A 43,936-nucleotide genomic window follows, 5' to 3' on the forward strand; every position below is an offset into this window, starting at 1 on the left:
CACTTCAGTTGTGGAAGTGACGATTTCAGAAATGAATGTATCTGTATCGCTAACTGCGATAACCTGCACTACGATGCTCCTTCATTATTTGGACTAAGAGGCCATGCTTCTGTTTCGGCGGGAACGGGTTGACTTTTAATATTGTTGCGCATATTTAATTTTTGACGCGGTAAGGAATTGATGGCAACGGTACGCTCGAGTTTGGTGTCATCGACCTAGTAGACGACGCCCATGCCGCCTTCGCCGAGTTTTCGAGGATTTTGTAATGGAGTATGGTTTTGCCGATCATCAATCTATTGCCAATTTTCCGGGTTACTTTACCCCGTGAGATAGGATTCCGGTTTAGAATATGTTGCTGCAATAAATGTAAGAATATCTCACGGGGTGAATCGTCAGCCCGTTTTATCGGCTTGTAAATAATTAATGAATTCGGCCTGGAAAAACAATTTTACCAAGTAAGGGCAGACCTAAGTGCCTGCCTTTCATTTTTCGCGAAACCGTGGGCGCCCACAAAGGGGCGCCCCTACGTGTTTGTTATTTTCATCAATTCAGATCACGGCGATCCAGCAGCCCACGACGTTCCAGCAGCGGCTGGATGTTCGGCTCCGCACCGCGAAAGGTCTTGAAAATCGTCATGGCGTCTTCGCTGCCGCCACGGGAGAGAAGGGTTTTGCGGAAATGGTCGCCGTTTTCTCGGTTCAGGCCGCCGTTTTCCTTAAACCACTCAACAGTATCCGCGTCCAGTACCTCGCTCCAGATGTAGGAGTAGTAGCCGGCGGAATAGCCACCAATGATGTGCGAGAAATAAGTACTGCGGTAGCGCGGCGGTATGGCATCCAGCGCCACACCCGCCGTTTCGAGCGCGCGGGCTTCGAATGCGAGCAGGCCATCGCCGTCCGGCACCTGGTCCGGTGTTATCTGATGCCAGGCCTGATCAAGCAGCGAAGCGGCCAGGTATTCGGTAGTGGCGAAGCCCTGATTGAATTTTTGTGTCGCCAGAACTTTGTCCAACAATTCTGTCGGCATCGGCTCTCCGGTTTCATGATGCACGGCATAATTTTTCAAAACCTCCGGCCATATAGCCCACATTTCATTTACCTGTGACGGGTATTCCACGAAGTCGCGCGGCACCGAGGTCCCGGCGAAATATGGATAGCGGACGTTCGAAAACATTCCGTGCAGCGCATGGCCGAACTCGTGGAACATGGTGGTCACTTCATCAAAGGTCATGAGAGCGGGTTCGCCCTCCGGCGGCTTTGAAACATTCTGGTGATTGGCGATAACCGGTTTGGTATTCAACAAATCTGACTGCTTGACATAAGAATTCATCCAGGCGCCGCCGCGCTTGGACGAACGCGCATAATAGTCGCCAAGGAACAGGGCCAGCGTTGTGCCGTCGGCATCAGAAACTTCAAACACGCGAACATCCGGATGGTAAACCGGCAGATCGGTACGCTCTTTGAAGGTCAGACCATAGAGCCGGTTTGCCGCATAGAACACCCCTTTCTGAAGGACATTGTCCAGTTCAAAATAGGGGCGCAATTGCGAGTCGTCAAAATCGTAGCGGGCTTTGCGCACCTTTTCTGCATAGTAGGCCCAATCCCATGAGGCTAATTCGAAATCGTGGCCATCGGCGGCGATCATCTTCTGCAGGTCCGCCGCTTCCCGTTTTGCGTTAGCTACGGCTGCGGGGGCTAAGGTGGCCAAACGCTGATTCACAGCCTCAGCTGTGCGGGCAGTCTGGTTTTCCAGGCGATAGGCCGCATGGTTTGCATATCCTAACAACTGGGCGCGTTCGGCGCGCAGTTTTACTACTTTGGTTACCACAGCGCTGTTATCGAACTCCCCGCCGCGGCTGCCACGGGACAGAGATATTTTATGAATTCGCTCGCGCAATGCCCGGTTTTCCAGGGAAGATAGGGGTGGCTGCCCGCTGGTATTTCTGAGCGCAATGACGTATTTACCTTCAAGATCGCGGGCTTTTGCTTCTTCAGCTGCTGCGGCAATAGCGTCGTCTGACAAGCCGACAAGCTCCTCCACCGTATCCACGACAATCGCCAGGTCATTGACCTCCTTCAACACGTTCTGGCTAAACGTTGTCTGCAACTTGGCCAGTTCGGCGTTTAAGGTTTTTAAGCGTTCTTTGTGAGCGTCGGACAATTGAGCGCCGGCGCGTATAAAATCAGAATAATACCGTTCGATTAAACGCAGCGACTCAGCATCAATATCCAGACCCTTACGCTGCTCGTAAAGTGTCTTCACGTGTTCAAACAACTTGCCGTTGAGCAAGATCTGATCCCGGTGGGCCGACAGCCTGGGCGCCATTTCGCTGCGAATAGCCTCCAGGGAGTCATTAGTGTGGGCAGATGTTAGACTAGAAAAAACCGCAGAAACTCGTTGAAGCATCTGCCCGGAGCGCTCCATGGCAATGAGCGTGTTCTCCAGGGTCGGTGCATCTGCTTGATTGGCGATGGCTTCGATTTCTGCCTGTTGTTCCGCCATGCCGCGCTCAAAAGCAGGTACATAATCCGAGTTCTTGATTTGGTCAAAAGGCGGCAGCTTGAAATAAAGCGTGCTTTCGACAAAGAATGGATTACTTTCAGCGGACTCAACTCCAGACCCTGGATCAGGCATCATGGCGTTGCTCGCGGACTTTGTGTAAAAAATTCCTGACAACATCAATACCAGTACCAGGCTTAATAGTAGACGTAAACTCAGCATGACTAGCTCCTCTTCTAAATGAAACAATTGGGTTCATTAAATCCGGGGTGTATTTTTTTTGATAAGCTTCTTTTGAAATATGGGCAGCTCTCAGTGGTTCCACCTACTCAAGGGGTCAAGTAAAATACTTAACATACCTCCCGAAACCAAATAAATCCTTTGCCTGATTTTATATCGCAAGCGAGCTGTTTTTATTTTATGCCGCCCTCAAAGCATCCACAACTTGCATCTTCGCTGCACTTACAGCCGGTGCAAGGCCACCAATCAGGCCCATTACGACTGAAAAGATTAAAGAACCAATAATAATCCCTGCAGAAAGATTAAATCCAAAAACAACTTCAGAGAAGGATTGCCAGTTAGTTGTAGAAATATCTATAAATTGCAAGAACGATGCAAAAAAGATCCCCAGCGCCCCGCCAATCAGTGAAATCAAAATGCACTCGATCATAAAAGAGGCAAGAATGTTTCTGCGTTTAAAACCGAGCGCGCGCAGGGTACCGATTTCCGAGGCGCGATTGGCAACCGCGGAGTACATGGTAATTACCGCGCCAGCCATGGCGCCAAAGCTAAAAACAACCGTGACAAAAATTCCGAGAATCTGAATAAACAGACCGAGGTTCTGGGATTGTTCTTCATAAAAGTCTATTTCACGTTTTACATCGACGGTCAACTGTGGATCCTTTTCAATCCTTTCTTTCATGGAGGCAAATTGAGTCGGATCTTTCAATTTCATTGTCATAGTTGAAAATACGGGCCTGCGAAAGGCCTGCATAAGTTGCTCAACGTCGCCCCAGATTTCGGATTCAAAACTGGAGCCGCCGGCTTCGAAAACCCCGACCACTGTCCACTCACGGTTTCCCATTTCAACGGATTCACCGAGACCGCAGCCTTTGAATTTTTCAGCCGCTCCTTTGCCGGTAATGATTTCGGAAGTGCCGGCGCGCAACATTCTGCCCTCAACAATCTTTACTTTCGAACGCAGGGTCAGTGATTCCTGGGAAACCCCGCGAACAGTCACGTTCGTTGTTTGACCATCAGAACGCTTAGCCAAATTATTGACAACAACAACCTCTCCGGAAACCAGCGGTTTGCCGTTGTCAAGCACCACCACTTCAGGCTGTGTCTTCAAAATATTAGCTTGATTGCGCGAGATAGAGCTTGACATTTCCGAGGTAGCGGCTTTTCTGAGAACAATGACATTGCTGGGGTCGCCCGAACTCATCAAAGTCTCACGAAAGCCTCTTGCTAACATGAGAACAGCAGCAAACACAAAAACCACCAGACCGATACCAAGAACAGTTAGCAGAGTCGTCACCTTTCTGGCAACCAGGTTTCTCAAATTGTACATAATTGGAATTTTCATATCAACTCTTTCTCTCTTTACGGTGAATTCTAACCAATTTGCCTTAACCCATCGGATATTTTCATTTGCACGGCTTTGAGAGTTGGAAATAGAGCAGCGATGATCCCAACCGCTAATGCGGCGATAGCGCAAAACACAAATGTCGTTTTTGATATTTCAAAAACCGGGAAAAATCCTTCCATATTAAATTGCTTCAAGACGCCATAAAATGCCGGCACCATCCACAGCGTAATAAGAATACCAAGGATGCCGCCGAAGATAGCAATCAGGGAAGATTCCCCGAAGATTAACCCAACCAAATGTTTGGGCCTAAATCCCAATGTTTTAAGAACAGCATATTCAGAAATACGTTCACGGGCGGTCATGGCCATGGTATTGGCAAGGACCAGTAAAATAATCGCAATCACCACCACAGAAATGACTCTGATGGCGGTTATTATGGTACTCACCATGGAGACAAAGCTCAATTGAAACTGTTTTTCGGTCTCAGTCTTTGTTTCAGCAACGGAATTGTCAAACATAGAATCTATCGCTTCTGAGATTTCCCCTGCGAGTTCAGGGCTCGAGATGCCAATGTAATACCACCCCGCTTGACCGGAACGGCCCGGTGAGGTTTGATTTAATCGTTCATCGATATACTTCCAATGGAAAAACATCTGGGTTTCATCTGCCGCGCGAATGGCTCCGTCATAAATTCCTCGAACTACAAAATCCCAATCCCCGGGGAAAATATCGCCGATCAACCGAAAGGTGTCCCCCACTTCCCAGCCGTATTTGTTGGCAAGCTTTCTTCCGACAATACAGGAATTTCTTTCTTTAATGAAAGACTCTCTCTCCGATTCGGGGAGGACATATTCCGGATATAATTCTAAAAAGGGTTCCGGATCAATGGCGAACCTTGCAAAAAAATTCTTTTGATCAATATAGGTTCCTCCAAACCAGAATCCGCTGCAGATATTTTCGACGCCGGGAATCTTGGCAATTTTTTCCTTGTATGATAGCGGTAATGAAAAGGTTAAAGATACAGCGTTTTGCGTAACCAATCTCGTATCCGACGACGCTTCGACTCCAACAAAATAGGCATCGATAACGGTTCTCAACAGAGCAAATGCAAAAATAGCGACCGCGATCCCAATAGCAGTGAGAAGCGACCGCAGTTTGTGGCGCAGGGTGTTTTTTAAAACTAATTTTATGATTTTCATGTGGCCTCCGGATATATACCCAATGCCATCGCTTAAAAACGATGACATCGTTCTAAATTTACTTATGATTTGTCTCTTCCAAAACCCCTTTCTCCAACTGCCTGATCGTGTGCGCTTTATCAGCCGCACGCGGATCGTGAGTAACCATGATGATTGTTTTCTTAAATTCAGAATTTAAGCGCTCCAAAAGCGTCAGGATTTCTTCTGCTGATTCTTTGTCCAAATCGCCGGTTGGCTCGTCCGCGACGATAATCGTTGGATCGGTGACAACCGCTCGTGCAATGGCCACTCGCTGCTCCTGACCGCCGGAAAGTTCGCTTGGCTTGTGTTTCATACGATCTGCCAAGCCAACGATATCCAAGGCAGTTTTCACGTGTTCGTGGCGCTTTTTTTTAGAGAGATTTGTTAAAAGCAGCGGCAACTCAACATTTTCAAATGCCGTGAGCACCGGCATAAGATTGTAAAACTGAAATATAAAGCCGACATGCCTCGACCGCCAATTGGCCAGGGCCGATTCTGAAAGACCCGCTATATCTGTATCCGCGACATTAATTTTGCCGGAGTCAGGTTTGTCGATTCCTGCAATTAAATTTAACAATGTGGTTTTCCCTGAACCAGATGGTCCCATTAGAGCCAAAAATTCGCCTTCCGGGACACTCAAATTAATATCTTCTAAAACGGGAATGGGCTGGCTGCCGCGTTTGTATGATTTGCTTACGTTTTCAACGTTTACGATTGTGTTTGGCATAAATTTTCCTCCGATATGACGAGCATTTCTAATTTTGTTCTTCAATTTTAATTTTTACCCCCGACTTCAAATCCTCACTCGGGTTCAGGACAACCTTATCGCCGTTCGATACGCCGCTGAGAATTTCAATCTGTCCACCAAATACTCTACCCGTTGAAACGGGAGTCTCAGTGACCGAACCGCCTCGAACCCAAAAAACAACATCCATGCCGTTTCTTTTCAAGATTGCTTTTTTAGGAAGCGCAGTAAATGGTTGCAGAGATTCGTTATTTCCTTCTAAAGATTTAGAAAGAAAATTGACTTTAGCGCTCATTTCCGGCAGAACTTTTTCGTCGAGTTTTTCGAATCGAATTTTTGTCAAAACCGTGGCTTTAGCGCGGTCGGCGGTCGGAACGATTTTATGAACGTAACCGGGATATCGAATTTCCGGGAAGGCATCCAAAATAATTTCACACGATTGTCCCGCTCGAACACGCTGAATGTTCGACTCGGAAACGTCTGCTTCCACTTCAAGGGAGGACATGTCCGCGAGGGTGACGACAGCACTCCTGGAATTTGAGGAAGCGGCAAAAGGCGCAACCATCTCGCCGATATCGGCATTTTTGGTGAGCACCGTACCAGAGAAAGGAGCTCGGATTTTGGTGTTGTCAACATTGATATCAGCAGAGACAACTGCGGCCTTCGACAATTCAACCTGGGCTTTCCCGGCTGCAACCCCGGCATCGGCACTTTTAAAACGCGCCTCGGCGATGTCGTACTCCGATTTAGAAATTAAGCCTCTCGAAAGTAAGTCCTTTTGCCGTTCATGATTCAGGTTTGCTTCATGTTGATCCGCTTCTCTTTGTTTGAGGATTGCTTTTGAGACTTCTAAGTCCGCACGAGCCCATTGCAGCTCCGCATCGACATCATCATGCTCTAACCGCGCGATAATCTCTCCCTCTTTAACTTCATCTCCTTCCTCAACATTCAAATACTCAAGCCGGCCGGTTCCTTTTGAAGCGACAGCGGCCTGCGTTTGTGCGACGACGTATCCGCTGGCCGTTAAAATCGCATCAGCTTGTGAGGGGTAAATTGTTGACACAGTGACAACTTGCAACGAAGGCGTTGAGGTAGAATTCGAAGTGAACAGATAGATAACAATAATGAATCCCGCCACAAGCAACCCGGCAAAAATCAAAGTTTTGTTTTTTGAATTAGCTTGGTTTGGATTCGAATCATCATCGCGATTAATTCGCAGTTTTGAGAGATCAGCTGAATCTGTTCTTTTTTCCGACATGATTTATTTTAAACCTTTTTCAATAAAGCAATCCTAAGGTCAAAAGCCCTACGGACATTTTTGACCTACAAAGTTAATGTAATTTAACAAAATATAAAGACGCCCTGACATAAAATCAAGCGAAAAGGACGAACCTAATCTGCTGCACAACTAATATACGAAGAATTCGTTTTGAAATTATTTATATTAGACGAGTGTTAAAATGAGTCGGTGAACGGCTGAAAAATTCCCATAAATGGCTCAAACAAAGATCTTTTTTAAACAGGCCCCTATTTTGCTATCAAAATGAAGGCTGAAGGAAACCTCTCAGGTAAAATTAAAGTATCAGCAGAAGACCGAAACAACATCTTCTTGCACTAATAAAAAGAATATGAATATTTTGTTAAATATTAAGCGGTACTTTTTTATTTGCATTATCTTCTTGGTCGTCCTCGGAAACTGCTCAGAGAACAAAGATTCTCAAAATGCAGACTATCAACACGACTCGACTTACGTTTATATTTCTGATGAACAAAGTCCGGTTTTTTCTATTCAGATTGCTGCTTTGAGAGATAAAAATAATGCTGATCATTTAAGGGACGTACTCAGAAAATCCGAGTTGCCCGCTTACCTTTTATCCGATAGCACTTCATCCGGTGATTCATTTTTCAAAATAAGAATCGGTCCATATCGCACTGAATACCAAGCCGCACGTGCTTTGAAAAACATAAATGAACTTGGATATGAAAAGGCTTTTATAACAACTGAGGGCTTGGCATCTGAGGATTCGTCCGAGGCAGACTTGGATGAGAAGACAGGAAAAATGCAGCTAACTTTCTCAAGAGAATGCAGTCATCCACAATGGTCTCCTAAAGGCAGGGAGATTGCTTTTTTTAAAAAAGAGAATGGCATCGAGGGTCTTTATACCATTGGCACCGGCGGAGGTAACATTTCAAAAATTATCGAAAGTGAAGAAAAACGCACCATAACTACAAAGTTCTCCTGGGCACCAACTAGTGAGAATATCGCCTTTACTGCAATCGAAGTCAACAAAAATTGGGATCAAATTGAGAATCTGTTTCTGATCAACAAAAACGGTTCCGGGCTCAAGAGAATTGTAGACCAAACAGGCATGGCTTATAAAGTATCGGATCTTAAGTGGTCACCGGACAGCCGCAGAATTGCCATAAATGCAAATTATGGCAAGAGGGATTCGTGGTCTGATTATTTTCAAACGGTCAAAATAGTGAACCTGGATGAACCTGACTCTTACCTAACCGAGTTAGTTGTTGTGGAGAGAATTAATTCTGTTTTAGGTTGGAAATCAAACGATGAACTTCTTTTTCTGGCAGCTTATGATGACATTGATGAACTCGGCTATGAAATATGGAGTTATCAGTTGAGTACACAACACAGGAAAAGAATCTTTAGCCATCCGGTTGTGTCAGAATTTCGTGAAATCGCCTACTTAAGGAGTGAAAATTTGCTCATCTACACTTCAGCGTCCGCAGACAAAATTACCACGATCAATCTGGATTCAGGTCAAGAAAACCTACTATTAGAGTCTCGAGTAATTGGAGCGAGTGGAATCTCAACAATTAATTTATCAGCGACAAACGACCTGTACTTTTTAAGCAATCATTCTCTGTTAAAATTTGATCAGAATCATCATCTCTTAATGAGTACGATAGAAATCAATGCAGAAAACTTTACTCTTTCCCCGATCGGTAGTAAGATCTGTTTTGCAGAGAATGGCATGCTGTTTACTCAAAAAATAAGTTTCTAACCTCACACACTTCTTATAGCCTACCTCAATTAAACACTGCAATTTAAGACTAACTTGGATTTTGAAATTAACCTGACCCAATGGTTTTGAATAGAAAAAGCCCGGCAGCTCAACCGGGCTTTTTCTAAAATCAAATGATACAAAAATAAACCTACGTTAGGCAGGATAAAAAATTCGGTAAACTCCTAAAAATCCAAGCCAATTGAAAAATGCGTGCCCGGCGCATCTGTGCCTCTATTAATGCCATCAGCCGATTCTTTCTTTAATGGGAAGTCCCATCTCAGCACCAAGAGGCCGCCTAAATTAAACCTGAATCCGACTCCGTAGGATGTTAAAATGTTGTCTCTGCTGAATTTCCTAGTCACCGGGCTTCCATTGATAAAACCCTGAATTCCCCAGGCAGTGGCGGCGTCAAAAAACACGAGTCCGCTTAGAAAATCATATTGTATGGGTAAAAATGGCAACAATGGAAATCTAAGCTCAACATTCTGGTAGGCCATCCTCGTGCCTCGTAATGCCAGGTCAGCAAAATCGGTTCCTCTAAATGTAAACGGTCCACCGAGGAAAAACAGACGCTCATTTTCCCCTAGTGTAACGCCTGAAGATAACCGGTAGGCCAGCGAAAACCTCGGTAAACTGATGGCGAAATATTTTCTGTAGTCAGCAAAAAGCAGGGAATATCGTAAATCGCCAAGATTTTGCTGTACCGAAAAGCGCGCTCTAGTTCCTGAGACCGGCGCGGCAATTCCCCAAAATGCGGTATCGCGAACCAGGGCAGCCTCGACGCTGGTAAAAATTGATGTGCCTGAAGCGGCTTGACTGGTTTCGCCTGTATTAAAATTAAAGTTTACTATATCCTCCGCAACAAAGTATAGATTTGAATTAAACTCAACTCGAGTAAAGGGTGAAAAAGGCCGTGAAACACCAAGCCCGATTCCCCGAAATATTCTACTCCTGAACTCAGCCGTATTGGATGCAGTAAATACACCAAAATCATCTCTGAATTGAAACGCAGAAACAGCCCACTGCAGCCGGCGAGCCTGGTTAAAATAGGTCGCAATAATAGTAGATTCCAGCGGGTCGCCATAAAGAGCTGCCTGAATGAGCAGGTTTTTGTCACCAAGCATGTCACTGAATAAGAAAGCGGTTTGGCCGGCAAACCCAACATTGGTTGCAAATGCTCCGCCGCCGACAATTAGATCAGCAGTTAATTTAGATTTGTAACCGGACAGTAAAAACTCGGAACTGTCTGGCAGGGGATATTCTCTATACTTGTCATTTACATCTTCCAAAGCATCCAGGACTGCAACTGCAATACCGCCATCTATTTTCTCTTTTTCGTATTCATCTTCATCAAGTGTATAAATATTCCAGCCTGCATCTGAAAAAGCACTAAAAGCAAGCCGTCCTGTTTCGGTAGCTATGGTGACGGCCGGGCTCTCAGTTACGATACCGGCTACGCCTGTAATAAAATTCGTTATGCGATATAAATCCCGCGTCTCCAAGTCCATTGAATAAACATTTGGAATGCCGTCCATATCGGAAATAAAGATTATTTCGTCGCCATTTTGATTCCAATTGGGGTTGATGTGATTGCCACCCGTTTGCGTCAAAAGGGTAATCTCACCGGTTGCAATATCATAGAGAGCAATATTATACCCACCAAAAATCAAGCTGTCTATTTTTGTATCGGGGCCGATATCCGTCGTGAAGGCAATTTGTTTCCCGTCAGGAGACCATTGCGGGTGCAGGGCCGCATATCTATCATCGGTTATCTGCTTCAGGTCCTCTCCATCACTTGTTGCTATATAAAGATCTGAAATACCGCCGCGAAGTCCCGAAAAAACCAGCCGATCGCCATTCGGAGACCAACTGGGCGCGGCCATGCCCGTTAAGTTATCAAAAGTTAATTTTTTGACTACTTTTCTACTTTCTGCATCGACGATATAAATTGCATCGGTCTTGCCCGATTTTGAGACAAAGGAAAATTGTTTGCCATCAGGAGACCAATTCATCGAGGTATTAAAATACCTCAATGATTCATAACTTGCGCTGGTTCCGCTGCGTACGATTTTATGGACTGTATCCTCTTCTTCCAAATCTTTGAGCAGCATATTTAATGCGAAGTCCTTGGAGCCAATGTAAGCCAGATCGGTTCCGTCGGGAGAAAGGGCCGGAACAATGCTGATGCTTTGACAATCCTGACAGGGGTCTGAAATTGGTGTGGCGACATCCCCCGGCTTTTTCAGAAGTACATTCTTCGGCAAGTAGCGGGTCCGGGCATCGTCTTGCCAGCGTTTTGATAATTCGACCAGGTCGAGTCCGGTATGAGCTTTATAAGCTCGATTTATGTCACCGGTTGCACGCGCCGTTTTAAAAATTCGTCCGACAACTTCCTTACCGTACCGCTCACCCACATAATACCAAATGGACTGTCCCATCCGGTAGACCCGAATATCGAAAACATAGGTCATTTCAGGAATAGATAAAAGTGTATTGTTCAAGACGCCATCCCGCATCCACATTCGGGTTATGTTATCCATGCCCACGGACAGGTATTCCGCCATCCCCTCGATAAACCACAAAGGCGGATTAAACCGGCGGACAAGATCAGCCGGTCCATCAGAAAGCATGATATCAAACTGAAAAGCGTGAACCATCTCGTGAGTCAACACATGAATAAATTGGCCATAGGATCCGGTAATTGGCAGGATCATGCGGCCTTTTAGTGACTCGGTTATACCTTGTGTTCCTTCACTAATATAACTTCCAATAGCGTTCGTTTGTTGAAAATCGTTATGAGATGCATAGAGCAGAAGAGGAATTTTCTTCTTAAATTTATAGTCGAGAATTTCGCTCAGGTATGCATAAGATCGCTCAGAAATTTCAGCGGCATCCAGAGCTGCCTGCCGTTCTTCTTCGTAAAAATAAATATCAAAATGCTCGGTCTTAATAATTGACCAATCAAACTTTTTGTAGTGAACCTTATTTTTTCCGAAACCAAAATAATCACCAAATTGTCCATAGGCCTTGGACGAGATTAGTAAGAACGCAAGTACAGGCAATAACCGGAGAAAGTAAATCCACCCATCGATCCTTGAAATGGCATTCACTTTTAAATTCCGGGATATATTTGTTTGCATCTTAAATCCTCCTTAAAATATTTGAAAAATTAATGTACTTCAAAAAAACTGATTAGTCCACTACTTTATTCCAAACTTACAATCGAAATCCTGTCAAATATACCTGCCTATAATCAATTTTATTCCCATGGATGAGTTTTTCGCTAATGTTGCCGTCAAAAAAAGAAGTCGTTCGAAAAAAATTCAAACGACTTCTTTTACATTAAATGGAGGTACACACGAGACGCTCGCCTAAGCCGCTTTTTGGGTCAGATTTCCATATGGCTCCACGGATAATTGGCAACCAAGAAATCCATCTGCTAAGTAAGTTGACAATCCTTCAATAAATTCAATGTGCCGTTTTTTGCGATCCGCATGCTTATTCATCATCTTCTCGATTTCCCTGCAAGGACTAGCATTCATTTCCCGGTGGCGGCTCTCATTTGCTTGCATGGCTGTCTCCTCTACGCTAAGGCAGGTTCAACTCGGTCCCGTCTTACTGGATATTCAGATTTGAATTCATCAGCAAGACCCCCGGAAACCCAAAGCATGACCGCTTCTTGAAAAGTAATAGGCTCGACACTCTCATGTGACAGGCTTCTTCTGAAACTTTCGATTTCCATCAACTGCAGCGCCATATAATCTGATTGTTTAAATTTTTCCTCGTTCATGATAGCCACCTCAAATCTGATGGGTTTTATTTTCATTATAATTAACCTTTCAATTTTCATAAATCATTTCTGCAAAAAATATACCAACTAAATTAAAAAAAATCTATACACAAATTTTCTTCTAAGTCGCAATTTTTCTTGAAGATGGCATAAGTTACCTGATTTACGGGATGGGTAATTTAAGTTCAGTTAGCAGACACTTCGTCCGAAAGTGGGCGATTTCTTTTCACTTTGAGACAAAAAGATATACTTTTTTACATGGTTGGTATAATGCAAAATAGAGATACTCTAATATTTTAATTATTTTTACTTTTTTGAGACAAAAAACTGGTAGAAATTGTCATTTAATATTAGATTATCATAACAACTATGAAAAAACGAAACTGATATGAATTCAATCAACCTCAATGTTTTGGCAGATTTTGATGACAAGCCTGGTGATTCCGCATGTCCATATAGTCCTTTTGATCCAGATTAATTTTTTTGAAAACTGGTTGAATTTCGGACATGATAAAGCCGAAGCATTGCGTCAGGCCCAACTCAATATGATCAACCTGTTGAAAAATAATCCAATTTACGATTTCCCACATCCTTATTTTTGGGCAGCCGCAACGCTTACGGGCTCTACTATTGAAGCAAGCCTAACTTTTTTTCCCACGAACCATCCCAACTGCATACCGATTCAAATCGAAGTATTTTCGAGCCACTTCTAAAATATTGTCTGCCGTCACTTTTTCGATCTTCGCTTTAAAACGCTCTACTTCTTCAAAGCCTTTGCCCAGCATTTCATTATGGGCGAATTGCACCATTTGTGCGCGGCAGGTTTCCAAACCGATTTGATGAGTACCCGTGGTGTACTGAATCGACTGCTTCAATTCTTGCTCGGAAATGGGCTCAGTGATGAGTTTCTCAAATTCTTTAAGCAAACCGTTTTTTGCCTGCTCCTCATTTTGCGGCGAAGTCGCGATGTACGCCAGGAAAGCACCGCCATATAGTCTCGATACTAAAAAAGTAGACACCTGATAAGCTAAGCTCTGGCGGCTGCGCAGTTCTTCAAAAAATCGGCCGCCCAATCCGGATAACACATTTTGCAGTACGGTCAACGGGTAATAATCGTCGTTGGTATATCGAGGCCCTGAAAATCCTAAAACCAAAGCAGTCTGATTTTTGTCAAGGTTTTCGATGCACGATTCAATTTTAGATAGATTTTGTACTTTGGGAATCTCGAACGGATTTTCTCTCGAATTGTCATTGCAAAGACGTTGTTCAAGCAATTTCTTAATTTTATCCGTATCCACATCCCCGACAACGCTCACCACGAGATTCTCCGGTAAAAAGTGACTCGCGTGCCAATCGAGGAGTTTTTCGCGATTAATGGCTGTCACGGTTTCTTCATGGCCTTGTGCAGGACATCCGTAAGGATGTCCTTGAAAAAGAACAGCATAAAACAACTGCATGGGATATCGAAACATGTCATCTTTGATTCGTAAAATTTGTGCGATTGTGTTCTCTTTTTCTTTACTTAATTCTTCCTCGGGAAAAGTAGGTTCAGTAAGGATGTCTGTAAAAACATCTAACCCCGAGTCAAAGTTTTTGGAAAGAATGCTCAGGGTCCCGCTGAGATAATCCGGATCATTAGATAAAGAAATCCCGCCGCCGAGGCTCGCGATTTCGGTTGCAATTTGTGCTGCTGTGCGACTCCGGGTGCCCTTCAAGAGTGTGCGGGCGTTCAACCCGGAGATGCCGGAAATTGCTTCAATTTCTCGTGACCGGCCGCCTTTCGCAAAAACCCCCATCGAGACAATCGGAACTTGATGGCTTTCTTTTATAAGCAACGTGAGTCCGTTTGAAAGTGTGTGGCGGGCAATTCCCTTCTCTCCGCTATTTGCAGAAATAATTTCAAAAAGCGCCGGCTTAAAAACAGGCTTTCTTTTTTCAGGAGGTTCGCTTCTCTTGCTGATGAAAAGATGCTGCCGAAGTTCACTTTCAATTTCGGCAGCACTTACTGGGTCCTGCTGAAACTGTTCCGGAACATATTCCAGAAGACTGCAATTTTTAAGAGTTAAATATCTTTCAGCAACACGCCGAACATCCTCCCCAGTTACTTCGTAGAGTCGATTCAAATAGGTTTCAGCTAAACAAAAATCGCCCAATGCCTCATAACTTGCAAGAATACTCGCCTGCCCCGAGGCCGACTCCATGCTGAATACGAAGGTAGATTCCAGCAAATTCCGCGATTTGGTCAACTCCTCTTCCGTAACGAGGTGGGTGCATAATTTGGCGATTTCTGAAAATATTGCGGTCTCTGCTTCACGTAGTTTTTCCGGTTTGGCTGTTGCATCGATTACAAAAATTCCCAAATCTTTGAGAGAAAAGTTATAGGCAGAAATCGAATGAACCAGCTCTTTTTCCTCTTTAATCACCTGAAATAACCGGGAACTACGACCGAGGCCAAGAATAAAGGCAAGAATTTCAAGAGCATAACTATCCTCGTGAAAAATTTCAGGTGTGTGAAAGCCTACCCTCAGATAACCTTGCTGGACGTCTCCTTTGACAACACTGTACTTAAAATGACTTTGCTGTGGTTCAGGTGGAGATTCTTCCTTAACCAAACGTCCTCTTTCAAAATCAGTATATTTTTTTTCAATTTCAACCAGGACTTCATTTGTGTCGATGTCCCCGACAACCACCAAAATAATATTTTCCGGGCGGTACAAGTTTTTGTAAAAAGAGAGGAAATCATCTCGAGTGAATGCTCTTAACCCGTCTTCCATTCCGATTCGCCAACGCCGCATTCGATGCTTTTCAAAAGCGAGCTCGAACATCCTTTCCGTGGCAACTGCGGAAGGTGTATCCAGTTTTCGTTTCGCTTCCTGAATAACCACCTCAGTTTCTTTCTGCAATTCATCCGGATCGAAGATGGAATTCATAAGAGCATCCGCTTGAATATCCAGACCCTGAGCAAAGTTCCTGCCTGGTAAAACCGTGTAATAAAGCGTGTGATCGTAAATTGTGCTGGCGTTTAAATATCCACCTAAGGATTTGGTTTCGCGGGCAATTTGCCCGACACCTCTCTTCTTCGTACCTTTAAAAAACATGTGTTCAATGAGATGGGAGATCCCGGCCAGGCGATCCGATTCATTAAAATAGCCTGCTTTCACGTAAGAAAAAATAGCGGCAACCGGAGCATTGTGATTTTCCTTGATGAGCACGGTTAGACCATTATTGAGGACGATTTTTTTGACGCCTGTACTTAGCTTCAAGATAGCTTCACAATCAAATAAAAAAAGCGCACCCAAGAAGATGCGCTAATGTGAAATGAAAATACAATTTCAGATTCAAAAGTAAGAATGCCTCAATTGTTCAGGATAGCACCTGAATCTCTGGCCTCGACGAGGGGAACGACGATTTCGTCACCGGCTGCAAGATTCAGCAAAGCTTTATTCGGATTATGTTTTTTCAGCAGCCAGTAGGGTACTTCAAAAGTGTTGTTGCAAAGCACCCAAATCGACTCTCCACGTCTGACTTTATGAATTGTTTGACCCTCTACAATAAAATTACCGTAGAAATCTTCTTCGATGCCCTGGTGATATTCAAGCCGGCGGCGGTGAAACTCTTCCGGCGTCACATTTTGAAATGTCAGCCAGAGCAGCTGGCCCAATTGGATGGCTTGCCCGTATGAAAATCTGTTGACTCTTCGCAATGTTTGAGTCGGTACATCCAGCCAATCTGCAAAATGTCCGAGAGTTTCATCCGGTTCTATGGTTACCTGACCATTCTCGGGAAGCGCTATGTCTCGGAAAGATTCATGAAGTACTTCAACCACAGGAGCTTTGACAACTCTCGTCCCCATCGACCTGGTCAGCTCAACATAGTGGTTGGGCAGGGCCATCGCCATAACTTCTTCAACCGTCTCAACTTGATTTTCTAACTTCTTAATCTCAATCAGAGTCAGCGTTTTGTCTTTTTTAATGACTCTTTCCTCGCGCTTCGGTTTTGGGGAAACACTCGTTACCGGGTCCATTGCAAAAGAAGGTTTGTCTGCCGCTTCATAGGCATTTGATTTCACCACTCGAAACGTTTGCGGCACATCAAGGACCGAGACTTTATCGGTTTTACTTAAATCAGGCATTTCGGCCAATTGAGACGTTTCAGCCATGACAATAGAAATGGGGACCTGCTTTGCACCGCGGCCGGCCGGAATTTGCAAATTTTGTCCGACATAAATACGATGTGAATTGCGAATATTATTTGCACCCATTAGCTCGCCCAAAGAAACCCTGTATTTACGGGCAATCCTGCTCAGGTTTTCACCCGACCGTACTTTGTGCCATTTCGCCCGAATTTGATCGGTATACTTAACATTCGCGGGGATCTGAGCATAAACTGCCTGGATATCCAGGCCTGACCGATAGGGGACTCGAATTGGAAAATCCTTCGGAATCCGTCTTTTTGAATTGATAACTGAAGGGCGAAAAGCAGGATTAAACTCGGCAAATTCTTTAAGAGAGATGTCTAATTTACTAGTTAAATCGCTCACTTTAATATAATGCGGCGTGTTAAAAGAAATGAAATCTCTTGCTTTATGAAACTCAATTTCACCAAAATAATCCCGGTGATTTTGGGTGATGTGCAGCGCTGCTAAAAATTCAGAGTAGAAATTCCGGGAAGCAAACCCGAAACTCCCGCTTCGGTAGTATTTAACGATTCTACCGATGTTATCGCCAAATTTTTTCTTCGCTCTAATCATGCCATTCCGCCCATGATTGTAAGCCGTGACCGCCAGGGGCCACGAACGGAGTTTTTCGTGATTCCGTTTAAGATGCAAGGCTGCGGATTCCGTGGCACGAATGGGATCGAGACGCTCGTCGACTTCGTAATTAATTTTCATGTAACTGCGCCCGGTAGAACGAGTAAACTGCCAAATACCCGCCGCGCCGAATTTTGAGTAAGCTTTATAATTAAATGAGGATTCTACGTGCGGAATCGCCAAAAGCTCGAGAGGTAAGTTGGCTTCCTGAAAGATTTTTTTCATATAGGGTAAATATAAGCCTGAGCGTTGTAACCCAAGCCTGAATCGCTCTCTTAACCCGTTTTGACCGCGGATGTTTCTGGACGCTTTAAGGAGCCGTTTCGAGGTCAACTCTCCATTAAACAGAGAGGCGACATATCTTTCTTTGCCTCTCAGGGATTCAATTCTCAGTTTTTTCTTTCTCGATAATTTGCGCAGAATAGACTTATATCCCTTTTTAATTCTTTCAATCTTTTTCCACTGCAGGCGCTCGGAAACATTAATGCCTCGAAACAAGGAATCCATGTTTACGACTTCATAAACAATGCTCAAATCGTACGAGTCGTGAATCACAACATCGCGTTCCGAATATTTGGCGTAGATATTTTTCCAAAACTCGACATTCGGTTTAAGGGATTCCGGGGTTGGAAAAAGTCTCGAGGAAGAATTGTTCGTCCGTGCAACAAGTGCATCACTACCAAACAGAAATAAAGTAAATATAAGTATAGCTGAAAATCCTAATCGATCCCTCAAATTCATGCTAAGGCTCCAAAATTAGTCGTTATTTCCATTCAAATTTTCTTCCACTAACAATTAGTTTTGCAAAGACTGTTCCAATTCTCGAAAGTCGATTTGCTAAGATTAACGCTACCTACGGTATAAATAATTCCTGTCAAATTCTTTATTGAGCCGGAGAAATATTTTTTAATAATACTCTTATCCCCTAAGCACCCAAACAGTATCGACAAAATTAGCAGAAAATCTTAAAATAAATACAGATAAAATGCAAAAAGGTCAAGTAAAAACTGGAATTTACCCTATTTAAACCCATGTATCCGAAGTCGCCAATTCAACTGAGTTCATGAAAGGGTCGCGAAAATAAATAGACTTTCCCCCGGAAGGCCAATTGTATTCCTGTTCAATTTCGATTTTCTGATCGTTCAATCGATTTCTCCAAAAGTTAAGGCTCCGATGTTCAATTGTGAAAGCAATATGACCCTGACCGATTGCACCGTGAGCAGGTACCGAGCCACCCTTTTCCGTTTCAGTCGGATTAAACAAAAGGAGCATGCATTCTCCAATTCTAAAAAAAACGTAACGGTTATCTTCTACTGCATAAGGTTCTAAATCGAAAAGCACCTGGTAGAATGCTGCGGCTTTTTTAATATCAGAGGCATAAAGACAGGTTTCAAGGATTTGATTGACTAAAGACATAATGAGGACTCCTTATTTTCAAATTCAGACAAGGTGTAATATAGCCAGTTTTTTCCAAGGCAGGCAAGAAAAATAATTTCAAAACCATCATCAAGAACAAGTTTTCGTAATATGACAGGATTTCTTGACAATTACGGTCGAATCGTTTATATTATGCCCTTTAAAAAATCGTGAGTCCTCTGTTGAGGAAAAAGGACCTCCCAGCTCAAACATAATTCAATAAAAAAACTCTCATCGTCGATCGCAGCAAAAGAGGAAAATATGGAAAACATTTTCATTAAAGTAGAAGAAAAAGAGTACGGCCCGGTAACTTTAGATGAATTTAAAACTCTGGCCAGAGAGGGAAGTGTATCCAGGGATGATTTGGTTTGGAGTGAAAATTTAGATGACTGGATGTCGGCCGCTCAAGTTGATGAGCTAAAAAGGTTCTTTCCCACAAATAGCAAAAACGGCGCGCATAAATGCAAACTTTATGCAGTTGCAAGTGGTAAAGGAGGGGTTGGCAAAACCGTACTAACCTGCTCAATCGGGGTGGCTCTTTCTTCAATGGGAAGCGATGTCATTATAGTGGACGGCGATTTCGGCGGCGCAAATCTTCATACCTGTATGGGAATTCTGGAACCGGAATATACGTTCTTTGATTTTTATTCGCTGCAAAAAGACAACTTGAGTCAGATTGTCTTAGACACGCCGATTGAAAACCTGCGAATAATCAGCGGGGCGTGCGGGACTCTGGGACTTGCAAACCCGAAATATTTTCAGAAACAGCGTTTTATTCGTGAACTAAAGCACCTGCCGGCAGATGCTGTTTTCCTCGATCTGGGCGCCGGTTCCTCTTACAACACTATCGATTTTTTTCTGCTCGCCGATGAGAAAATTCTGGTTGTAACACCTGAGCCGACTTCTATTTATGAAGCTTTCGGTTTTTTAAAAATCTGTTTGATGCGGGAGCTGAATCGGGTGCTTAAAAATTTTCCTGAGGCCATGGAGCTCATTGCCAGTGATGAGATTAACAAACCCGGTAAGACCCACCTTACCATCGGCGATCTGCTGCAGCAAGTCAAAAAAATCAATGAACAAGCATTTAATGTATTCAAGAACGTGTTGGATAATTTCAGCCCAAGACTTATTCTCAACATGGTTAAGGATGATGAAGATCTTAAAGAAGGCAAAGCGATTCAGGCGGCGGCAATGGAGCTTCTATCAATTCACATAGAATATTTAGGATATATTTCTTACGATCATGAGGTGAGAGCAGCGGTTAAAAATGTAAAACCGTTTCTTTTAAATAACCCAAAATCACAAGCATCTAAAGACCTTTCAGCATTAATCAGGGTCAACCTATTAGGCAAAAAAGGCGTAAAAGAAATTCTTGAAAAATACCGCTGGCGCAAACAAGTTGAAAATTATGCCAAAGAATTTCCGGAACGGGCAGATTTCTTACAAGACGCGCCGATTTGTTCAATGAATTGTTTTTACTGGGGGGACTGTGAATATGAGGATGGCGGCAAACCTTGCAGGGTTCGCCATTTAGAGCCAAGATTAAAAGAACTAAACTAAAGGAGGAGAAAATGAACATTAAGCCATTAGGGGATCGCGTTTTAATCAAAAGATTAGAGGCGGAAGAGAAAACAGCCAGTAACATCATTATTCCTGACGTTGCAAAAGAAAAACCGCAAAAAGGCGAAGTCGTTGCAGTTGGTACCGGAAAGGTTGATAAGAACGGTAAAAAAATTCCAATGTCAGTGAAGAAAGGCGACAAAATCTTATTTGGCAAATACGCCGGCGACGAATGGAAAAGCGGCGGTGGCGAATACCTGTTTTTATCAGATGATGAAATATTAGCTATTTTATAATTTTAAGCCTTTTGAAAGAAACGTTTGCAAGCAAGGTGATTAGCAATGCCTTGCTTTTTTTATGATGTCCAGCGATTCCATCCCTTTGAGCTATGGAATCAGTTAGACATTAGGGAACTTCCAATCCTCAAGAATGTAAAAACGCTAACGCAAAACACCCTATAATTCGGAGTTTTCTTTCATGACATTTATTGCAGTCTTAACGCAAGTTAGCGAGCCAATTGTGCAGCAAGCACCCCTTACTCCTAGCGCTTTGGATCTTGTACTCAATGCCGGCATCGTTGCCAAAATTGTCCTGGGATTACTTGCCATATTTTCCATTATTTCCTGGGGAATTATTTTGGATAAATTGCGGGTTTTTAGACGGGTTGGTAAAGAAACAGATGATTTTATGCGATTGTTCCAATTGCGCAAAGGCGTCAAAGAAATTCTGCAGGCGAGCAGGCAGTATCCCAAAAATCCATTTGCAACCGTTTTCAAGGAAGCTTACTGGCTTTTTAACAAAAGCGAAGACCCTGCCTCAAATCCATCTTTAGCAGGGGGTATGGATTTGCTGCGGGAGCAGAAAACAAAGGCCGAGCACACATCTGATGATCTCGTACGTTTGTTTGATTCCGTAGCCAGCCGTGAAGTTTTAGGTCTTGAAAAAAATTTGGTTTTTCTGGCAACAACAGGCAGCGTCAGTCCATTTTTTGGTTTATTTGGCACGATTTGGGGGGTCATGAACGCGTTTCTTGCGATTGGATTTACGGGTTCTGCCGATCTAAGTGTGGTGGCCCCAGGAATTGCCGAAGCACTTATTACAACCCTTGCCGGTTTAGGGGCAGCGATTCCTGCGGTTATGGGTTATAATTATTTTGTTAACAAACTCAAGCGCATCAGCTCGGAATTGGAAATATTTTATTCAAATTTAATCGAAGCTTTTTCGAAAAAGGAAACTCATGAAGTCCGGTAAATATACCAGCCTTTCGGAAATAAACGTGACCTCCCTGGTAGACGTCACGCTGGTTTTACTGATTATCTTCATGATAACCGCACCGCTTCTGCGTTCTGGAATGCAAGTTGAACTGCCGCAAACGGTTGCAAAAGAGATTGACCCGGGAAAAGCAATCGTTTTAACGGTTGCTAAAAACGGCGACCTTTTTTGGGAAAGGGAAAAAATAAACTTACAAGTTCTGCGCGAACGTTTGGTAAAACGCAAGGTTTCCAATCGATTGAAACCGATCCTGCTGCAGGGCGACAAAGAAGTCTCTTATGGCCACGTCATTGGAGTAATGGATCTCCTCAAAGAATTGGAAATTGAAAAATTAGGTCTGGTTTTGAAACCGCGGCAACGTTAGGTTTGTACTGATACAAGTCAGGGATTTGGATATTAACTTCCGATGAAATCAAATATTCTATTCTCTTTTGCTCTCCATATTATTATTTTTGCAGCCATATTTCTCTACCGTTCTGAACCTCGGAAGTTCGAAGGATATCCAACCGTGATCCCGGTCGAATTAGTTCAAATAGAGCCTGTTTCATTTAAGGCTCCCGAAGTTGAAAAACTCAAACCAAAACAACAGAAGGTTAAGCCCCAGCCCAGGAAATTAGAAGGTGTGACGGTTGAAAAAAAGAAAGTCGAAGAGGAACCGGAGGAGCAGCCGCCAAAACAGAAAGAAACCCCTGAAAAATCAAACGAAGGTAAATCAACGGTCGGCAGCGAGAAAGTTCGCTTGGATGTAAAGGAATTTCCATTTTCCTATTATCTTGCACTATTGCAATCCCGGATTCAGGCCAATTGGGAGCCTCCTTTCTCTTCGAGCAGGCAGTCACTTTTTAAAAAGGCAGTCGTTTATTTCAAAATACAACGTAACGGAAAATTGACCAATCTATCGCTTGAAAGTAAATCCAGAGATTCCCGATTCGATCAAGCCGCTTTGCGGGCTGTGACACTTGCCAGTCCACTGCCCCCTCTGCCGTTTGATTTTCCCGAACCTTCACTCGGTGTCCATTTTGAATTTGCACAAGGAAATTGAAGTTGAATATAAGTTCTAAAAAAATCACGTCTTATTTATTGATTTTACCCTGCCTCTTCTTTGCGGTTGAAGCAATTGCACAAACAGATGTCTACTTAAGAGTGTACACCAAAACCTTCCAGCGGATGGAAATCGATTTGTACAATTTCGAAGGAGAATACGGGAACAAAGCCGCCGAGATGACCGATTTAATAAACGATGTTTTGAGCAATGACCTCTGGATGTCCGGTTATTTTAAAGTAAATAAAAAATCGGGGGCGCCGCAAAATAATAAAAACGGTAACAGTGTCGACACACGGGGCAGTACCGGCGCTTTAGCACAAGTAAGCGGCAGCTTCAATCTCAATTTCAATAACAATAGGATTTCCATTCAGCCCCATCTCATTGATAACGCCTCCGGCAGAACAATTATTAAACTCGAGTACACAAATAAAATCGGAAAAGAAAGGTATCTGATCCACAAAATCGCCGACGATATCGTTTACAGCTTGACCGGGGAAAAAGGGATCGCGAGGTCCAAAGTAGCATTTGTGAGTGAACAAAGTAACGGCGCAAAAGAAATTTCGGTTATGGATTATGATGGACATAACCGAACGACCTTGACCTCTAATAAAAGTATCAACCTCTCCCCCGCCTGGTCGCCGGAGGGCACGCAAATTTGTTACACTTCCTACAAAACCGGCAACCCTGACCTTTTCGTTTTCAATCTTCGAACCAACTCTCAAATTCGTTTGTCAAATCGGAAAGGATTGAACTCGGCACCGGCCTGGTCCCCGGACGGCGCGAAGATTGCTTTAACACTGTCAAAGGACGGCAATGCGGAGCTTTACATTTTGGAAGTTGAAAAGAAAAAAATCAGGCGACTAACTTACAACCGCGCCATCGATTCATCGCCAACGTGGTCGCCTACAAATCGAGAAATCGCTTTCACTTCCGACAGGTCCGGTTCGCCACAAGTTTACATTATGGATTCGGATGGAGTAAATGTCCGGCGCCTTACTTTTGAAGGCGGTTATAACGATTCCCCAAGCTGGTCGCCGCGCGGTGACAAAATCGCTTTTGTTTCGAGAACTCAGAGTGGTTTCGATATTTATACAATTGATGTCACCGGCGAAAACCAGATGCGGCTCACCGACAGCAGCGGCAGCAATGAGGATCCGTCGTGGTCTCCAAACGGGTTTAGCCTGATTTTCAGTTCAACCCGTAGCGGCAATAAAAGGCTCTATTCAATGTTTTGGGATGGTTCTGATCAAAAAAGCCTGACTTCAGGCGGAACAAATTATTCGCCTGCGTGGTCAGCCCAATTGAAATAATCTAAAACTATTATTATAATTTGGAGGGATATGATGAACAAAAGACAAACAATTTTGAAGTTTATACTTTTAGCTTGTATTCTTGTTCTACTTGCAGGTTGTGGCGGCAGTAAGGAAACTGTCAATTTTGAACCGGACCCATTTCCTGAACCCGACCCGGTAACTGAAGAACCGGCTAATTTAAATTTAGAGCCTGATCCACCCAAAGAAGACGACATTCAATCAAAACAGCCTCTTGTGTTAAAGACAATTAATTTTGATTTCGATCGGTCTTCGCTCACTCCGACTGCAAAAGCAATGCTTGCAGAAAACGCCCGCCAACTTTTGGAGAACCCGGCGGTCAGTGTTCGAATCGAAGGTCACTGCGATGAACGGGGAACAGTTGAATACAATCTTGCGTTAGGCGAAATGCGGGCAATGGTCACCCGGGATTACTTAATTAATTACGGTATTAGTCCAAATCAAATCACTGTTTTGAGTTACGGCAAAGAAAGGCCGTTAGACCCAAGACATACTCCTGATGCCTGGGACAAAAATAGAAGAGCCGAATTTCTTAAAATAACCCAATAATGAATTTTTAAAAATGAAGAACAAAATTTTATATTTAATAACGGCAATTTTGGTGTTGTTCATCTTTTGGGGCTGCGCGTCACAAAAGCGAATTAGTTCAAATCAGACTCAGTTTGACAATTTGAAGCGTGAGATTAAGTTTTATAAGGATCAGAATTCGCAGCTACGCAGAGAAATTGATACTTTAAAGAAACAACTGTCAGAGATAGAGCTCGCCAACCGCCGGGATAAAGCTGATCTCACAGCCCAAATCGATGAAGTCCGCCAGAAATTGGATGCGCTTCAAAACCTGCTTCAGGATACCAATTACAGAATCAGTGACTTAAATCAAAGGTCGCCATCCAGGGATATTTTTCAACCGAATGACCAAAATACTTCTGCGCCAGGTGATACTTCCGCCAGATCACAAACTTTCCCGGTCGATTCGTCACGCGAACTTTACAACACGGCTTATCGTGATTTAATCCGCGGCAATTACCAATTAGCGCTCTCCGGTTTCCGGCAATTTGTCCGGCAGTATCCCAATTCTGATTTAATAGGCAACGCCCAATATTGGATCGGCGAAGTTTTTTATGCCCAGGGCCGCTACTCCAACGCCATTGAAGAATTTGAAAAGGTGGTGCGCCGGTACCGAAACAGTGACAAGAACGCCTCAGCTCTTTTAAAAATTGGCTATGCTTATTTCAATATCGATGAAATCGAACAAGGGAAGATATATTTAGAAGAAGTCGTTCAGCAGCATCCCGACTCGGAAGAAGCTAATTTGGCTAAAGGGCGGCTGGCTTCTCTAAATGAATAATTCTGAGGTTATCTTATGAAGGAACTGCAAATTACAGCCGCCCTTTTTCTCCTCGTAGCCGTTCCAGCCGTGCTTCTTTCTGCCCTCGAATCTGATGGCAGCGATGATCTTCAATCCTTACAAAAAGATATAGAACACAGTTTAGTAGCGCCCTGTTGCTGGAACATGACCGTTGACCAGCACGAATCCCCAGCCTCCCACAAAGTACGCGACAAGATTGCAGAATTACTTGAACAAAGCAAAACCAAAGAGGAAATTCTCACTTATTTTACCGCGCAACCGCAGTATGGAGAACGTATCTTGGCAGCGCCGTCACAAAAAAACTTTTTGGGAAAAATGGCTTATTGGCTTATTCCCATCGTTTTCATTTTCGGCGGTTTAATAGCCGTAAAAACCATAAGGAGTTTATCGAAAGCCAAATCCACAAAACCTGCCCAACATAAAAAGACAGAGAGTCAGCCAAACGGAGACAAATGGGAACAAAAAGTAGAAGATGAATTAAGCGAACTGGATTGATGCCCGCCAAGCTCACCCGCATGCACACTGCCGAACACATCCTCACGGTGGTGATGCGAAAATTCTACGACGCGCCCCGCAACTTAGAATTCCACCTCAATGAGAAAAAGACCAAATGTGATTATGAAGTTCCCCGCTCTTTAAACGAGCAAGATATTATTCAGATAGAGACGCTGGTAAATCAAGAAATCAATGCCAACCATTCGGTCTCCTATTTTTTTGTTCACCGCGAAGAAGCCAAGGAATATGATCTTTGGAAAGTCCCGGCCGAAACCCAGGAAATCCGCATCGTCAAGATTGGCGAGTTTGATGCGCAGCCATGTCGTGGTGAACACGTCAGCCGTACAAATGAAATTGGCAAATTTAGTGTCAGCAGTTATGAATTACGAGAAAACGGCCGGGTGCGCATTCGGTTTAAAATAGACTGAGCTTTCCCTTTTTCATCTTCACTTTCATTTTCTAATTTTTATATTAATCAATGAAAAATGATTAATTTTTAAAAATAAATGGACATATCAATGTTTCGGTGGCGCTAGTTCTTGCAGTGGCTGCAAAAACATTAATTCAAAATTAACCTACTACCAAATTCACCAATTTCCCAGGAACTACGATAACCTTCCTGACCGTTTTCCCTGCCAAACGTGACTCAAGTTGCTGCAACGCCAATTTTTCCAATTCGGCTTTATCGGTGGCAATGTTGGCGGGCACGAGAAGTTGATCTCGAAGTTTGCCGTTCATTTGGATGACAATGGTTTTTTCATCACGTTCGAGGGCGGTTTCGTCATAGGCCGGCCAGTTTTCTTCGAGAACTGCACTTTCATTGCCAATCACACGCCAGAGTTCTTCGGCAATAAATGGCGTAATCGGCGAGACCAGCAGAATAAGCTGCTCAATGGCTTGCTTAAGAAGCGGCGCATTTAGTTCATGGCTTTCGGCATCACAGGCCGCTGAATAATCATAAAGCTCGTTGTTAAACTCCATGACCGCTGCCACCGAAGTGTTAAAATGAAATTTTTTGAAATCTTTGGTTATGGCATAGGTCTTTTCGTTCATTACATGCCAGAGTTGTTTATCCCGTTTATTCAATTTCTCGCCATCGATCTTGGCAGGCGTAACATTTTTTAGAGTATCTTTATATTTTTGCACAATCGTCCACAGACGGTTCAGAAACCGGTAGCCGCCCCGAATCCCTTCGTCGTTCCATTCGATCTCTCGCTCCGGCGGACCCATAAAAAGCGTATAAAGCCGCTCCGTGTCCGTGCCGTACTCTTCGATGATTTCTGTGGGCGCGATTGTATTTTTCTTCGATTTGCTCATTTTTGCCAATTCCTGAATTAGCGGCTGGTCATCATGGGGACAAAGATTTTTATCTTTGACATCATGCGGTGGAATCCAGCCATGCTCTTTGCAGCGAAACGCCGCGTGGGTGATCATGCCCTGAGTGAACAAGCGGGTAAATGGCTCATCGAATTTCACCAACTTCATATCCCGCATTGCCTTGGTGATGAAACGGGCGTAAAGCAGGTGCAGAATAGCGTGCTCGATGCCGCCAACATATTGATCAACCGGCAGCCATGAGTTGACCTGGTTAGAATCGAAAATTTTCTTGTCGTCATCTTGCGAGAGGTAGCGCATAAAATACCACGCCGAATCAACAAATGTGTCCATGGTGTCGGTATCTCGCCGAGCCGCGCTGCCACATTTGGGACAGTCGGTTTCATAAAACTCAGGGATTTCGGCAAGCCCCTTTTTTCCCAAAAATTCGACGTCAGGCAAAAGCACCGGCAAGTCCTCTTCCGGAACCGGCACAATGCCGCATTTCGGGCAGTGAATCATGGGAATCGGCGTGCCCCAATAACGCTGCCGGGAAATGAGCCAGTCGCGCAAACGATAGTTCACTTCGCCTTTGCCGTATCCTTCTTTCTCGAACGAGTCGACCATTTTTTTGATGGTTTCAGGGCCGGCGGGCAATCCGTTGAACGCGCCGGAATTGATCATGACTCCGTCATGAGGGTAGGCTTCTTCCAGGGTCGCTCCGTCAAGAGCTTTACCTTCAGGTTGGATGACCGGAACAACCGACAAATCAAACTTTCGGGCAAATTCAAAGTCACGCTGGTCATGGGCCGGCACTGCCATAATTGCGCCGGTTCCATACCCCATCAGCACGTAATCGGCGATCCAAATTGGAATTTTTTCGCCATTAGCAGGATTAATTGCATCGGCCCCAATAAACTCACCGGTCTTCTCGCGATCCGTGATCTGACGTTTGATGTCGCTTTCAGATTCTGTTTTTTTAACATAAGTTTCGACGTCTTTTTTTCGATCGGCAGTTGTCAAGCGCTCAACTAAGGGATGCTCAGGCGCCAGAACCATAAAAGTAGCGCCGTAAAGCGTGTCCGGGCGGGTGGTGAAAACTTCGATTTCTTCTGAAGCGCCTGCCACTTTGAAACGAAGCAGCGCCCCTTCGCTGCGGCCGATCCAGTTTCGCTGCATAATTTTCACACGCTCAGGCCAGTGCTGCAATTTATCAAGATCGTCAAGCAGCTCTTGGGCGTAGTCGGTGATCTTAAAAAACCACTGGGTCAAATTCTTTTTAATAACTTCGGAGTGGCAGCGTTCGCAGGCCCCGTCTACTACCTGCTCATTCGCCAAAACCGTGTCACACCCCGGGCACCAGTTTACCAACGAAGCTTTGCGGTAAGCCAGTTCTCGTTTATAAAGTTGGATGAACAGCCATTGATTCCACTTATAATAGCCGGGATCGCAGGTGGCGAGCTCACGCCGCCAATCAAAGACGACGCCCCATTCCCGAAATTGCTTTTTGAAGTTCTCGATGTTTTTGTAAGTCCATTCTTTGGGATGAATACCGCGGTCGATGGCGGCGTTTTCTGCGGGCAGGCCAAAAGCATCGAAGCCCATGGGGTTGAGCACATTATAGCCGTTCATAATCAAATAGCGGCAAGTGGCGTCACCGATAAGCCAGTTGCGGCCGTGACCCACGTGCATTTCTCCGGATGGATAGGGAAACATGTTAAGGTAATAGAGTTTTTTCCTGGTGCTTTTTAAATCGGGCTCAAAGAATTTCTGCTCTTTCCAGAAATCGCGCCATTTATCTTCAATTTTTTTAAAATCGTAAGGTCTGCTCATTTTCCTATTTTGACTCCGTGCAGTTTTGCTCCAAGTTCTTTAAGAGATTTCTATTGAAAAAGTCTATTGTCGATTCTATATTGATTTGTTTAGAATTATAAGCTGCAAAAATAAAAAATTAAAAGTGCATTTACAAGTAAATTAATAAAGTTTGAGTAGGAGGAACGAAACTAAAAATATGATTAAGAAAATTATTACCTCATTATTCTTTATTCTCCTCTTTAGTAACTCAATTTACGCACAGGGCCAAGGCTTTGGCCTGGGCATGATCCTCGGTGAACCAACCGGTATCAGCTTTAAAAATTGGCTTGGCAGGTCGACCGCTGTCGACTTCGCAATTGCCTGGTCTTTTGAAGGAAAAAATTCATTGACGATTCATGGCGATTACCTTTCTCATCACTTTAAATTGATTCAAGTGGAATCGGGGAGTTTGCCTTTTTATTATGGTATTGGCGGCAGCATAAAATTTAAGGATGATGACACCCGACTGGGGGCACGTGTGCCATTGGGATTGAACTACCACTTTGAAAATCTAACCCTGGACCTCTTTCTGGAATTTGTCCCGGTCTTGCTATTGATTCCGAAAACAGACTTTGACATAAATGTCGGCATTGGAATAAGGTATTTCTTTACTCGTAAATAGCTATGAGGTGAGCATGCAATTTCAAAAAATATCCTTCAAAAATGCCAATGGCGAAAATCTCTCCGCTCGCCTCGATTTACCTCTCACCGGCGAACCGGTCGCTTTCGCCTTGTTCGCCCACTGCTTTACCTGCTCAAAAAATCTCAGGGCAGTGGGTAACATCAGCGAGGCTTTGAACCGGGAAGGCATTGCGGTTTTGCGCTTTGACTTCACCGGTCTCGGCGAAAGTGAAGGCGACTTTGCCGACACTAACTTTTCTTCAAATGTCGCTGATCTCATTGCTGCTGCTGATTTTCTTGAGAAAAAATTCCAAGCCCCAAAAATTTTGATTGGCCACTCCTTGGGTGGCGCGGCGGTTTTGCAAGCCGCAGGGAATATTCCATCCGTCCTTGCTGTAGCAACAATAGGTGCGCCCGCAGACCCGACGCATGTAAAACATCTCCTTGGCAGCACGCAAGAAACCATTGAAAAAGAGGGAGCAGCGGAGGTTTCAATCGCCGGGCGTACTTTCAAAATCAAAAAGCAGTTCCTCGACGATCTCGAACAAACCAAAATGCAGGAGTCGATCCGCAATTTAAAACGGGCGCTTTTGATATTTCATTCGCCGGTGGACAATATTGTCGGCGTCGAAAATGCCGGTAAAATTTTTGAGGCTGCCAGGCATCCCAAAAGCTTCCTTTCTCTCGATCACGCCGACCACTTGCTTACCGATGAACAAGATTCGCAATATGTCGGCCATATAATTTCGGCCTGGGCGGGCAAGTATTTGGATATTTCCCCACAGACTCTTGAAAAAGCGGACTTAACGGACAACCGCATTTTCGTACGAACCGGAAAGTCGGGATTTCAAACGGAAATAAACGCCAATGGCCATAGCCTGATTGCCGACGAACCTATTTCGGTGGGTGGCACAAATTTGGGTCCAACCCCGTATGATTACTTGGTCGCCGCGCTCGGTTCCTGCACCTCCATGACTTTAAGAATGTACGCCGACCGCAAAAAGTGGCCTTTGGAAGATGTGGTGGTCAGATTAAAACATCAAAAAGTCTATGCCAAAGATTGCGAAGAATGTGAAGATAAAAATGTCAAAATCGATGAAATCGAGCGGGAGATTGAAGTACACGGTCCGCTTGATGAAGCACAAAAGAAAAGACTTCTTGAAATCGCTGACCGGTGCCCGGTGCACCGCACGCTGCATTCTGAGATTGTAGTTAAAACAAAGTTGAAAGATTGAAAAGGTTTTTTGGAATGAATTGTAAGGAAATTCTATTTTAGCCACTGATAAACACGGATGTTCACAGATTTATAATTTAAATTGTTCATATTATTGAAACCAAATCCGTGTTTTATCCGTGATAATCCGTGGCTAAAAAACCTATCTGAAGGGACTTTTTAACAAAGGATGAATCATGAAACAAATATTTTCCATCTTATTTTTTCTTAATTTTACATTTTCTATTTGCTTATCCCAAACTTCGATTGACTTAAAAAAAGAACTCCCCACCGATCCCACGATTACAATTGGCAAATTAAGAAACGGTCTCAAATATTACATCCGCGAAAACAAGAAACCCGAGAATCGCGCTGAGCTGCGTTTGGCTGTGAATGCGGGCTCTGTTCTCGAAGATGACGACCAGCGGGGGCTGGCGCATTTTGTAGAGCACATGGCGTTCAACGGTACAAAGAATTTTGCCAAACAGGAAATCGTCGATTATTTGGAATCGATCGGCATGCAATTTGGCCCGGACATCAATGCTTACACCAGCTTTGATGAAACGGTTTACATGTTGCAAGTGCCAACAGATAGTGTTGAGGCGGTCGAAACTGCATTTCAAATTCTGGAAGACTGGGCGCACAACATAAGTTTTGAGGAGGAAGAAATAGACAAGGAACGAGGAGTGGTGGTTGAGGAATGGCGGCTGGGACGCGGCGCCGGCGCCCGCATGCGCGACAAGCAGTTTCCCATTTTATTTAAAGATTCTCGCTACGCCGAACGCTTACCGATTGGCAAAAAAGAAATTCTTGAAACAGCGCCTTACAATTCCTTGCGCAGATTTTACCGGGATTGGTACCGTCCGGACTTGATGGCCGTTGTGGCGGTAGGCGATTTTGATAAAGATTGGATCGAGAAATTAATTAAAAAACATTTTAGACGCCTTAGAGTTCTCAAAAAACCGAGAGAACGTCAGGTCTTTCCGGTTCCGAATCATAAAGAAACTTTGTTTGCCCCTGCCTCAGATGTTGAAGCAACCGGCTCAAATATCAGTATCTATTACAAACATGAAGTGCCGGAAAAAGGCACTGTTGGCGACTATCGCCGGTCACTCATCGAAGCGCTTTACAACAGCATACTCAACAACCGGCTCAATGAGTTGCTGCAAAATCCGGAGCCGCCGTTTTTGTTCGGCTTTTCGAGTCAAGGGACTTTTATTCGTTCTAAGAGTTTTTATATTTTAGGCGCAGGCGTCAAAGACAATGGTATCGAAGCCGGCCTTGAGGCAGTGCTCACCGAAGCCATCCGGGTGAGACGCCACGGGTTTACCGAGTCCGAATTGGAGCGACAAAAAACCGAAATGCTGCGTGGTTTTGAACAAGTCTACAATGAACGGGACAAAACCGAATCCGAGCAATTTGCCGCCGAATACATCCGTAATTTTCTTGAAGGTGAATCTCTGCCGGGAATTGAGTATGAATACACTTTGTACAATTTACTACTGCCCGGCATCAAAACCGAAGAAGTCAATCAGTTAGCAAAAAATTTGATTCGCGATGAAAATCGAGTCATTTCGGTCAGTACTCCGGAAAAGGAGGAAATTAAAACTCCGACAGAGGAAGGTATTTTAGCAGTATTTGATCGGGTTAACCGAAAAGAAATCAAACCCTATGAAGATACAGTACCGGACTTGCCGTTGGTCGAAATCCCACCTACTCCGGGTAAGATCGTCTCTCAGGAAACAATAGAAAAGTTGGGCGTCACGGAGTGGGATTTGTCCAATGGCGTGAAAGTTGTGCTCAAGCCGACCGATTTCAAAAACGACGAGATTTTGTTTACCGCTACCAGCCCCGGCGGACACTCGCTGGTTCCCGATAAAGATTTCATTGCTGCGGCCTCAGCAACCGCAATCATCCGCGAGGGCGGCCTCGGCAATTTTGACCGGATTGCTTTGCAAAAAAAGCTCGCCGGAAAATTGGCTGGCGTCTCCCCGTGGATCAGTTCACTGCAGGAGGGATTATCCGGCAACGCGTCACCAAAAGATTTAGAAACGTTATTCGAGCTTATTTATCTCCATTTTACAGCCCCGCGCAAGGACAACACTGCCTTTCTTTCTTTTCAAAATCGCATGAAAGGATTCATCAAAAATCGCCACGCGAGTCCGCAGGCTGCTTATCAGGACACCATCCGAGTTACCATGTCAAATTATCATCATCGCACCCGGCCGTGGTCGGAAGAGCTTCTCGACGAAATGAATCTGGAAACATCATTTAAGATTTACCAGGACCGATTTGCCGACGCCGGCGATTTCACTTTTTTCTTTGTGGGAAATTTTGAGCTCGAGCAAATGAAACCGCTGGTACAAAAGTATCTCGGCGGCTTGCCTTCCGCTAATCGAAAAGAGAGTTGGAAAAATGTCGGCATCACGACCCCCGGAGGCGTTATTGAAAAAGATGTTAAAAAAGGCATCGAAGATCAAAGTCGAGTGACCATGATTTTCACAGGACCCTATGAGTGGAACCGCCGCAACAACTACGAAATCAACTCGATGGCAAGAGCCTTTCAAATTAAGCTCAGGGAAGTTTTGCGCGAGGATTTGGGCGGAACTTACGGAGTTGGGGTCTCAGCTTCGACTTCTCGTTACCCGGATGAAGAGTACAGCATCAACATTTCCTGGGGTTGCGCGCCGGACAGAGTTGATGAACTAATTAAAACTGTCTTTTTGCAAATCGATAGTTTACAAACCTTCGGAACGACGGAAAAAAACCTGAACAAAGTAAAAGAAAACCAGCGTCGAAGCCGGGAGACTGATTTAAAAGAAAACAGATTCTGGTTAAGTTCTCTGCGCTTTTCTTATTATCATCAAAGAGAGCCATTGCAAATTTTGGAATACGACAAATTGATAGAAAAATTAACTTTAAAAGCTGTGCAACGCGCAGCCCAAAAATATTTTAATGCAAAAAATTATGTTAAAGTGGTTTTGTATCCGGAGGGTTTTTAATTCCTAAAATAGAGTTGGCAAACTTTGAAAAAAGAACTCATCTATATCGGCGACCCGATGTGTTCCTGGTGTTGGGGATTTTCTCCGGTCTTGCAGGAAATTCGCAAACAATTCCAGGATCATCTGGCGTTTTCAGTTATTGTTGGCGGACTGCGGGCAGGCACTTCAGAAAATCTGACTGAGGATCTAAAACAAGACATCCGTGGCCATTGGACAGAGGTCAACAAAATGACCGGCCAACCATTTTCATTTAATTTCTTTAACCGTGATAATTTTATTTACAATACCGAACCCGCTTGCCGTGCAGTCGTGACCATTCGAAATCTAAAACCGAATTTAGTGTTCAGCTATTTTGAATCGCTGCACCATTCTTTTTATGTTGAGAATCATGACATAACAACAACGGAGGTGTTATCCAACAATGCCGGAAAAATTGGGGTGGATAGTGAGGCGTTTCAACTAACGTTCAATTCCCGGAAAATTATCGATGAAACGGCAAGTGATTTCGAAACTGCCAGAAGAATGGGTGTCTTTGGTTTTCCATCTTTAGTATTGAAAGAAGCTGAAAAAATAATCCCAGTGTCGAACGGGTACTGCACTTTCGAGGGGCTTACCCGCAAACTTGATAAAGTACTCAATCATCAGAGTTTTTAGTCATTTATATTTCTTGTCGATTCCTCGCGGATGAATCGTTTTAAAAGCAATAAAACTCAATTATCAATTAAGGAGGATGCAAAATGGAGATTTCCGAATACACTCCCGGCACCTTTTGCTGGATAGAACTGGTCACGTCTGACGGCGATGGCGCTAAGAAATTTTATGCCGACCTATTCGGCTTAGGCTTTAACGATCAGCCAGTGGGTGAAGACGCGGTTTATACCATGCTCAACAAAGAAGGCAAAAATGTAGCTGCGCTCTACCAGATGAATGAAGAACAAAAATCCCGCGGCATTTATCCACATTGGAACTCGTACGTTTCGGTCAAAAGTGCAGATGAAACGACTGAGAAAGTTAAATCACTGGGCGGAACGGTGACGATGGAGCCGTGTGATGTGTTTGACGCCGGCCGCATGGCGATGTTTCAAGATCCAACGGGGGCATCCTTTGCTGTGTGGCAGCCCAACCAACACATCGGCGCGCAGTTAACCAATGATCCGGGAACCCTGTGCTGGAACGAGCTTGTTACAAACGATACTCAAAAAGCCGGTGAGTTTTATACCAGGCTCTTCGGTTGGACCAGCAATACAGATTCGGGGTCGCCGCCATACACCATGTTTATGAATGGGGAGCGACCTGCCGGTGGCATGCTTGAAATCCAGAAAGAATGGGGAGAAGTGCCGCCGAATTGGGTGGTCTATTTTGCCGTGGAAGATTGTGACACCAGTGCTGAAAAAGCGACATCACTGGGTGCCAAGATTCTCTCACCTCCAACAGATGTTCCGGAGATAGGGAGATTCGCTGTGATTCAGGATGCCCAGGGAGCGGCTTTTGCGATTATCAAATTAGAGAATCCGGACCAGTGAAAAAGACTAAATTCAGTTTATACTATTTAGCCGGCTACCTGATCACAGGTGGCCGGGCCTTCTTGCTATCTCCAAAGTTGGCCTTAAAAATGTTCAGGTAAACCGGTTATTATAGTGTGGTGGTACTTAAGCTCGCCGGGCAACTTCTCGCAAAGACGAGCTTTCGAAAGCATCAAACCGACGGAAAATCAGTGAGTTGTGCACTTTTAGCTGATATTTGCTTCTACATTAAAACAAAGAAACTGTGAAAAAAGCACCAAGTGTAGATGCAATTCACGAAACCCAGAATCCTTTTTCAAACGATAATCTTTGCCATATTTTTCCTTGACATTTTTCACCACAATGGCTAAATATGGCAATCCCTTTGCAAATCTACTAAAAAACGCTTGATTTTCAATATTTGGTTGCATACTTTGCATTCAAAATGCATTCTATTTTTGACATCATTAAAGGGTTAGCTAAATGAAAGTATTGACAATCCGGGGCCTTGACAAAGAGCTTGCCGCTAGAATTAAAGATGCAGCCCAAAAAGAATCTTTGAGTGTCAATCAATACATCATTAATTTGCTAAAAAAGAACTTTGGGCAAATGAAAGAGAAAAAGTTTACTAAAAGGCATCATGATCTAGATGCCCTTGTCGGCAAGTGGGATGAAGAAGAGTATCATGCTATCAAAAATGAGATTGAAGCTCAGCGAAAAATTGATAAGGATTTGTGGAAGTGAAACGAGTCCTCATCGATACGAACATTTATATTGAAGCCATGTTTGGGAATCCTGAAATTGTCCAGAAGTTGCAAAAAGTGGACATGATTGGTCTAAGTGCAATCTCAATAGGCGAGCTATTAGCCGGTTTCAACATCAGAAAAAAACAATCTGAACAAGTTTCCCAATTTGAAGAATTCTTGGATTCTCCACGAGTAGAACTTTGTTCAGTCACTTACAGTACTGCCGACTTTTATAGTGAAATTTACTTAAAGCTCCGAAAAGCAGGCACGCCAATTCCAACAAATGATATTTGGATTGCAGCGACAGCTCTTGAACATGGGTTTCGTATTTTTACCTTAGACAAACATTTTCAGAATATCGCAGGGATGACTTTTTATTAGCATGATTGAACAAAGCGTCCTTTCGTTCATTATTTTTACTCACTATTGATAGGGGATTTATGTCCAGTCTACTACCACCACGGGGTTACTCAAAACAGCACACGGAAAAAAGACGAAAGTGGCTGGTTGAAAAAACCGGGTTCTACTTAAACGAGGCGCCTCCCGACGACCCGGAGAATCTGAAAGGCATTATAGAAAATCACGTTGGTTTTATGCAGGTACCGATGGCGGTGGCCGGGCCGCTTAAAATTTCGGGAACCTATGCCCACGGAGAATATTACATTCCGCTCTGCACTCTGGAAGGCACGCTTTGTATGTCTATGACACGGGGCTTATACCTGACCTATCTTTCCGGCGGGTTCAAAACCACCCACATCAAACAAGAGCTTTCCCGGAGTCCGATGTTCAGATTCAAGGAAATCCATGAAACCACCAGGTTCACAAAGTGGATAGATGAAAATTTTGAACAGATCAAAAAGGCCGCGGAATCTACTACAAATCATGGCAAGCTCCTGAGAATCGATACGTATATCATTCAGGACAGTGTTATTCTCGATTTTGTTTATAATACGGCGGAAGCTGCCGGACAAAACATAGTGACCATGGCGACTTTTGAAGCATGTAAGTTTATTAAAGAAAAATATCAGTCCGAGCAGTTCATCCGCTATTATATTGAGAGTAATTTTAATTGCGACAAAAATCCTGCTTACAAGACCATTCTACAAGGCAGAAGTCATCAAGTCGTTGCGAGCGCGCTCATTAAAAGCAAGCTTTTTAAAAGATTACTTCACTGCACACCAGAGGATTATGTTGAGGCCTGGTTAAAATGTTCAAGCAGGGGATCTCGCATAGCCGGGATTGTTGGAAAAAATATGCATATAGCAAACGCACTCGCGGCAATTTATCTCGCGACCGGCCAGGATATTGCCTGCGTTGCTGAAAATGCCGTCGGTACCATAGAGTTTGAGCTCCGGAATAAAGACGATCTTTATGCTACGCTCACCATGCCTTCTATCAGTGTCGGTACCGTCGGTGGCGGCACGCGATTAAAACAGCAAAAAGCTAATCTCGAAATGCTGGGGTGTTCCGGCAAGAATTCTTCTAAAAAGCTCGCCGAAATCGTTTGTGCTTGTGCGCTTGCCCTGGAGCTCTCCCTGGGTGGCGCGATTGTCAGCGATGAATTTGCCCAGTCTCACGCGGAATACGGGAGAAAATAGTGAAATCCTTACAGGATGCATTAGCAAAAATCTCACTTGGACCTGAGTATGCCTACCTGTCTCAGCCGCTTACCTTCTTTCAAAAGGCTGGAAAGAAAACTTTTGAGTTGTATTGTAAAACGCTTTTCACACTTTACTGTCCGTTGCAAGTGCAGGGGCGGGAAAATATTCCTGAGTCTCCATTTATTTTTTGCAGTAATCATAACAGCCACATGGATACAGGAGTATTGATGCTTTCTTCAGGGCTCCCTTTTAAAAACTTTGGGATGATGGCAGCCGCAGACTACTTTTTTGAAAATAGAAGCAGAAAATTTTTCTTAGGATCGTTAATGAACTTAATTCCGGTAAATAGAAAATCCACTTACAAAAGCATGGTCGAAGCCATGGCCGCATGTAGAGAGTTTACTAAAGACCGGAGCCGCAACATCATCATTTTTCCCGAAGGAACCCGCTCCTTAACGGGTCAAATTCAAAGTTTCAGACACGGGGCAGCTATGATTTCCTCAGAGCTGAAGCTCCCAATAGTTCCGGTCTATATAACAGGAACCCATGATTCAATGCCCAAAGGAAAATCGTTCATGAAACCGGGAAGACTACAAGCTACAATTGGTCAACCTATTTTCCCGGAACAATTCAACCATGAGAATAAGAACGGCAAGCCCATGTCGGGTTATCGTCTGTTGACGGCGGAGCTTGAAAAAAGCATTTTGAGATTAAAGGAGGAGAATGGTGTCAACTAAAGTTGAACAAATGAAATGGTGGGGTTGGGGCGGCGAAAATATTGAATTCGACATGGCAAGTAAACCTGACTTATGGCCCTACATCAAAAACGTTCTTGGAATCGAGCAGGAGATATATACACCTCCGGTTAAATTCGAGGATATTGAAATGCCCGAGCAGAGACTTAATAATAAGTTTCTGACTACGATAAAACCGCTTTTGAATGAAGAGCAGGTTAAGACAGACAAAATAGAGAGGCTGATTCATGCTTATGGCAAGAGTTTCCGTGATTTGTGGCGCATCCGGCGAGGCATCATCGAAGCGGCTGCCGATTGCGTCATTTATCCGCAATCGGAAGATGACGTTTGCTCAATTATCAAAGCGGCCTCCGAATGTGATGTCATCATCATTCCTTTCGGTGGCGGCTCGAATATCGCCGGCTGTCTAGAAGCCCGAGGCCGCAACGGCCGCATGGTCGTCTCTCTCGATATGAAAAGAATGAACCAGGTTATTGAGGTAGACCATGAATCTTGCACAGCACGAATCCAGGCGGGGGTCATGGGACCGGATATGGAAAATCAGCTCAGCTCTTTCGGTGTGACACTCGGTCATTTTCCGGATTCCTTTGAATATTCATCCCTCGGTGGTTGGGTCGCAACCCGGTCTGCAGGCATGCAAAGCGACAAATACGGCAAAATCGAAGACATGGTTATTTCTTTGCGCATGGTCACGCCTAGTGGCACCATCGTCACCAGAACCGTTCCGAAATCATCAAACGGCATAGACGTCAATCATATCTGTATTGGCAGCGAAGGCATTTTGGGTGTGATTACAGAAGCGACCATGCAAGTCCATCACATCCCCGAGTGCAGAGAATTCTACGGCTATCTTTTCCCGGATTTCGAGAGCGGCGCAGAGGCGATTCACGAATGCGTTGAAAAAGAGTGTCAGCCGGTCATCACAAGGTTTAATGATTCCGAAAAGACAGCGCTTTCGTTTGCCTACAAAAGCAAATCGTCCGGATTTAAATCATTTTTGGCAAAAGGGGTCAAAGCATACCTCAATAAGAAATTCGACCTTGATAAAGCCTGTTTGATGTTAACCGCATTTGAAGGGGATAAGAAAACCTTCAATTACATTAAAAAACGAGTTAACGCCATTTACAAAAAACAGGGCGCTTTTAATTTAGGCACCGACCCGGGAAAATCTTTTGAAAAAGGGAAATACGATTTCCCTTACCTGCGAGATTATGTGATGGACCGTAACATCATTGCCGATGTCAGTGAAACCTCGACGGTGTGGAGCAACGTTCTGCCGCTCTACTACGCAACTTATGATGCGCTTGACAAAGCCATTCGCAACACCGGCAGCAAGACTTTTCTCGGCTGCCACATTAGTCACAGTTACCAGACCGGAACCAGTTTGTATTTTACCTTCGGCGCCCTGCAAGAACCGGGCAAGGGTTTGCAACAATACCTTTACATAAAAAAAGCCGCTGAAGATGCTTTTATGAAAAATGGCGCGACTCTCTCTCACCATCACGCGGTGGGTTACGAGCACATGCCTTGGTTGGAAGATGATATTTCCACGACCGGCGTCAAAGCGGTGAAAGCGCTCAAGCTCGGTTTAGATCCGAAAGGAGTCATGAACCCGGGCAAAATCATCCCAACTGAAACGCCCTTTCAAAATTGGGGGCTCAAAGAGCAGGACGTTGCGGAATTTGACAGAAATGGCAGTTCTGCAAACGGTGAAAATGGTAGGACTGAACGACTGGATGCCGAAACCCAAAAAGCGGAGTCAAATCAACATTAATTTCGAATGACGCTCTCCGGAAAATCCATCATCATAACCGGAGCTTCATCCGGCCTCGGGAGAGCGCTTGCCCTGGAACTCGCCAGGTACGATACCAACCTCGTCCTCTTTGCCCGCAATCAAGAAAAATTATTAGAGACCCAAAACCTCTGCGCGCAATTCAACTCCCCTTGCATCATTTTCTCCGGTGACGTCACAAAGCCCGAGGATTGCAAAAAATTAACAGACCTAACCCTCGACCGTTTTGGTGCTCTCGATATTTTGATAGCAAATGCTGGAATAGGCATGCGGGCAAAATTTGAAGAAATTGAAGATATATCCATTTTAAATAAAATGATGACAACCAATTATCTGGGCGCTGTCAACTGCACTCAGCATGCATTGTCTCATCTTAAAAAAAGCAAAGGTTTGATTGTAGTGATCTCATCTATTCAAGGGAAGCAGGGCGTGCCCCTTCATACTGGCTATGCGGCTTCAAAACATGCACTGCACGGTTTTTTTGATTCGCTGAGAATCGAACTTCAAGACACCGGAGTCGACATTCTGATTGCCCTGCCAAGCTGGATCAGGAATCCGGGTTGGCGCCAAAACAGTCTGGCAATGGACGGTCAGCCGAGAGGCGAATCCAGCAAAAAACAGAGCAAAAGCGCAGTTTCTCTTGAAGAATGTTCTCAGGCAATTATCAAAGCAATTCTAAAAAGAAAACGAGAGGTCGTGATTCCTGCGAAACTTAAGTTCCTGCCTTTGCTGAATTTAATCAATCCAAAAATCGTAGAATTTTTTATTAAAAGGAAGTTCCAGAGCTGAGGTAAAAGTCGGATACCAAAGAGTTTCCAGGGGATGAAGCAGCATACAAACGCTGTTCATAATATTTTTTGGCTCTATCTTTTTTAAGAAAAAAACTGCGCCACTGACCGGCTTGATCGTGTAAATCAAAATAGCTGAATTTTTCCCGCATCAACCTCCTCGATAAGTTTTTGCAGTCTTTTGTAGACACCTTTAATTTCACTTTCGGTCAGCCCGAATTGAATCAACCCCTCCTTTCGCCGGACGCCTTGTTTTTTATCTAAATTTGGTGTCGGAGAAATCTGAATCAGAAACCCGTCGACCCCCGTAAACTGCAACACGACGCCCAGACTTTTTTCGAGATCTTCCGGGGTAATGTTGCGGAGCCGTTCAATGGTCTCTTTTGGCAAGCGTTTAACCCGAAGGCGCTGCCAGGCGCTGCCCCGAGCGCTTGCTTCACTTTCAAAGGCAACGCCATTGTCGACGGCAAAGACCCGCGGATTTTTCGGATCGGTGGAAATCAAGAAATTACCCACATTTGAATCGCGGTGCTTGATCAGGTAAGAAAGAATATTCATGTTCGCCAAATGACGGGCATAGGTCGTGTCCGAGTCAAAACGAGCTCTGTCAAAAACATGTTCGGGGGTTACCTGGTCGAGCCAGTACTGAGCCACAAAAATGACGGATTGGGTACCATCAAAAGTAGGCAAAACGTCTCTATCGATTTGGCGGTATTGCTGAACCGGTAAAGTCAGCCCAAGCGTGGGTGGAACCACATAATACTCAGGCGTCAGGAAAAGCTTTTGCAGCTCGTATGCGGCGATTTCATAACGCGGCTGATTGTTAAAGTCCTCTCCAGCCCTCGGCGCTGTTTTCCATTTAATCCGCAGGGTTTTACCCGCGGAAAGTTCAAGCGTTGCTCTTTTGGCTTGATAGGACGCTTCCGAACCCAAACGGCTGATGGTGGAAACTTCGCTGACTTGCCAATCACCAGACTTCAGGATGCGCTCAATTTCGGGGATTGAAAACCTGAAATTACTATCCTGAGCCATGAGCGGAAATTCGAGGAGAAGCAGGATTCCGAATAGGAAGATTTTGTCTGAGTGCGCTCCAGGAATTAACATAAATTCCCTCCCGGTTTCATTGTCGGTATTGTCTCAACATCAAATATATAAAAATATTTTGACCTTGCAAGAACTATCCTGTTCAAAATTCATGACAGCAATTATCATTTGCGAAAATAAGCCTGTCCCTGGATAGAATAAAACCTCGCGACATCTTCCTGAAAACCCTAACAAAATAAGCCTGCCCGAAATTCTTCTTGCCATCTTTCATCTTGCTTTTATAAAAAATTTCAGCTATTTTTGAAAAAATCACCACTTGCTTTGTGATTTCTGCAAAACAGGACACAGAGAAGACTGAGGAGCACAGAACTCACAGAGAAAAGACTTTAAATAAACGAGAAGATCAGAGATGGCAGCATGGAAGAATTAAATGCTCTTTCTGAAAGATGGAATCATTAGAAAATAAATTAAAATCTCTGAGTTCTTTGTACTACAAACTTGCAACATTGTGTTTTTTTAGCAAAGTTTCGGTCGGCTAGAATTATGTGAACAAAGATATTTAGCCACAGATTAACACTGATAAAACACTGATTTAAAATCTAACTTTTGAAGCCACTTTTTTTCAAAAACCTGTTACTGAGAGGCTCTGATATTGATAAGTCACCAGAAGTAAAATTGAAACGCTGAACCCAACGATTTCATAATTTTGTTTTTTCAGTTTCATAGTCTAAACTCAATTTATCCGTGTCAAATCAGTGTTAATCCGTGGCTAAAGTTAATTTATCTTTTGATTGCGACTTCGTCGCGCTGTGTTTATCCGTGGCTGAAGTCGTTGTAGCAACGAGGTGTGGGTGTTGAATCGATCACCACTATTTGCAAGAGAAACTTGTCTAAATGTGATAATTATTTTGGAGGATTCATGGCAATTAAAAAGGTAGGCGTCATCGGCGCCGGTTTGATGGGGTCCGGCATTGCACAGGTTGCGGCCGCAGCGGGTTATGAAACCGTCGTTCGGGAAGTATCTCAGGAATTTCTGGACAAAGGGTTGTCTCGAATCGATGGGTTTCTCTCTAAGTCCGTCGAGAAGGGTAAACTGACTTCCGAACAAAAGGCAGCGACTTTAAAGAATCTAAGCGGTACAACGAAATTGGAAGATCTAAAGGACTGTGATTTGATAATTGAAGCAATTACCGAAGACATCAAATTAAAAAGGGAAACGTTTGCTACTTTAGACAAAGTATGTTCAGCCGCCACGATTTTTGCGAGCAACACTTCATCCCTGACCGTTATCGAAATGGCCGCAGCTACGCAACGACCGGATAAATTTGTCGGACTGCATTTTTTTAATCCGGTGCCAATTATGAAATTAGTGGAAGTGGTTCGCACGATTCAAACCAGTCAAGAGACTTTTGACGCCGCTTTTGAATTTGCAACATCGGTTGGCAAAGTGCCGATTGCCTGCAAAGACAACTCGGGCTTCGTCGTAAATCTACTCTTGGTGCCGTACTTGATTGGCGCAATTCGCGCCGTCGAAAATG

General features: G+C 44.1%; 38 protein-coding genes. 24 read left to right on the forward strand and 14 right to left on the reverse strand.

Annotation, left to right across the window (positions count from 1 at the left end; genetic code table 11):
- Positions 1–543: 543 nt before the first annotated feature.
- The 5 genes from IH879_01295 to IH879_01315 all read right to left on the reverse strand — a co-directional run bounded on the left by IH879_01295 (position 544) and on the right by IH879_01315 (position 7,310).
- A complete protein-coding gene (locus IH879_01295; GenBank protein ID MCH7673570.1) occupies positions 544–2,679 on the reverse strand; it encodes a M3 family metallopeptidase in 2,136 nt (711 codons plus the stop codon).
- Between the two features lie 238 nt (positions 2,680–2,917).
- Positions 2,918–4,084 (reverse strand): ABC transporter permease, encoded by a 1,167-nt coding sequence (locus tag IH879_01300; protein ID MCH7673571.1) that lies wholly within the window; start codon positions 4,082–4,084, stop codon positions 2,918–2,920.
- Positions 4,085–4,113: 29 nt separating this feature from the next.
- Positions 4,114–5,286, reverse strand: coding sequence for an FtsX-like permease family protein (locus tag IH879_01305; protein MCH7673572.1), 1,173 nt, complete (start codon positions 5,284–5,286; stop codon positions 4,114–4,116).
- A gap of 58 nt (positions 5,287–5,344) precedes the next feature.
- Positions 5,345–6,034: an ABC transporter ATP-binding protein gene (locus IH879_01310; GenBank protein ID MCH7673573.1), complete on the reverse strand. Its 690-nt coding sequence runs from the start codon at positions 6,032–6,034 to the stop codon at positions 5,345–5,347.
- A gap of 28 nt (positions 6,035–6,062) precedes the next feature.
- Complete coding sequence (locus IH879_01315; protein ID MCH7673574.1) at positions 6,063–7,310, reverse strand: efflux RND transporter periplasmic adaptor subunit; 1,248 nt, start codon at positions 7,308–7,310, stop codon at positions 6,063–6,065.
- A gap of 370 nt (positions 7,311–7,680) precedes the next feature.
- Between IH879_01315 and IH879_01320 the strand changes: the two genes are divergently transcribed.
- On the forward strand, positions 7,681–9,075 hold the full coding sequence (locus IH879_01320) for an SPOR domain-containing protein (GenBank protein MCH7673575.1): 1,395 nt from the start codon (positions 7,681–7,683) through the stop codon (positions 9,073–9,075).
- Between the two features lie 185 nt (positions 9,076–9,260).
- On the opposite strand, the gene IH879_01325 is transcribed toward IH879_01320, so the two are convergent.
- The 3 genes from IH879_01325 to IH879_01335 form a co-directional block, all read right to left on the reverse strand.
- A complete protein-coding gene (locus tag IH879_01325) occupies positions 9,261–12,218 on the reverse strand; it encodes a PD40 domain-containing protein (protein MCH7673576.1) in 2,958 nt (985 codons plus the stop codon).
- Between the two features lie 231 nt (positions 12,219–12,449).
- On the reverse strand, positions 12,450–12,650 hold the full coding sequence (locus IH879_01330) for a hypothetical protein (GenBank protein MCH7673577.1): 201 nt from the start codon (positions 12,648–12,650) through the stop codon (positions 12,450–12,452).
- Positions 12,651–12,661: 11 nt separating this feature from the next.
- Complete coding sequence (locus IH879_01335; GenBank protein ID MCH7673578.1) at positions 12,662–12,904, reverse strand: hypothetical protein; 243 nt, start codon at positions 12,902–12,904, stop codon at positions 12,662–12,664.
- A 371-nt stretch (positions 12,905–13,275) separates the two neighbouring features.
- Here IH879_01335 and IH879_01340 point away from each other — a divergent pair, with 371 nt between their 5' ends.
- A complete protein-coding gene (locus IH879_01340) occupies positions 13,276–13,581 on the forward strand; it encodes a CHAT domain-containing protein (GenBank protein MCH7673579.1) in 306 nt (101 codons plus the stop codon).
- Here the strand turns inward: IH879_01340 and IH879_01345 are convergent.
- From IH879_01345 to IH879_01355, 3 genes are all read right to left on the reverse strand, one after another.
- A complete protein-coding gene (locus IH879_01345) occupies positions 13,510–16,131 on the reverse strand; it encodes an insulinase family protein (protein ID MCH7673580.1) in 2,622 nt (873 codons plus the stop codon). The two genes, IH879_01340 and IH879_01345, sit on opposite strands and share 72 nt — an antisense overlap.
- Positions 16,132–16,223: 92 nt before the next feature.
- Positions 16,224–18,419 carry a transglycosylase SLT domain-containing protein gene (locus tag IH879_01350; GenBank protein ID MCH7673581.1) on the reverse strand — a complete coding sequence of 732 codons (2,196 nt, stop codon included), beginning with the start codon at positions 18,417–18,419 and terminating at the stop codon, positions 16,224–16,226.
- 282 nt (positions 18,420–18,701) lie between these two features.
- Positions 18,702–19,094 carry a VOC family protein gene (locus IH879_01355; protein ID MCH7673582.1) on the reverse strand — a complete coding sequence of 131 codons (393 nt, stop codon included), beginning with the start codon at positions 19,092–19,094 and terminating at the stop codon, positions 18,702–18,704.
- A gap of 261 nt (positions 19,095–19,355) precedes the next feature.
- Between IH879_01355 and IH879_01360 the strand changes: the two genes are divergently transcribed.
- The 10 genes from IH879_01360 (at position 19,356) to IH879_01405 (ending at position 26,594) form a co-directional block, all read left to right on the forward strand.
- Positions 19,356–20,654 carry a DUF4339 domain-containing protein gene (locus tag IH879_01360; protein ID MCH7673583.1) on the forward strand — a complete coding sequence of 433 codons (1,299 nt, stop codon included), beginning with the start codon at positions 19,356–19,358 and terminating at the stop codon, positions 20,652–20,654.
- Positions 20,655–20,665: 11 nt separating this feature from the next.
- Positions 20,666–20,950, forward strand: coding sequence for a co-chaperone GroES (gene groES / locus IH879_01365; GenBank protein MCH7673584.1), 285 nt, complete (start codon positions 20,666–20,668; stop codon positions 20,948–20,950).
- Positions 20,951–21,131: 181 nt separating this feature from the next.
- Positions 21,132–21,905, forward strand: coding sequence for a MotA/TolQ/ExbB proton channel family protein (locus IH879_01370; protein MCH7673585.1), 774 nt, complete (start codon positions 21,132–21,134; stop codon positions 21,903–21,905).
- Positions 21,892–22,290, forward strand: a complete 399-nt coding sequence (locus tag IH879_01375; GenBank protein ID MCH7673586.1) for a biopolymer transporter ExbD — start codon at positions 21,892–21,894, stop codon at positions 22,288–22,290. The genes IH879_01370 and IH879_01375 overlap by 14 nt, the downstream gene beginning before the upstream one ends.
- 42 nt (positions 22,291–22,332) lie before the next feature.
- Entirely contained in the window at positions 22,333–22,968 is a 636-nt protein-coding gene (locus IH879_01380; GenBank protein MCH7673587.1) for a TonB family protein, read from the forward strand.
- A 2-nt stretch (positions 22,969–22,970) separates the two neighbouring features.
- Positions 22,971–24,281 (forward strand): Tol-Pal system beta propeller repeat protein TolB, encoded by a 1,311-nt coding sequence (gene tolB / locus IH879_01385; protein ID MCH7673588.1) that lies wholly within the window; start codon positions 22,971–22,973, stop codon positions 24,279–24,281.
- A gap of 30 nt (positions 24,282–24,311) precedes the next feature.
- Entirely contained in the window at positions 24,312–24,851 is a 540-nt protein-coding gene (locus IH879_01390; protein MCH7673589.1) for an OmpA family protein, read from the forward strand.
- 13 nt (positions 24,852–24,864) lie between these two features.
- Positions 24,865–25,650: a tol-pal system protein YbgF gene (ybgF, locus tag IH879_01395; GenBank protein ID MCH7673590.1), complete on the forward strand. Its 786-nt coding sequence runs from the start codon at positions 24,865–24,867 to the stop codon at positions 25,648–25,650.
- Positions 25,651–25,665: 15 nt separating this feature from the next.
- On the forward strand, positions 25,666–26,166 hold the full coding sequence (locus IH879_01400; protein ID MCH7673591.1) for a cytochrome c-type biogenesis protein CcmH: 501 nt from the start codon (positions 25,666–25,668) through the stop codon (positions 26,164–26,166).
- On the forward strand, positions 26,166–26,594 hold the full coding sequence (locus IH879_01405; GenBank protein MCH7673592.1) for a hypothetical protein: 429 nt from the start codon (positions 26,166–26,168) through the stop codon (positions 26,592–26,594). Before IH879_01400 ends, IH879_01405 begins: the two co-directional genes overlap by 1 nt.
- 142 nt (positions 26,595–26,736) lie before the next feature.
- Here the strand turns inward: IH879_01405 and IH879_01410 are convergent, their stop codons facing one another.
- Positions 26,737–29,313 carry a leucine--tRNA ligase gene (locus tag IH879_01410; GenBank protein MCH7673593.1) on the reverse strand — a complete coding sequence of 859 codons (2,577 nt, stop codon included), beginning with the start codon at positions 29,311–29,313 and terminating at the stop codon, positions 26,737–26,739.
- Between the two features lie 178 nt (positions 29,314–29,491).
- Between IH879_01410 and IH879_01415 the strand changes: the two genes are divergently transcribed.
- The 5 genes from IH879_01415 (at position 29,492) to IH879_01435 (ending at position 35,693) form a co-directional block, all read left to right on the forward strand.
- On the forward strand, positions 29,492–29,956 hold the full coding sequence (locus tag IH879_01415; protein MCH7673594.1) for a hypothetical protein: 465 nt from the start codon (positions 29,492–29,494) through the stop codon (positions 29,954–29,956).
- A 13-nt stretch (positions 29,957–29,969) separates the two neighbouring features.
- Positions 29,970–31,190 (forward strand): OsmC family protein, encoded by a 1,221-nt coding sequence (locus IH879_01420; protein MCH7673595.1) that lies wholly within the window; start codon positions 29,970–29,972, stop codon positions 31,188–31,190.
- A 175-nt stretch (positions 31,191–31,365) separates the two neighbouring features.
- Positions 31,366–34,170 (forward strand): insulinase family protein, encoded by a 2,805-nt coding sequence (locus IH879_01425; protein MCH7673596.1) that lies wholly within the window; start codon positions 31,366–31,368, stop codon positions 34,168–34,170.
- 24 nt (positions 34,171–34,194) lie between these two features.
- Positions 34,195–34,824 carry a DsbA family protein gene (locus tag IH879_01430; GenBank protein ID MCH7673597.1) on the forward strand — a complete coding sequence of 210 codons (630 nt, stop codon included), beginning with the start codon at positions 34,195–34,197 and terminating at the stop codon, positions 34,822–34,824.
- 83 nt (positions 34,825–34,907) lie between these two features.
- Positions 34,908–35,693: a VOC family protein gene (locus tag IH879_01435; GenBank protein MCH7673598.1), complete on the forward strand. Its 786-nt coding sequence runs from the start codon at positions 34,908–34,910 to the stop codon at positions 35,691–35,693.
- 206 nt (positions 35,694–35,899) lie between these two features.
- On the opposite strand, the gene IH879_01440 is transcribed toward IH879_01435, so the two are convergent.
- Positions 35,900–36,112, reverse strand: a complete 213-nt coding sequence (locus IH879_01440; GenBank protein ID MCH7673599.1) for a hypothetical protein — start codon at positions 36,110–36,112, stop codon at positions 35,900–35,902.
- Between the two features lie 43 nt (positions 36,113–36,155).
- Between IH879_01440 and IH879_01445 the strand changes: the two genes are divergently transcribed.
- The 6 genes from IH879_01445 to IH879_01470 are packed head-to-tail and all read left to right on the forward strand — an operon-like array spanning position 36,156 to position 41,355.
- Positions 36,156–36,416: an antitoxin gene (locus IH879_01445; protein ID MCH7673600.1), complete on the forward strand. Its 261-nt coding sequence runs from the start codon at positions 36,156–36,158 to the stop codon at positions 36,414–36,416.
- Positions 36,413–36,799, forward strand: coding sequence for a type II toxin-antitoxin system VapC family toxin (locus IH879_01450; protein MCH7673601.1), 387 nt, complete (start codon positions 36,413–36,415; stop codon positions 36,797–36,799). The genes IH879_01445 and IH879_01450 overlap by 4 nt, the downstream gene beginning before the upstream one ends.
- Positions 36,800–36,858: 59 nt before the next feature.
- The gene (locus IH879_01455) at positions 36,859–38,016 is read left to right on the forward strand and encodes a hydroxymethylglutaryl-CoA reductase (GenBank protein MCH7673602.1); all 1,158 of its coding nucleotides are present in this window, start codon (positions 36,859–36,861) and stop codon (positions 38,014–38,016) included.
- Positions 38,016–38,756 carry a 1-acyl-sn-glycerol-3-phosphate acyltransferase gene (locus tag IH879_01460; GenBank protein ID MCH7673603.1) on the forward strand — a complete coding sequence of 247 codons (741 nt, stop codon included), beginning with the start codon at positions 38,016–38,018 and terminating at the stop codon, positions 38,754–38,756. The genes IH879_01455 and IH879_01460 overlap by 1 nt, the downstream gene beginning before the upstream one ends.
- Positions 38,746–40,548: an FAD-binding oxidoreductase gene (locus IH879_01465; protein ID MCH7673604.1), complete on the forward strand. Its 1,803-nt coding sequence runs from the start codon at positions 38,746–38,748 to the stop codon at positions 40,546–40,548. The genes IH879_01460 and IH879_01465 overlap by 11 nt, the downstream gene beginning before the upstream one ends.
- A 6-nt stretch (positions 40,549–40,554) precedes the next feature.
- Positions 40,555–41,355: an SDR family oxidoreductase gene (locus IH879_01470; GenBank protein ID MCH7673605.1), complete on the forward strand. Its 801-nt coding sequence runs from the start codon at positions 40,555–40,557 to the stop codon at positions 41,353–41,355.
- Between the two features lie 125 nt (positions 41,356–41,480).
- On the opposite strand, the gene IH879_01475 is transcribed toward IH879_01470, so the two are convergent.
- On the reverse strand, positions 41,481–42,458 hold the full coding sequence (locus IH879_01475) for a hypothetical protein (GenBank protein ID MCH7673606.1): 978 nt from the start codon (positions 42,456–42,458) through the stop codon (positions 41,481–41,483).
- Between the two features lie 859 nt (positions 42,459–43,317).
- On the opposite strand from IH879_01475, the gene IH879_01480 reads away from it, so the two are divergent.
- Positions 43,318–43,936: 3-hydroxyacyl-CoA dehydrogenase family protein (locus IH879_01480; GenBank protein ID MCH7673607.1), on the forward strand; the 619-nt coding region annotated here is incomplete at its 3' end.

The organism is candidate division KSB1 bacterium (assembly GCA_022562085.1).
GTDB lineage: Bacteria > Zhuqueibacterota > Zhuqueibacteria > Oceanimicrobiales > Oceanimicrobiaceae > Oceanimicrobium.

Coding starts and splice junctions, on each gene's coding strand:
- IH879_01295 (MCH7673570.1), bottom strand. CDS start 2,679: ATGTTGTCAGGAATTTTTTACACAAAGTCCGCGAGCAACGCCATGATG.
- IH879_01300 (MCH7673571.1), bottom strand. CDS start 4,084: ATGAAAATTCCAATTATGTACAATTTGAGAAACCTGGTTGCCAGAAAG.
- IH879_01305 (MCH7673572.1), bottom strand. CDS start 5,286: ATGAAAATCATAAAATTAGTTTTAAAAAACACCCTGCGCCACAAACTG.
- IH879_01310 (MCH7673573.1), bottom strand. CDS start 6,034: ATGCCAAACACAATCGTAAACGTTGAAAACGTAAGCAAATCATACAAA.
- IH879_01315 (MCH7673574.1), bottom strand. CDS start 7,310: ATGTCGGAAAAAAGAACAGATTCAGCTGATCTCTCAAAACTGCGAATT.
- IH879_01320 (MCH7673575.1), top strand. CDS start 7,681: ATGAATATTTTGTTAAATATTAAGCGGTACTTTTTTATTTGCATTATC.
- IH879_01325 (MCH7673576.1), bottom strand. CDS start 12,218: ATGCAAACAAATATATCCCGGAATTTAAAAGTGAATGCCATTTCAAGG.
- IH879_01330 (MCH7673577.1), bottom strand. CDS start 12,650: ATGCAAGCAAATGAGAGCCGCCACCGGGAAATGAATGCTAGTCCTTGC.
- IH879_01335 (MCH7673578.1), bottom strand. CDS start 12,904: ATGAAAATAAAACCCATCAGATTTGAGGTGGCTATCATGAACGAGGAA.
- IH879_01340 (MCH7673579.1), top strand. CDS start 13,276: ATGTTTTGGCAGATTTTGATGACAAGCCTGGTGATTCCGCATGTCCAT.
- IH879_01350 (MCH7673581.1), bottom strand. CDS start 18,419: ATGAATTTGAGGGATCGATTAGGATTTTCAGCTATACTTATATTTACT.
- IH879_01355 (MCH7673582.1), bottom strand. CDS start 19,094: ATGTCTTTAGTCAATCAAATCCTTGAAACCTGTCTTTATGCCTCTGAT.
- IH879_01360 (MCH7673583.1), top strand. CDS start 19,356: ATGGAAAACATTTTCATTAAAGTAGAAGAAAAAGAGTACGGCCCGGTA.
- groES (MCH7673584.1), top strand. CDS start 20,666: ATGAACATTAAGCCATTAGGGGATCGCGTTTTAATCAAAAGATTAGAG.
- IH879_01370 (MCH7673585.1), top strand. CDS start 21,132: ATGACATTTATTGCAGTCTTAACGCAAGTTAGCGAGCCAATTGTGCAG.
- IH879_01375 (MCH7673586.1), top strand. CDS start 21,892: ATGAAGTCCGGTAAATATACCAGCCTTTCGGAAATAAACGTGACCTCC.
- IH879_01380 (MCH7673587.1), top strand. CDS start 22,333: ATGAAATCAAATATTCTATTCTCTTTTGCTCTCCATATTATTATTTTT.
- IH879_01390 (MCH7673589.1), top strand. CDS start 24,312: ATGATGAACAAAAGACAAACAATTTTGAAGTTTATACTTTTAGCTTGT.
- ybgF (MCH7673590.1), top strand. CDS start 24,865: ATGAAGAACAAAATTTTATATTTAATAACGGCAATTTTGGTGTTGTTC.
- IH879_01400 (MCH7673591.1), top strand. CDS start 25,666: ATGAAGGAACTGCAAATTACAGCCGCCCTTTTTCTCCTCGTAGCCGTT.
- IH879_01405 (MCH7673592.1), top strand. CDS start 26,166: ATGCCCGCCAAGCTCACCCGCATGCACACTGCCGAACACATCCTCACG.
- IH879_01410 (MCH7673593.1), bottom strand. CDS start 29,313: ATGAGCAGACCTTACGATTTTAAAAAAATTGAAGATAAATGGCGCGAT.
- IH879_01415 (MCH7673594.1), top strand. CDS start 29,492: ATGATTAAGAAAATTATTACCTCATTATTCTTTATTCTCCTCTTTAGT.
- IH879_01420 (MCH7673595.1), top strand. CDS start 29,970: ATGCAATTTCAAAAAATATCCTTCAAAAATGCCAATGGCGAAAATCTC.
- IH879_01425 (MCH7673596.1), top strand. CDS start 31,366: ATGAAACAAATATTTTCCATCTTATTTTTTCTTAATTTTACATTTTCT.
- IH879_01435 (MCH7673598.1), top strand. CDS start 34,908: ATGGAGATTTCCGAATACACTCCCGGCACCTTTTGCTGGATAGAACTG.
- IH879_01440 (MCH7673599.1), bottom strand. CDS start 36,112: ATGCAAAGTATGCAACCAAATATTGAAAATCAAGCGTTTTTTAGTAGA.
- IH879_01445 (MCH7673600.1), top strand. CDS start 36,156: ATGAAAGTATTGACAATCCGGGGCCTTGACAAAGAGCTTGCCGCTAGA.
- IH879_01455 (MCH7673602.1), top strand. CDS start 36,859: ATGTCCAGTCTACTACCACCACGGGGTTACTCAAAACAGCACACGGAA.
- IH879_01470 (MCH7673605.1), top strand. CDS start 40,555: ATGACGCTCTCCGGAAAATCCATCATCATAACCGGAGCTTCATCCGGC.
- IH879_01475 (MCH7673606.1), bottom strand. CDS start 42,458: ATGTTAATTCCTGGAGCGCACTCAGACAAAATCTTCCTATTCGGAATC.